This window comes from Streptococcus infantis, assembly GCF_047460685.1.
Lineage (GTDB): Bacteria > Bacillota > Bacilli > Lactobacillales > Streptococcaceae > Streptococcus > Streptococcus infantis_AD.
Map to the genome: position 1 here is coordinate 1 of NZ_JASHFS010000013.1, position 55144 is coordinate 55144.

Consider the following 55144-nt stretch of genomic DNA (forward strand, 5'->3'; position numbering starts at 1 on the left):
TCAAAAACTTTGGCCGCCTCGACATGGCTGTGTCCCTCTTTGATGTAATCTAATGCTCGTTGTTTAAAATCTGTACTATATGCCATGGCTTTATTATAACATGTATTTTATAAACTAAGTGACTATAGCAGGGCTTAATTTCAATATCTAAATGATATATTTATCTAAAAAAGGTAGTGAAAAAGGTAGAGTTTGAATTGAAATACAGTGCAACATATCGCATTTGGCAAAAAGAAAAAACGCTTGAAATCAGCGTTTTTATATGTATTGATTCGTATTGAATGCTTACTTAACTTCTGTAAAGGTTGTGAATGTTATTTTAGCACTCTTTAAACGCCGTTATATCAACGTTTTTAGATTGTTCTATAGAAAATGTAGTCATAAATGTAGTCATTTTGCTATGCCGTCAATTTCGCAATTTCTTTGAGGTAGATTTCAACTGCTTCTGCCTTCTTTTTCGGCGCTAATTCAGCATAAGTATCCATTGTCGTTTTAATCGACTTATGCCCCATTCTTATCTGGAGTTCTTTCCAGTTTGCACCAGCATTCAGCATCAAAGAAGCATGTGTATGGCGGAAAAGGTGGAAACCATAGTTTGGTAGTCCCAGCTCAGTCAAACGCTTTTTAAGCGTTGCACGTTCATTTCTGTCACACATATAGTTCCCGTAAATTGTCGGAAAAATTAGATCCACAGTTGGTAAATCATGACTCACAAAGTAATCACTCATCTCAGCATGAAAAGCTTTCAAGTCATCTAAGACTTCTCTCGGGACTGCAACTCTTCTGTTACCAGAATCAGTTTTGGCACTGTTCTTACAAACAATCTCACCCTTAATCCCAAGTTTCTTATTTCCAACTTTCCACATCAGCGTCTTGTTAACGATGATTTCATTAGAATCAAAATCAAGATCATGGATTGATAAAGCAAGAAGTTCATTGATTCGAAGCGCAGAAGCTAACAGCGTATCGCAGATAACTTTAAATCTTCGATTAGCTCGTGTGTCAGGAAGAGTATCAAGATAGTTCAGCCAAGTGCCCAAATCCTCTCCGTGCAATACCATAATTCTCTCCTTTACCACCTTTGGTTTTGGAGGGATTTTTACTGTCCGAGCTGGATTATGAGAAAGTTCGAAATTCGTAATCCCATAATCGAAAATATCACTGAGTTTATAGATAACTGCACCGAAATCTTTTGCGTGTCCCTTTTTGGATTTTTTAACACCTGATTCAACAGACTTTTTAGATTGTTGAGCTAATTTATTAACCCAAATCTGAATATCTGCAGATTTTATCTCTTCAGGCCTATATTCTCCAAACTTAGGGATGATGTAGGTATCAAGATAGCTTCGGACTCGGTTAATCGTATTCTGAGAAGTGACCCAAGTTACAAAACTGACAAACCAGGCTTCAGCTAACTCCTCGAAGTTATTAATCAACAAAGTCTCTTTTAAAGTTGAACCCTTCGCTTCAAATTCAAGTCGAGCTTGAATGATTTTCCTATCAAGACTTTTTAGAGTTTTAGCAGTTATAGATGATGTAACTTTTTTACCAGTTTTAACATCTACACCAATATATACACCACGTTGCGTATAGCTAATAGTTCCGCTACTCTTGGTAGTTTTAATGACTTTTCGATTGTTGTGAATGATAGTTTCTTTCTGCATAGTAGCCTTTCACGTTCGGATATAAAAGGCTAAAATAACAACCTCACATATTTCATGTGATATTACTATTTTAGCACAATTTTATAATTAGGGAGTTAAATAGTTCAGCACATCCTCCATTTTGTAAAAAACGGTTCTAGTCCCCTCAATCGGTGGTTCTAATCTTTTTAGCCCTGTCATTTCCCAAGTTTTTAAAGTATTGGGAGAAATATGAAGAATAGAAAGCAGTTCTTTCTGAGTAAGTATACTTGCATGATTCTGAGCATTTTCCTGTTTCTGCATCAAAGCAAGCAAACAATTCAAAATCTGTTCGATTTGATTCAATTTTATAAGTTCATTATTCGTCATTTTTCACTCTCCTTTCTATGGCTTGAGTGTCTACGAGAATCCAGATATTTTGCGAAAAAGTACGTCTTATCAATAATGAGATTCAAAAGTGACGGATTCTCAACTCGTGCATATCTAACAAGATTGTTAAACTCAGTAAAGTTGTGTTCTTCGATAATATCAATCACAGTTGAAAGAAATTGATCGTTATTGTTAGTGATTAGAAATTGCTCCAATTCAAAACCACAACCAGATTCAATCTCATCCATATTGTAAAGTGTTTTGTCAGGATTCTCTGCGTGTATGAAATAATCATACATTCCCTTTGGTGACATGACTACCTCTACATGAGAAGGTGTATGTAGTTTTTCAGTTAGTAACTCTGAAACCTGCGTATAGCTTTTAAGTGATTCGAAAAATAGGACTCCGTGCTTATGCGCTTTTTTAAATTCTCCAGTTTCTTTGTTAACATCTTTGTCGTGCCATGGACTTAATACAAATGGAATATGCATCCCCTCTAGAATATCAAGATAGTTTTCCGGCGCGCTTTCTTGATAAATCAGGAATGCCCACTTATTCGAACGTTTATCTTTAGCCATGACTACCTCCCTTCAACTAGCATTTTCAAATTGTTTGCAATTCATGTGATTATTGATTATTGATACACTGGGGGTCGTAGTAGCCCCAGTGTATCTGCCAATTAGATTTCATGACAAGGCAGTACTTCTGGTCTTCACTACGTGAACCAAGCACTGCCAATTTATTATCTTTTTGTAGATTTAAACCAAAGCTTATTACCTCGCCGGTTTGGTGCAGAAAAATAATATTCTGGATTGCGACTAGAAATTTCTTCTTTGATATAGTTTTCCATTTCTCTTAGTAATTTCTGAGACTGCTGGGTTTTCGGATACTTAATCAAAATCGTCACAGAATCATTTCTTACATCAACAACACACTTAGATGTTGCTCTATTAAATTTCCTTAAAATAGGATTGAATCTTGTCACAGTAGAAGAGTTATCAATTGAAAATGCTAGTTGAGAATTCTCATCTTGTCTCAAAAACTGAATGAGGCGAATCGTTTGATAAGCGGATCTAAAATAATTAGCCGGCTTGTCATAAATAGCGCGTAGAACCAACTCAATTATGATTAAAAATAAGGCGATTAACGGCAATAAAATTGCTAGGGTTTTTGTATAGTATTCACCTTTACTAGCCCATTGATTCATCATCTCAAACAGATGAGATAAGTATGTACTTTGAGCATTTGCCATTAAATTCTGTAGCAATCTGAGACCAATTGTCAAACAAAAGAAAAACAAACCATATATAAGTAACGTTACTGTAAAATTAAAAGTTCTCTGAAAGAAATTCTTTTTGTCATTCATAAAATACCTTTCTTAGTGTAATAAGTTGGACATAACAAGGGAAGAACTTGATAAGGATGCTCATTATCAATGATTTGGATCAAGCCTGTACCCTTTCCAATTGGAATGACTATCCCCTCTGGATCCAAATCTGGGAACAGAAATTGTGTTGTCTTCTTATTAATGTTCCCAATTTGAATAAGTACATTCAGTTGTTCTCGAACAGAAATAGGGATTGTATTGTGATCAAAACGCTGACTAACTAATAAAAGATGCACTCTGGTCGCTCGCCCGAGAAGTGCAACTTGTGATAAGAGTGAAAAGAAAGACTCTTTTATCGTTTTATTGACACCTTCTGAAAGCGCGAGAACTTCGTCTATTACAATAGTTAAATGCTTAAACTCTTGATCAGGATTGTCATAGAGAATTTCTTGACGTACTTGGATAAGATTCAAACATGAGCTTAGATTTTCATTTATCTCTGAAACAAAATCAGACTTTGAACGATTACGTTTAGGGTGGATAATTGAAATACCATTTTCACGTGCCCACCTGGAAGGTGTATCAAATTTTGGATCCACAATAATTAAATCCGAAAAATTTTTCAGCAAGCTTAAAAAGTACGTCAAAGCATAAGATTTTCCAGATCCACTATTTCCTGCGATAGCTACAGAAGTTACTTTATTAAAATCCAGAGTTAAATTTTTCATGATCGGAATAATATTTTTTTCTCGTTCCAACGCAAATTGATCTAAATCTGAAATTACAAGTCTTTCAGAAATTCCTTCTTTCCAGGGAAAAAACAAGCCTCGTTGTACATGTATATCATCCGTTTCAAGGGCAAGAAAGTAAGCTGAGTTCTGTTTTAATACCGTGTATCTTGGAAAGAGAGCTGCATTAGCAATCAGAAAAATCTTCTGATAGAGTTCATCGTCAATGATATAGCCAGCTGGTAATCGTGGAATAAATAGAAACCCATCTTTCATAATCTCCACGTGATAGCTGTTCGTAAAACTAGTTTCTCCCTGCATAATGCTACCAAGTCCCATGTTCAGGGCTTGAAGCAAGTATTGTGCAAGTTCCTTAGTAGTCATTATTTGACCTCTTTAATATTGTTAGCACGGAAATAGACATTGTAGCCTACTTCGCAGGCTTCTAATCCATCAAAGTCAACCATCGCTAGATAAGACGGAAGAGCAACTTCAGATTCGAATTTCACTTGAAAAGGCGGCAATCCTTTTTGTGAGAACCAAGCCTTGTGACCGATGATTTCTCCAGTCGGTTGACCATCTTCAAATTTGATTTGCGCTTCAAATTCAGTACTCAAGCAGTGGATTGCTTGTTTTTGATCAACATATTGTTTAGCTGTATTGGCTGAATAGCCGTTCTTACGATTTTTTGTTTTCATGTGATTTACCTCTTTCTTATTTATCGTACTCCAGTTGTATTCTTCGATTTCTTGCATTAAACAATCATAGGAACCACCTCCTTATCTATAAGGAGAAAAAAACAGGAAATTGGTAATTCCTGCTAATTTTTTTTAAAAATATTTTTCTAATTCCTCCTTTAAAAATTTTAAAATATTCTCATAGCGCTTTTTAATTGTTTTATGACTTTTGAAAGAAGTTTCTTTAGTCAATTGTAACGCAGAAGTTCCATTTAGTGTGATTTCCAAAAAGATTTGTAGATCATCTTTTGATAGTTTAGATAGTGCATTTATAAGAAATTCATTACGTTCTTTGATAAGCAATTGTTCAATAGGGTTATATGTATTATCTGAATATAAATCCAAGATTTCTGTATCTTTTCCATCATTCGAAATAGTTAAATTGAGACTTATTACTCCATAATGACGTTCTTTACGTTCGAGGTTATTAAATGGTTGTGCTAATAAGCGTGTTACTGTTTCCCAGTTATTATTTTCAACAGCTTCAATAAGTTTACGACTACGACGTTGTTCCACTTTAGACATACATGCCTCTCTTCTAACAGCCCAATGGAATAGGTTGAAAGAAACATATATGAGCATAAATTGAGTATCGAAATATGGTAAAAAGCACACCAAACAAACGGTAAAAACAATTTTATGCAAGATATGATCGTTATCATCATATCGTCATATTTGTTTCAATCCGTCTATTTGATGCGCATCAGATAGGACTGTAAGTTTTTTGAAGTTTAATAACTTCTAATCAATATTATATATATAAAATCATGGTATAATTATGGTTAAATGCAACAGATTTTGCTTGAAAAATACCACGTTTTTTGGAGAAAAAATGGAATTCAAAAATACAAAAAAATTTTTAATAGAATTAGCATCGATAAGACTTGATTGTAAAATCCATGCAATTAACAACGAACGCAAAGAATATGGCAACAACGAACATTATTGGAAATATGGCAATAATAAAATTAAGACAAAACCAAAATATCATATGTTATCTAATAGAGAAATTTGCCCTAGCAACCCCCCACTAATAGGACAAATTCGAAAGGGAAAAATAAATAAAAAAAATCCTCATCTATTTACTCCTACTACACTTATAGATATTTACAATAATTGTAAATTTAGCCCCTACGACTCTGCTGAAGGATTAAATAATGATGAAACGATTAAATTTCGAGCAAGAAATATGATGTATAAATCATATGATGAAATTTTTTTTGGCAATTATAGCGAACAAAATATTCTGCAAACATTTTTTCCAACGGCTTTAATTTTAGATATTCTTTACGAAGAATACGATGAAAATTTATGGAGAATAGTTTTAGGATACATACCATTGAATATACTATTTGAAAGAATGAAAATGAATATAAACGATGTGAAAAAAATTTACCAAATCCTCATTAGAGATAATTGGGAACTTCTAATGACTGGAATTTTTAGAGCAACTGAACGCTTATATTTTGGAACAGGCGACTGGGCAATAGACTGGGAAAATTATAAGTCCTTTTCGCTAGAAATCAAGCATTTTATAGAATTTTATAACGAGAACTTCCCTGTTGAATTTGAAGGACAGAATCGACTTATTAAAATAGAATGCGCATTAACAGAATTTTATAACAAAGTGTTAAAAGAAAAATTCAAACAGTTTGTAAATGAACACAAAAGTTTTGAATATCAGAACTTAGAATCAATTATATTTATAAAAAAAACAATGCAAGAAGAGCAGAAAAATATGATTGATGGTGGAGTGTTGGAAGATTTGAAGCTTCGAGCTTTCCCGTGGGAAGATAATTTTTTGTCAACACTTGAAGATAAAAATAAAAAAGATGAATTTCATGATGAACAGACAGAATTACTTCATACAACTAGAGTAATAAATAAGATAGATGACCTTTTAGAAGAATTAATAGTATATCAGTGTAGACATGAGAATGATGATCACTGGGGTGGAAATGCTCTTGGATATATTAAAAAATATCAAAAAGGAAAGGAAATACTTGATTATTTTCAAAATGGAGATCTTGATGGTTTAAGGTCACTAATTGAGGAAAGAATTAAATTTAATTCTGAGTTTCAAATCCTAAATGAAAAGATGTATATAAAAAAGCATCCAAATAGCTGGGCTGCGATAAGAGAAAGGAAATTATGGGAAAAAATTGAAAAAAGTCGAGCAAGAAATAAGAAATAATATTAAGTCAAACCTATTATTTATTTTTTCATCACAGACTATCGAAATTATTTAGGGTGCAAAAAAAAGTGGACAGGCGTCCACTTTAATTTTACGAAATGCTAAAATGACATATCTGAGTTTTACCGATTTTACGATTAGAACTACTTTACTATTTTTATTTATTTTTTCGCTTATTTACTGATAAACCTAATACACTAATAATTGAAACTCCAATCAATCCAAGAACACTTGATTTTTCACCTGTATTTGGCAATGATTTATCCTGTTTCTTATTTAATGCACCATTATAGGACGCAGGTGATTGAGAAACAGTCTTAGGTTTAACTTGGTAAGATACAAGTTTTCCAGTTTCATCATAGACTTCAATAGGTGTGTTACCTGATTCAAGGATCGCTTTCTTTTGCGCTTCAAGGTCAGCTAAACGCTTAGCTTCTACCTGCGCGCTATATAAGGCGAAGAGTTTATCATAAGCCTCTTGGTCGATTTTCTGTTCTTTCAACAACTTGTCAAGGTTCGCTTCTGCCTCTTTCAAAGCAGTCACTTTCTCTTTAAGAGTAGTTTCTTTTTGAGCAAGGACTTCCTTAGCTTTAGCTAAGTTAGGTTCTGCATTGAGCAAGTTTTCAAGGTCAGCCTTGGCTTGTTCAAGCGTCTTATTAGCTAGTGCTACTTTTTCTTTAGCAAGTTCAAGATTGTTTTCAGCAATCTGTACTAGTTGTTTAAGTTTAAGCAATTTATCTTGTTCAGTTGCTAGGTTGTTCTTAGCATTAGTAAGATTACGCTCTTTTTGAGCAAGGACTTCCTTAGCTTTAGCAAGATTATCTTGTTTCAGTTTCACATCAGCAGTTAGAGCATCTAGTGCCTTTTTAGCGTTTTTAAGGCGCGTATTAGCATTAGCAAAGATATCTTGCGCTTTTTCAAGATTGCTTTGAGCAGTTGGTGTTTTCAAAGGTGTAGCTTTAAGAGAATCCAATCGTTTTTGAATTGTCTCCTGCTCCCCTTTAGCCTTGATATTCGCAAGCGAAGCACTTGTTTTTTCACGTTGTGCCTGAGAGTTTACAGTCTGAGCATTTAATAAGGCAGAATTTGCAACATTATAGGCTTTTACAATACTTTCTGCTGTATTATTGTTAGGTACTTCAGTCTTATCCAACTTGTTTCCAGTAACTTGATTATCAAAAACTGATATGAAGTGTGCGCTTGTACGTCCTAGACTCTTAGAAATATCTAAAGCAAAATATTCTTTAGTAGCACCTCGAACAGAAGATACACCTGTTAGGTTTTGAGCGTGCATCCACTCCCAACCATTAAATAGCAAGTCAGAAATACTTTCATAAACCCATTTTTTAGCATCATACATGGTATGAATTTCATCACCACTATTGACACTGTTTAAGTTTTCAAGGTATTGTTGAGTATCATCCTCATAAGTAGGCAATCCATATTTACGAGCCACGTTGTTTACTGCTTTGTTATCGTGACCTTTTCCGAATCCCCAATCATCAGCTACGTAACCGTCAGTCACTTCGTCAGCAACTTGAACCATACCTTTTGTTACAACAGTCTTAGGTGTTCCAAAACGCTCACGGATTTGGTTAAGTAGATCGCTCGCAAATAGAGAAAGTTCTGTCATTTGTTCGGTTGTCAAGTTATTAGCATCAACACTGATAGCTTTATCAGTGACATTTCCTTTGAATTTATTCAAATCCAAATTTTCTTGGTTGACCGATTTTAAGATAGACTCTACTTTCTCTCTATGTTCTTTCCACTTATCACGTTCATTCAAAATGTCATGAGGATTATTTACATAGGATTTCAAGGCGTTAACATATTCATCAGTAACTTGGAAAGTGTTAATAGACTTATAGCTAGCTTCAGCCACAGTAAAGGTATCCTGTGCTTTTTCAAGAGCAGTTTGTGTCTGGTCAGCTTTATTAGTAGCATCAGTCAACTTAGATTCTGTGCTTACTACTACCTTACTAGCTTCTGTCAACTCGTTTTGGACGCTTGAAATTGCATCTGCAAGATTCTTGTCGTCTGACTTAGCTTGTTCCAAGACCTCCTCTGCATTCGTCAACTGTGCCTGTGCTTGTTTTTGGAAAGCCTCAGCATTTTCCTTTTCTTCGACAACTTTCGCTTGACCTGTACCGTCCAAAATAGCTTGGGCATTATCTACATCATTCTGAGCATCTTTAACCTCATTTAAAGCATCCGCTACTTTTTTCTCAGACTTATGAACTACATGTTCTTGGTCTGCGACAACTTCTTTTGCTTTGTTAAGGTCTTTTTCAGCATTCTTCTCTTGGTTTTCTGCGTCAGTTTTACCTTTTTCAGCACCAGTAACTTCTTGATTTTGCTTTTCAATGTTTTCTGGAGTCGCTTTATCCTTGGCTTGTTGAGCATTATCTACTTCAGATTGAGTATTACCTACTTCAGTCTGCGCTTGGTCTTTTTCAGTCTGCGCTTGGCTTTTCTTGGCTTGTGCATCTTCTACTGCTTGGGTAGATTTATCAAGTTTATCCTTAGCCACGTCAACTTGTTCTTTAGTGACTTCCTTAGTAGGAACTTTCACTTCAGTTTTCTTAGGCGCTTCTTTCTCTACCAAAGCTGGTTCGGTTTGAGCAGTTGTAGGCAATGGAACCTCTACTGTATCTGCGTGAGCAGTTCCGATTGTGCCGACAAGACTTGCAGTTGCTGCGATGGCAGAAATAACCGTACCCGTATACAATTTTTTAGCAGTACTATGACTATTTTCCGTAGCTTTTGACATTTATAAACTCCTTTTGTACAATGCCCTATGCATTTTATTAAACTATAGTACTATTTTACCATACTTTTATCGTTTTTGGATAGTTTATTATACTTATTTTTAGAGAAAACAGATAGTAAAATGGTAGATAACATGAAATATAATAAATTACAAAAGCATATCGCTTTTCGCATACGTGAGTGTAGAAAAGCACAGGGATTAAGTCAAGAAAAATTATCTGAAATCGCTGGCCTAGGTGTTAAAGCGATTCAAAATATAGAGAACATGAAGTATGATTTTAAGATAAAAACTCTTGAATCCGTAATCAAAGCCCTAAATCTAACGGTCGAGGAGTTCTTCAACCTACAATCATTTGAATCAGATCGAGAAGATTCTTCAGAAGTACTTTTTGAAAACTTAACAAAATTACCCAAAGATAAGCAAGGAAAAATTATATCTTCATTTAATGAGATTGTAAAGAATATCAAATAAACCCAGCCAAAATAAATTTTGGTTGGGTTTTATTTTACAGTCTTTCTTATTTTAACAAATTTCTTCAAAAATTCATTAAAAATTTTCTACTTTTGTTCTACCTTTTATTTTTACATACGATTTAGAGGGTGCGGATCAATCTCGTTAAATTAATATTTTTTAATGCCTTTTACTCTAAGTAATTTTGAAAAGCTCAAGTATCCATTATAATATTCTTGTTTTTTGTTCATGGTAGAGACAAAGGCTAACTTTACAGGAACTGCATTGGCTCTTGAATGTTTAAAACTTAAATCTTCTGATTGTGGGATAAATCTTAATTCATCTTCCAAATATCTATACACTCTTTCAGGAATTACTAAATTGCAGATGTACTTTGCATGATCATTGTTTTGAAACATTCGTAGATAGTACTTTTTATCAGTCTTTCCTAAAAATGCCTTACACTCTCCATAGTACATAGTCAGATGGTCAGATACTTCTAATTCATTTAGGAGAAGGGATCTGCGAGGTAAATATTTTCTGACGCCTACCTTATTCTCTAAAACAAATTTTACATCGGAAATTTCGTTCTTATCTTTCGGAGAGTTGGCGTTAACTGGCTGGACTGCTCTAGTAGTCTTCTCTTCTAAAATACGATTTAAGAGTTGCTCAGCTAAGTCTGCATCAATTTTCTCATAGTAATCTTTCAGTTCCAGTTTCGAAGCAGATTCCAAAGCATATTCACATCCGTCACCATGAGGTGATTTAGGATGGCTTGATAAATAGATTTTCCCTTTTTTCTCGTTTATCACTAAATCCACTTTGCAACAACCAGGACAAAATAATTGGTTTTCATACTTAAGTTTTGTCCCAGCTTTATCATTTTGATATTCCTTTTGTAGCTCATGAAGTTCTAGTCTCTCATGATCGTATATACAGTATTGAAATTTATTTTTTGTAAACATAATAATCCTTTCTAGTTATCAACAATTAAATTTTGTTTAAAAAAATCTGAAATGTGTAGTTTTCTAAAAGCAACATCTAATTTTCTTAAACAACACAAAAACGCTCTAGACAATATGACTAGAGCGTTTTCTATATATCCGAACATCTAATTTATTTCACAAAAAATGTAGTCAAAAATGTAGTCATTCGGTTGATTTTTATTGCAATACATTGAAATTTGAAAATTCAAGAATCGCGTTAAATCAAGGCTTTTTCGTTTCTACTGAAACGTAATGACCCACTATTTAACTTCTGTAAACACAACGTGTTTGCGAAGTTTTGGTGAGTATTTCTTCAATTGAAGACGGTCTGGAGTGTTACGTTTGTTTTTAGAAGTAAGGTACAAGCGTTCACCAGATTCTTTGTGTTCAAGTGTAATATTTACGCGCATGGTATCTCCCTTCTATTATTCAGCTGATGCAGCTTTAGCGATCTTACGTCCTTTGTAGTATCCTTTAAGTGATACACGGTGAGAACGTGAGTAATCTCCAGTAGTTTCGTCAAAGTTTACAGATGGAGCTGTTACTTTGTAGTGTGTACGACGTTTGTTTTTCTTCGCTTTTGAAGTGCGACGTGCAGGTACTGCCATTTTGATTTCTCCTTTTAAGATATAAATTCAGTTAGGTTTGATTTTCATCAACTTTAATAGTATATCAAAACTTTTTTGTAAAGTAAAGTTACTTGACAAAAAAAGATAAAAAAATTTTCCTATCCAATTTTCTGGATAGGAAAATAGACTAAATATCAATCTCGAATGGTTCATCAATGGTTTCTGAGACGTATTTTCCGTCTTTTTTCCGTTGTTTGACGCATTCGGTGAGAAGATATTCAATTTGCCCGTTAACTGATCGGAAGTCATCTTCTGCCCATGATGCGAGTGCAGCATATAACTTATTCGAGAGTCGAAGGGGGATTTGCTTCTTTTTAGCTTCTGCCATTTCTAATAAAGGCTTCCTGTATTGACAATTGGTTGTGCATCATGATTGCCACAGAGAACGACTAGGAGATTTGAAACCATGGCAGCTTTACGCTCTTCATCTAGTTCAACCAACTCTCCTTCATTTAGACGTTCCAGTGCCATTTCAACCATTCCAACAGCGCCGTCTACAATCATCTTACGTGCATCGATAATAGCTGATGCTTGTTGACGTTGAAGCATGACGGCAGCAATTTCCGGTGCATAAGCTAGGTAAGTAATACGTGCTTCAAGGATTTCCAAGCCAGCATCCTCTACACGACTTTGAATTTCTTCACGAATACGTTTAGCTACAATCTCACTAGAACCACGGAGGCTTCCTTCATCCGCTTGCCCATCACCTGTAGTATCCACATTCGGAGACACATCGTAAGGATAAATGCGGACAATATTACGAAGGGCGCTATCACACTGCAATGAGAGATATTCTTTGTAGTTATCTACGTTGAAGACTGCTTTGGCTGTATCGACAACTCTCCAAGTTACCGCGATTCCGATTTCCACAGGGTTCCCTAAGCAATCGTTAATCTTTTGACGAGAATTACTCAAGGTCATAACTTTGAGAGAAATCTGTTTCTTGCCAATTTCAATGTTTACATCATTGCCATTTGATGATTTCATTCCTGAAAAAGGAGATTTTGTGCTAACATCGCCACTTTGTCCGAGTCGAGTGTGAATTGCAGGATTGACCGCTATGCTAAAAGGATTTACAAAGTAAAAACCTGGTTCTTTAATGGTACCTGTATAGTTACCAAAGAGGGTCAAAACCAGAGCTTCCTGAGGTTTGACAACTTTTAAACCAGCATGTGCTAGAGCTGAAATTAAGATTAATAAAAGCCCGAGAATAATTCCAAAAATGTTTTCTGAACCAGCACCCATGATAAATATAAAGACACCAAGTACGAGTGCCAACTCGATAATTATCAACGCTACTACACCATTTGGTTTTGAATTGATTAGTTTTTCAGTCATCAGAATGACCTCCTGTTTTTGATATCTAAATGATATCACTTTAATTTTAAATGTCAACAAAAATATGCAATCATTTTTAAGAAGATTTCAATGTATTGAATTGTCTGAAAATTCAAGAATTTTCTTCTGTTCATTGCTTTTAAAATGTGCTATAATGGTAAAAACTGAAATGGGAGGGACTTGAATGACAGAATTAGATAAACGTCACCGCAGCAGCATTTATGACAGCATGGTTAAATCACCAAACCGTGCCATGCTTCGTGCGACTGGTATGACAGATAAGGACTTTGAAACACCGATTGTGGGGGTCATTTCGACTTGGGCAGAAAACACACCGTGTAATATTCACTTGCATGATTTTGGTAAGCTTGCAAAAGAAGGTGTCAAATCTGCTGGTGCTTGGCCTGTTCAATTTGGAACCATTACGGTAGCAGATGGGATTGCCATGGGAACGCCTGGTATGCGCTTCTCTTTGACATCTCGTGATATCATCGCGGATTCTATCGAAGCTGCTATGGGTGGTCACAACGTCGATGCCTTTGTAGCTATCGGTGGTTGCGACAAGAATATGCCTGGTTCTATGATTGCCATTGCCAATATGGATATCCCTGCTATTTTCGCCTACGGTGGTACGATCGCCCCTGGAAAACTGGATGGCAAAGACATCGACTTGGTTTCTGTATTTGAAGGAATCGGTAAGTGGAATCACGGTGATATGACAGCTGAGGACGTGAAACGTCTCGAATGTAATGCCTGTCCTGGCCCTGGTGGTTGCGGTGGTATGTACACGGCTAATACTATGGCTACTGCTATCGAAGTTTTGGGTATGAGTTTGCCAGGATCTTCATCTCACCCAGCTGAATCTGCCGATAAGAAAGAAGACATCGAAGCAGCCGGTCGTGCAGTTGTCAAAATGCTTGAACTTGGTATCAAACCTTCAGATATCTTGACTCGTGAAGCCTTTGAAGATGCCATTACAGTGACAATGGCTCTAGGTGGTTCTACAAATGCCACTCTTCACTTGCTCGCCATTGCCCACGCGGCTAATGTTGACTTGTCGCTCGAGGACTTCAATACCATCCAAGAACGTGTACCTCACTTGGCCGATTTGAAACCTTCTGGTCAGTATGTCTTCCAAGACCTCTACGAAGTTGGTGGTGTGCCTGCAGTTATGAAGTACTTGTTGGCAAATGGATTCCTTCACGGAGACCGTATCACATGTACTGGTAAAACTGTCGCTGAAAACTTAGCTGACTTTGCAGATTTGACACCAGGGCAAAAAGTCATTATGCCACTTGAAAATCCAAAACGTGCGGATGGTCCGCTTATCATCTTGAACGGGAACCTTGCTCCTGACGGTGCGGTTGCTAAGGTATCAGGTGTGAAAGTGCGTCGTCACGTTGGACCGGCTAAGGTCTTTGACTCAGAAGAAGATGCGATTCAGGCCGTTTTGACAGATGAAATCGTTGATGGCGATGTAGTCGTTGTTCGTTTCGTTGGACCTAAAGGTGGTCCTGGTATGCCTGAGATGCTTTCACTTTCATCAATGATCGTTGGTAAAGGTCAAGGAGATAAGGTGGCCCTCTTGACGGACGGACGTTTCTCTGGTGGTACTTATGGTCTGGTTGTTGGACATATCGCTCCTGAAGCTCAGGATGGTGGACCGATTGCCTACCTTCGTACAGGCGATATCGTTACGGTTGACCAAGATACCAAAGAAATTTCTATGGCAGTATCCGAAGAAGAACTTGAAAAACGTAAGGCAGAAACAACCTTGCCACCACTTTATAGCCGTGGTGTCCTCGGTAAATATGCCCACATCGTATCATCGGCTTCTCGTGGAGCTGTGACAGACTTCTGGAATATGGACAAGTCAGGTAAAAAATAGTGTAATTTTATAGAAAATTAGGAGAATGAAGTGGTCAAAGACATTATTGATACTGTAGATAGTGAAAACGAGTCATATTCGGATGATTCTCTATTTAACATCACATCATTTGGAACAGATTTATCTTATAGAGAAATAGTTACTATGTATGAAGATGGAGATTTGGAAAAACCCGAATTACAAAGGAAATATGTATGGACAAAAAAGGAAGCAAGTAGATTTATAGATTCTGTTTTACTAGGATTACCTGTACCAAGTATTTTTTTAGCCAAAACAGAAGATGATAAGAGACTAATTGTGGATGGATACCAGAGAATAATGACAATGTATGATTATATGAATGGTATATTTTCTGGGGATAATAAAGTTTTTAAATTGGCGAAGACAAAAGAAATAAATTCTCAATGGCGAGGAAAGGCGTTTTCAGAGTTAACAGATGAACAAAGGCGTAGAATACGCACTTCCCCTATCCATGCAATAATTTTCGAACAAAAAGTTCCTAAAAACGATACTGGTATGTATCAAATTTTTGAAAGGATTAATACAGGAGGTAGAACCTTAAAACCTCAAGAAATTAGAAACTGTGTTTATCATGGTAATTTTAATAAACTTTTATTTGAGTTAAATAAAGAAGATATATGGAGAAAGATTCTTGGTTCAGACCAAGAAGATAGTAGAATGGCTGATGTAGAACTCGTTTTAAGATTCTTTGCATTTTCTGACATTATATCAAGAGATGAAATTCGTCAAAATCAAATAATACTCAGTAAATTTTTAAATGATTATATGTATGATTATAGAAATTTGAATGAATCAGCATATAATGATAAAAAAGAAATATTCATTAATACAATTAACTTTTTACATACAACAATAGGATTAAATGTTTTTAGGACATTAAAACGAAGAGGCCAAGATATTATTTGGGCGAAAAGAGTTAATCCAGTAGTTTTTGATGCTGTATGTTCAGCTAGTGTTTTTGTGAGTGAAAAACATTCTGATAAATTAACAACTACATTGGAAAAATATATTGAATTATTAGAAGATGAAAGTTTTAAAGAATCAACAACTAATAGAACTACAAATACAGATCATATAAAAAACAGAATAAGTAGAGCTGCAATGATTTTATATGGAGTTGAGATTAGTTATGAATGAAGATGAAAAAAGAATTTTAGATGATTGTGATTTGGAAATTAATAATATTAAAACATGGATAGATAATAAAAATCAACTTGATTCAAAGGTAAAATTCTTAGTTGCTTATGCTGTAATTAAAGCATCTGGTAGTATAGAATTAGTTTTTAAGTCTATGATTAATACTTTTTTATCTCAAAATTGCATTGATGAAACTAAAGTATTTTTAACAAAAAATATCATTGATAGTTCGGCAAATCCCTCACCTGGTATCATTGAGAAATATCTAGAACAATTTGATGGCAAAAGAAAAGAAAGGTTCTCAGATTTGTTGAAAGATTCTCAAGACAAAGGTAACTTAAAAAGTTTAGTTAGCCTAAGAAATGATATTGCACATGGACGGACAATAAATTCATCGATTAATAATATTGAATTATATTTCGAATCAGGAAAAAAAATTTTAGAAACATTGGAAAAAGTTATAAACGATTCGCCTGACACACCTGAATAGCTTATCTCGGCAAATTCATAAAATCTATCTCTCGTTAAAAATTATTTTCTATTCTAGCATTATAAGTATATATAAGATAACTTAATTCAACTCAACTCAACTTAACATATCAATAAAAAGCTACTAAGTATAAATACAGTTTCTTAGTAGCTTTTGCATTTTCTATTAAAGACTTTCAGTTAAATCATATATTTTAATACCGTCAATTGCCCCCTGATTGTTCACGTTTCCTTTTAACGAGGTGGCAGTCCAAGGGCAATGCGGCCGTAGCGACTGATTCGTGTGATTTTCCAAGCAGGCGACCAGGTAACTTCAACCTTGACATCTTCGATACCCTCGATTTGTTTCAGACCTGCCACGATTTCGATAGGCAGGCTTTCGGCACAATCGCAGGCAGTGTCGGTGAAGGTCATGACAATCTTGCAGAGACCTGTTTCATCCAGATTGATTTCATAAATCAGTCCTAGATTGTAAACATCCAATTCTACATCTGTATCAAAAACTTTCTCTAGTTTTTCGATGATTTGGTCTTTTAATGCCAAAGCACGGTCATTGATTTTGATATCGTCTCTCATAGCAGTCCCTCCACATGATAAATATCCTCTATTTTCTCATAATTCTGACAATTTGGCAAGTTTTTCCCAATCAAGACTTAATTTGCCATGAAACTCAAAGAACAGACTAAGACTAGATCATGGATTGGGCAAAGCACTGCTTTAAGATTTCTGATATGATAAATAAACCGATAAGTTGAAGACCTCGATATAGTCTAAAGGAATTATTCTTTATCTTCCAAGAAACGCACCATAAAAAGAAAAAGAGGCTGGGTCAAAAGTCCTAGCTTCTCAATTGTCTTTGGATTGTCGAGCAAGACGCAGTGGTTGAGTGGGCTCTACTACGCTGATTTCATCAGCTTTTACAGCCCTACTCAACTGTGCGGAGGTAGGACGACGAAATCGAATTCTAACGAATTACCGATTTCTGTCCCACTCTCTTTTTAGGTATTATTTTGACTTCACAGGTTTATCTGCCAAGGCCTTGATAGCTGATGCTATCGTTTCTGCGTAGAGCTTAGCTCCCTCTTCTAGTTTGGCATTATCACTTCCAAAGTGAACCTGATCCGTTCCTTTCCAGATGTCTGGATGATCTTTAGATACTTGATTCCAGTCTGCAACCTCAATGTAAGGATACTTTTGAGCCACTTCACGCACATAGCTAGCATACTGTTCTACATAAGGCTGAGTTGCTTGAGTTGTATCACCCTCATAAGGTGTCATAAGTACAAGTTGATGTCCCTTAGGTAGATTTGTTATCAAAGAATCGATATCAGCCTTATAATCCTCAGGGTTATTCACTCCAGTAGCAATAACGACTATTTTAGGGAGGACTTTATTCTGACTGTGATTGAGCATAATAGCATTGGCTTGCTTGGTATTTCTGCTTACTTGACTATCTGTCTGAGCGTCTGGTAGAACCTCTTTAAGTCCAGGTGTTGCACGCAAGGTTACAGAATCTCCGATGATGGATACACCTTCGGCAATATTGTAGCGACTAGCTTCTGCTTGATCCGCCATGGTTTTTGTACGGGTGATATTGGTTTGGGCTTGATTAAGGCCATTTACCATCAAATCCGTTTCAAAAGCACCGACTTGGGGAGCAATAAACATCACAATCAGTGTCAGCAAGCTAAGAAATCCGACGCCACCCACAAAGATTGGTTGAATATGCGGAATTTCTTTTACCGTTTGCAATAAACTACTGTTCTTCCCTGCAATGAAAGGTTCAATTACATAGAAAGAAAGGCTTGCAAAGAGATAAGAAAAGATAGTGGTGAGAATCACTGCTGGTATATTTCCCATTAATTGGGAGAAAATAATATAAAACGGCCAGTGGAAAAGATAGACGGCATAGCTGGTGTCAGCTAAGAAGCTAATCACCTTTGGTTCTTCAATCGTCGGAGTTTTCTCATGCAAAAGTCGTGCTGCAACGATCATCAGAAGGGCAGCTAAACTTGCCAACAAGAAGCCAAGCAAGTAGGCAAAGAGATAATTGAATTTCACGAAGAAAGTCAATAAGAGCAAAACTCCGAGACCTGCCCCGAATACTAGCAAGGTCTTTTTCAAATCCCAGGTATTATTTAAACGCTTAACAAGAGTAGTCGTTTGACGAACACCTACCAAAGATGCCAAAATACTGCCTAGAAAGAAAGGATAGACGTGAGTAAAGCTAGAAAAGTAGAGCGTCGAGTAGGAGCTAACGATAAAGCTACCGATAAACATTGAAAGAAAACCGATGATAAAGACAGCTGATGATAGAAGAAAGACTAGACCTCTTAATTGTCCAGATGATTTTACCCGCTTGGACAAGAACCAAACTGCCAAGCCCCACAAGATATAGTAATGAACTTCAACCGCTAAACTCCAGTTATGAACAAAGAGATGGGGGATGAACTGAGATTCATAACTTCCCCCTGTTAACATTTCATAGAAGTTAGTCATAAAACCAAGAACACCAGCTATCTGACTACCAATACCGGCTATATAATCTTGGCGAACTAAGAAAGTAAAGGGCATAACGACGAGAATCATCAAGACGACTGGAGGGAAAATCCGATAAAAACGTCTCCTGAAAAATCCTAGGATATCAATCTTTCCTTTTTGGCCAAATTCTTCTAATAAAAGTGACGTAATTAGGAAACCTGAGAAGGTGAAAAAGACGTCAACCCCGAAGAAACCTCCTGGAAAAACCGTCTGAAAGAAATGGTACAAGAGTACCAAGAGTAAGCCTGTAATCCTGATCAAGGAAAACCATTTTATACGCATACGAGTTTATTCTCCGTTCATTAGAGTAGTAAAAAAACCATCTAATGTTCATTCCATATTACCTTTATTTTATCAAAAAAAGAAGAAAAATCCTAAGAGAAAACTTAGGATTCGAGCTTTAGATTGATAATCTTAGAAATTACGACCTGATTTATTGTAGCCATATTTTTCAACAAAATGCTCACGGAATTCCAAGAGATTGTCATCCATAATAGCCTGACGAACCTGCTTCATAAGATTGAGCAAGAAGTAGAGATTATGGTAACTGGTCAAGCGAATACCAAAGGTTTCATCAGCCTTGAGCAAGTGACGAAGGTAGGCACGGGTGTAGTTCTTACATGTGTAGCAATCGCACTCAGGATCAAGCGGTGTAAAGTCCTCCGCAAACTGGGCATTCTTGACAACCAAACGTCCTTGGCTTGTCATACAAGTTCCGTTACGAGCGATACGAGTCGGCAAGACACAGTCAAACATATCGACCCCACGAATAACCCCATCAATCAAGCTATCTGGTGCCCCTACCCCCATAAGATAGCGAGGTTTATTTTCAGGAAGGAGTTGAGTGGTGAAGTCCAAAACTGCATTCATCTCTTCGTGAGTTTCTCCAACTGCTAGTCCACCGATAGAGTAGCCTGGGAAGTCCATGCTGACAAGGTCCTGAGCTGACTGACGACGAAGATCTTCAAATCCTGCACCTTGTACAATCCCAAACAAACCTTGGTCATGGGGACGACGATGAGCCTTTAACCCACGTTCAGCCCAACGGCTGGTACGTTCGATTGATTTTTTCACATAATCATAAGGTTGATAAAATTGAGGACATTCATCAAAGGACATCATGATATCTGAGCCTAGATTGTTTTGGATAGAGATGGCCTTTTCAGGTGAAAGGAACATCTTGGAACCATTGAGGTGATTCTTAAACGTTACTCCTTCTTCTGTGATATTACGGCTATCCGCTAGGGAATAAACTTGGAAACCTCCACTATCTGTCAAGATAGGCTGATCCCAGTTCATGAACTTATGAAGCCCACCTGCACGCGCAATGAGTTCATCTCCAGGACGAAGCCACAAGTGATAGGTATTAGAGAGGATAATCCCTGACCCCATCTCTTTCAATTCTTCTGGCGATTGGGTTTTAACAGTTGCTTGAGTTCCAACTGGCATAAACATAGGAGTTGGAAAGGTTCCGTGTGGCGTGATAATCTCACCCAGACGAGCTCCCGTGTGTTTTTCTTTCTTAATCAAACGATATTTGATTGGTGAATCTGACATTTTTTACCTCCGAAGCTGGGAAAGACCGTCCCAGTTCTTACTTTGTGCCCAAGGGCATACTGTATGATTCTATCAAAAAAAACAGGAACTGTCACGAACTATGGTATAAGAATTTTGTGTTTACAATTGATTTCAGTTGCTTATCGTTAGTTGAGTTTTTACTTATTTTTATTTAAAATTATTTCCATTGATTTCTGTCATTTTTTTAAATCGTATTCATATTCGTATTCATTTTCATACCATGTTTGCCCGTATTGTTGAGAAGGTTACAATTTAATTCTAATAGTTTGCAAAAGGATCAGTGAGTAATATCACTGTTTTTTCTATTTTGAGCAAACAAAAAACCGCAAGCCTGAGCCTGCGGTAGATACACAATTTTAGAAAAGTTTTTCCTTTCGTTTTATTTTTTTGAAATTATTTAGTGGTAACAATTAGTCCATCAGGTAATACATCAAGTGCCGGTTTATCTGAACGACTGCCATCCTCATTGACATAGTACCATCCTCCTTCAACTTTAACAAGTTCTTTTGAAGACATTGATCCGTTCTCTTCTTTGAGATGGTATAGTTTGTCCTTGTATTGAACCCAGCCAGTGACCATTGCTCCTGAAGCATCAAGATAGTACCATTTGCCATTCACAAACACCCAACCAATGGCCATTGCCCCATTTTCTTTGAGGTAGTACCACTTATCATTTTCTTTGAACCATTGACTGGTTAGACAATATCCTTTAGCATCAAAATAGTACCACACACCGCCGATTTTTTCCCATTCTTCTTTTGGATAAGATCCGTCTGGGTGTTCCCACCACCAACCAGTATCATTTCTTTTCCATTTTGGCTCGGCTTCTTCGTCATCTAGTAAAACAATGTTTTTGTCGTACGGATTTGAAGAGTATTGCCACCAGCGAATGCCGTCCAAGCTTGGAAAATACTCAAAATCAGCATCTCCATCATTTAGCCCATACCCGGCAATCCAAAGGCTATTTGGAAATTCCGCAAGAATCTGCTCATAATAAACATTATTAAGCGTGAATGGCTTGTAACTGTAATAGATTGGCTCGTAGCCATTTTCTTTGAGGATTTCCATGAAACGAATACAAGCATCTGTATTTGCCTGTTTGTCTCCGCTAGCGTGGTCTTCGTAATCTAGCACCAGATATTTAACTTTTTTAGGCACGTTGTCCAGAAAATATTTAGCTTCTCTTTCAGCTTCTTCTACGTCTCCGCCGAACCACGCAAAATGGTAGAACCCAATAGGATTTGATTGTTCTACTTGGGCATGTCGGCACGGATTTAGGTAGCTTGTGCTTTCTGAGATTTTGATGATGGTATTCTGTGTACCCATGTCAGCCAAAATACCTGTAATATCGTACCCATTATGGCTAGATACATCGATGAATAAGTCGTTTTTCTTCATTGTTTTCTCCTAATCTTCGCTTGGTTCGTAGTATTCTAGCGCACGTTTGCTGTCTGAAATCCCTGCTGTTGTTGGGTCAGGAATGATATTTAGAATATTTACAATCGTCAACCCCACAAGATAAGGGTTCGCAAAGAATTTGCCAAGCAAGTCTAAAATGACTCCCCAGCTGACCAAGTCCTCCAGTTTAAGATTGAAATATGCGAGAATTGGCAAAGCTAGTGCGAATGCCACTCGCAATAAAAATGTTTTGTTTTTTAAGTTAAAACGTACTTTCCAGTTAATCATGTGTTATTCTCCTTTATTTTTATCTTCGTCTTTCTCAATCAATCGCTGAAATGCTTTTAAAAATGGTTGAAAAAGAGTAACATTTCCTTTTAATTTACGGTAATTTTCAACGAGGGATTGAAAAGTAAATGCGATGTACCCGAGGTAAATCGAATACAAGAAGAGGAAACCTGTCTTTTCAGGCAAGAGGACAGACATCGGAATGAGGATCATCAGCAAGAGGACTCCTAAAATTTTGCGAAGAAGTCCGTTGATGCCGATTTTGCTCTTGTACTCGATGTCAGGGTTGACAATAGCCGCAATCGTTCCTGTCACAAAATCAATGATTTCCATGGAGACAATTAATGCTAGGGCGTACAAGACCAGACCGTCTTCAGTCTGGACGACGCTTCTTAAAAAATTGAAAAATTCGATTTGCATATATCCTCCTTAATCGATACGTGGCATGACCACAGTCAGCACGCCTTGCTGCAACATGTCAGAGAGTGCTTGGTCTTTGTATGTGAACCCCTCGTTTGCTCTCATTTGAAACATAAAGATAGTTTGCGTTCCTTTTGGCCATTTGGCATTGGTTTCAAATGGATAAGGCATGGCAATGATGTCTCCATTTGAGTAGCGTGTACCTTTAACAAGAGGCTTGATGAAATTAGCAACCTTGCTATAAGCAAATGTAGGCATTCCTCCATTTTGAGAGATGCCCAAGGCAACCAGGACCTCAGTGATAGCTGAAACTGTGTCCAGATTTTCCTTATTCTCAGTGGTAGCTTGCTCCACCTTGGCTGCCATTTCCTTGTTTTGTTGCAACTGAGCTTCTACCTGGTTAAATTTCTCCTTCTCAGCACGCTGTGGGAAATTCTCTTGATAGAGAGCCTCTAGGGCGAGTTCAAATAGCTCTGTATTTGATAGGCTGATTTTATCAGCTGGTAGCAAGATTGGCACAATAGCACCATCTGAGTTGACAAGCGTGACCTTAGTGGCTGTTACTGCACCACTTCCGTCGTACTCTAATGATTTTTGACCGTATTCTAGTTTCATATTTCCTCCTTTTGATTTAATTATCTAAAAAATTATTGGGACTTTTTACGATGTTTCAGATTTTAAATGAAACATTATCAAAGTTAAGCCAGTTTGAGTCTACGTTACCTTTTACAACTATATTGCCATTTCCGTAGATACCTAAAACAGCTACATTATAGTTGTTATTGATCGTTGAGATGTACAGTGTCTGTGTTGGTCTAAACCCCACTGGTAAAGTCCCTATCACTGTCTCAATCGTAGTTTTCCCTTTGTACGCTGAACCTCTAAAATAAACAACGCCGTCAAACGTTTTTGAATATTGAACATCATTGTACTGCTGATGATGCTGCCATCCGTTTTGCAAAGATAAGTCCCTCCAAGGTGTGGGCTCGCTTTCTGATTTTAACAATGCTACATAGTCAGAGTTATTAGTTGATTCTGATTGTTGCACTACATAGCGCCATGGTCTCCAAACGTTATCATATCCGTACTCACGGACTGCCATATAGCCGTTCGAAGAAGTAACCCTCTGGATACACTCGTTAGTGGTATGTAATTTATAGCATTCTAAAATACAAAAAGCTCCTAAAGGATTGTTAGCAAAGTCTGCCCCGACTTGCCACAAACCAGGGATTTTCATATTATTTAAGTCTTTATTAAAAGAACCGTGAGGAGGAATTGCACCGCCGAAATTAGAAGTCAGTTGATACTGCTGAATAGGCTGGTCATTAGCATATATATTGCCTTTCACATCCAGGGCGCCCTGCTCTCTGATTTTGTTAACGCCCACCCCTGACCTGTCATAAGATAAGACCACGCTCTCTGTGGCTACATTGACCATGAAGTCAGACCGTGTGAACTTGTCCTCAAGCGTGCCGATTACAACCCAGGACTGATTTGCTAGATAATTACCAGCAAGATTAGCTTGTGAATTGACTAGACTTGAGATGCTTGTCCAGGATCCAGTAGCTGGTCCATTATCAACTGTGTAAGAGTTAGTCCCTAGTCGAGCAACCTTGAATGTCAATCTCATTGAATTTTTTTGACTTCCTGAGACAGTCAAGGGCGCTATCTTAGCGTTTCGTGTAACTGTCAGAGTGCTAGAAGTTGAGCCCGTTCTTGCAATACTAAAGCTCAAGGCAGGAGCAAAATACTCAAGCACGGTTACAGATACCTCTCTAGTATCAGACCAACGCCCACGGCTATCAGACACGCTCGCTCTGATTTTGATGGTGCCGTGGTAGTTCATAATGCCAAGACTGCCACCGTTTGAGCTTGTGGATTGGTTCTTGCCGACAATTTCAGCATAGTATCCAGTGATAGACGAGCCGTAGGAGCCAACCGCACCATTAAACGCTACTTTGATGTTAGATATTACCTGAATGAACGTGTTGCCGCTTGGGATAAGGTTCTGAGCTGCAGAGTTCAAGTCTGACAAAGAAACCCCTGAAAATGTAGGCTTGAGATTAGCTGGCACGCTTGCCGTGAATGTGGCTGACTGTGTGCCTGTCTTGGTAGAGCCTGAATAGGTATCTACATAGATTGTCCCTGTTCCGCTTGCTGAGTTTGGGATGTCATTGGCAAAGTCAAGAGGAATCGTCCAGCTAGTGGATGTGTCCACGTTGTTTGCAATCGTTCCTGACTTGCCAGCCCAAGCATACCGCACTGTATGCTTAAAACTTGAGCTTTGACGGTTGATGTTGATAGTAACCAAACTACCAATAACTCCAGCACTCACGCTTACAGAGCTAGAGCGTGGTATAGTCGTCAGGCTAAGGCTTGCTGATACTGTGATAGTCCCATGCAGGCCGTTATTTGGATTAAACGTACAAGAGATAGGTAAGGTCTTAGTCCCATCCGCATTGTGGCTGATTGTACTTGCCCCACTAGCAAGCGTGTACTCCTCTCCTGATGTCTCCCACGTCGGATAGCTGTAATGGACGTTACGGCCATCCAGATTAAGAGACAACGTACTGTCTCCTTGATGGTTATGAGTGTAGTAGGCGCCTGTACGACTAACTGTCATCCGCCAGTTGACGGTTGAGGTGTTAGCCGTGATACTCTGAGAGCCTTGCTCCACATAGACATTGAGATACAAGCTCCCACTTGAATTACTAAACTTTGCCATACTTCCTCCTTTTAGCCTACATACCTGATAACGTTCATATCAGGCTTAATGTGATACTGCTCTTCTCTGAAACGGCCAATTTGGATAGTCTTAGAGAAAATACCGTTTTCGATGTGGATAACACCTTGAGAGATATACATAACCTCAACACCTGCGCTAAACATTGAAATACGACCATTAGGGTTGAACATCATGCTAGAGCTACCATCGTTCTTACCTATAATCAATCCTTCATTAGACGAGCTCATATAGCTATCGATGAAATTCCAGCGGTCAGATAACTCTCCCAAATCTTTGGCAATGTTTGAAACACGCTGACTAGCTGAAATCAAATCTTTCTCAGCCTGCGCTCTTGCAGCCTCATTGGCCTTGACAAAGTCCTTGTAAGCCTTTATCCAGTTATCAAGCGTGTCAGCGCTAGCCTTAGCCTCAAGCTCAGCCTGAATAATTCCAGCCTTCTCATTCAAAGCGTTCAGCTGTCCCTGAGTCAGCCCTTGGTCTGCTTTAGAGTCTATACCCCTCTGAACATCTTCAAGAGCTGGAGACCAGTCGGTAGGTACATTGCCTATTTCTAATTTAATTTTAGCGTCTTCGTAAGTTCTAGCAGATAGTCTAATAAATTTAGCAGTAGCTGGTACCGTAATATTATTGACTATATGCCACTTTTGAGCACGAACAGTATAACTGTCCTTACCTGTAAGTCGAGTTCCGATAGGTGATTTATTAGCATCGTAAAATTGCCAAGCATGCCAAGGTATTCCTCCGGAAGGTGTAGTCACCCAAAGCTGATAGATGAGATTAGATGCTCCATCGATTTCAATAAAATCGGACGTTCTCTCCTTGTTCACTGTATTAGCTGGATAAATAATCCCTGCGTTCCCTAGATAGCCTGGTACTGTTGTATTCTGCACAAACCTGTTCTGCGAACCAACCTCAACTTTAGCCCAACGATCAGCCCATTTGTACTTAGTTTTATCTGAGCTATCAGGCTTCTCATAATCTGAATAATGACCAAAATAACGCTGTCCGTTATCTGTCATTGTCAAACCAGAACCATCCGCATTGTCAGAATACGCAAAGTGAACATAAGGCGTTCTTCCATCTGCTCCTGGTTTACCTGGTAGCCCATCGGCGCCATCACGGCCTTTCCATCTTATCCAGCGATAGTCAGCAGGATTCTTACTATCAGTGGCATTAAAGTCAACATAGATGCCTACATAAGGCTTATCTGTTACTGTCTGGCTAAATCCACCTCCTGAAATAGTATCAGCATAGGCCATGTGAGTGTATTGAGTACGGCCGTCTGCCCCTTTAGGTCCAGGAATACCCTGGTCGCCCTTAACACCTTGCAAGCCTTGTAGACCTTGTAACCCACGTTCTCCCTTTTCGCCTTTTTCGCCTCTATCACCTTTAGGACCTATTGCTCCCTGTGGACCAGGGTCTCCTTTAGCACCTTTTTGACCAGTATCCCCCATTTTTGCAACAGAAAAACCTGTCTCAGAGGTATTATCTGTATAGTTCCAGGTTGTCTTGGTCCACAAATACTGCCCAGCTGGTACGCTAGGGATTTGAGATGCCCATCCGCTAGTTGGTGGAACAGTTCCTGATGTGGAGCTAGCATAAACTACGGTTGTTGCACGAAGGCCAACGCCATCCTTGCCAGCAATACCATCTCTACCAGTATTTCCGTCTCTACCAATCCTAGCCACTGAGTAGCCTGTCTCAGAGGTATTATCTGTATAGTTCCAGGTTGTCTTGGTCCAAAGGTATTGGCCAGCTGGTACGCTAGGGATTGTCGAACCCCAAACAGTATCATCAACTGATTCAAGGCGGATATACTCAACTTGAGTAGAGTTGTCTGGGTTGTAAGTATTTACTCGAATTTTTGCTCTACCAGTGATGCCAGTCCAGGTAAATTCTGTACCAGTTGTATCAGTATTAGAGTCTGAGATAATAAAATGTCTATTTCCTGTTTCTAGGCTTACCCCAAAAATGACAACATTGTTACCACCTCGATTATTATGATTGTTAGAAAACACACCATTGGAAGATTTAGCGTAGATACGGTACTTAGCACCACTGACTACATTAAATACCAGATTGGTATAGTACATATTATCTAGAACGCTCATATTAGGCCTAATTACTTGATTACTATTTACAAGTACCTGTCCTGATGGGTGGATATCTCCAGTACTTGAACTAGCATAAGAAATTGCAGTATCTCTAATCCCCACGCCATTCTTACCAGCAATTCCATCTCTACCAGGGTCTCCCTTTGGTCCAGGGTCTCCTTTTTGACCGTTGCGCCCATCTGATACATTTACTAGAGAAATTTCATCTACTGCGACTTCTTCATTTTCTATATATGCTGCAACAGTCAATGTGATAGCGCCTGAAATATCTCTACCTCTAGCTGTGTATGTCTGACCAGTTGTTACATTGCCATTCAAGCTCCATCTCCAGCTTACGCCAGCGGTTATTAATTTCCCACCCTTATATAGTGTAGGAGTGATAACACTTTCTCCAGTTTGGTTTTTAAAGATGATGCCGTTGTTAGTGGATAACTTGACAATATAAGGTTTAGATTGTTCAAATAAGCGCTCAAGTACCTCTTGTATACCGTCGGATAACTGATTTTCAAGCGCTTTAAAATTTGAAAAGATCGTTTTGTTGCTTGCTGGGTTTGAAAAACTGATTTTTTGTTCAGAAACACGGGCTTGAACTATCAATAGTGGATTGAATCCCTCATCATGAATTTTGACTGTATCGCCGATTTCGACATCGACAAATCCATCGACTTCATAAGTGATTGCTGGATAGCAATGTTTTTTTAGTTCATTATATGCTAGACGTCGCAATTCTTTTGGATCGTCAGTATCGTAACTAAAATCTTTTCTTGTGTACTGGTCTAGTTCACCTGTTGAATGTGTGAACGTTGATGGATATAGCTGCATAGAGATTGGAGCAACAAGATGAGCTCCTAATTGATAAAACTCACAAATTCCATCCTTGTTGTACTTTTTCCACTCATCAAGACCTTGTATTGTAACTACTTCTTCAACTTCTTCACCAGATCCGTTTTTTAATCGTCTTTTACCAGTTGGCCGGATTGAATTGAAAAGACCTGTCTTATCAACTCTACGGGTGATAGAAGTGATATTCTTGCCATATTTTAAGCTTATATCGTTTCTGATACGACCTACACCTTGATGTGCGTCATCATTTTCATGATAGACGTTGACACTAAACTTTTTGATTGTGCTATCAGCGTTTAATTGTGTATCAAACTCAATCTCAGCATCAAAGCGTTTGGCAAGACTCAATAGACGGGCTAGTTTGGTTTCTTGCCCTTCCCATTCAAGAGTACGTTTATTATCTGATACTTCATTGATGCCAATAACAAGATGAGTATAATTTAATAAATCCATAGCTTCGCAATACTCAGCAAAGCTCATAGCCTTTGTAGCCTTGTAAGGATTAGCTACCTCATTGATCAACTCAAGATTGAGGTTTTCACAATAGCATTTGATTGTTTGCTCGTTTTCTTCAACTTGCATAACGTTAAAAAGAAAGCTCTTGCCATGATATTTAAAAGAAACCCAGGCTCGTTCATTAAGAAAACGATAGGCCTTTTGTCTCGAGGAGTCTGACTTGATAGCCTTCTTAAACACCGTAAATTCAAAAGTAGATGAACCTGTTGGTAAGCTTCTATTCCATGTATCACCATAATAATTAAGTGTACTTTGTTTGCGGTTATCAACAAAAGCAACCTTTTGTAAATTTGCATCATGAATTGTTAAAAGCATTATAGCCACCTTTCTTCAAATTCGATTGTCACGGTTGGTTTTTTCTTGATAAAACTTGAAAAATACATCTCAAGTTTAGACTCTCCAGGCGGTATAGATAGCCACTGTGAGCCATCAACAACCTCTCCAGCTTTAGCAATGCCGTCAATATAGACCGTATCATCTTCACTGTTGATTACAACATTTGAACCGATAGGATAACGGTTAGGAATGTCTCTTGATGCTTGCACAAAGTCCTTACGATACATTAACTCATCGAGATACAAGTGAGGGATGATTGCTTTCCCACGAAAAGCACCTATCGTAACATGGATCTTAGCTGACTTTTTGCCTTTTATTTCAGGAACGGCAAAGTCATAGTGTGAGCCATTGTAATAAACTTGAACTCTCTCATCGTTTCTCTGGAGTTCAAATTGACCTCTTGAAATTGCAAACGGATTTGTATTTTTGTTGCTAGAAGAGTCAAAAAGCAAAGTTTTTAAAAAGTTATATCCACCAGCGTTATCTGTCGCAAAGACATTAAAACCGCAATATAGACCGTTATATTTCTTGTATGTTTCAACTCCATACAAAAACTGACCTGCTGTATCAGATACAGCCACCTTGATAAAACCACATTGATTGATTGACTCTAGCTGATAGACTAATTTACAAAATAGATAATCATTGAGTGAGCCTTTCTGGCCTGTTGAGTCGGCAGGTATCTCCCATGAAAGCCCTGCGCCATAATTCTCATTGTAAGCCCCGCCGGCCTGCTCCCTTACCTTTATGCGTTTCTTGCCATCTACTGTGACTAGTTCAGATGTCCCAGTTATGTTATCCCATCTGCTATTGGTCACTGAGCTATTTTTCACTGCTCTAGCAAAGCCGTCAGCGATTTTGTCGCCTCGAAAATCAAGCAAGATCTCAGAGCGCTTGACTGTTTCACTATCAGCCTCCTCACGGTTTCCCATCTCAAAAGCCGTATTATTATTGACAAGACCTATATATCCATTTTCAGCATTATGCTTAACTCTGATAATTGGAAAGGCCTCAACTGTCCCATTGTTTACTAAGTCAAAAACCATTTTATTGGTTGTAGTTTGTGCATTTGAATCACTATTGAAATTCTTATAAGCTATGCTATGGGCTACACCGTCTGGAACAATGAATTTTATAGAACCGGTTGACCTTCGACCGCTCGTTTCTTGCATTGAAATACTCTCAATCGGCATGGCCAGATAGTATTTGTCAGGCTCATCTGAAAATGTCAGCTCTTTAGGACTATCAACATTAAAAATACCCGCAAGCTTGTGCTTGAGGGTATTTCTGTCTTCGGACCAGATCGAAAAATCTACCTTGATATATTTTGCATCAATGGTTTGTTGCTGAATATTGACTCCGATTCTTGGTGCTTGGTCGATAGAGATAGAGCGATTGTTCCCGATCTCTCGTTGGATGTCATGGATTTCAATAAGGTCTCGAAAATCAGTTTTATTGAAACGCATTGTCACTTCACTCATTCAAGCACTCCTTTCATTCTTAGTGTCATTCTTTCTCGCTCTCTCTGCTTCTTGGTTATAATATCCGTCACTACAGAGCTATCCATATAAGCGTTCGTATCCTTGTTGAGGATAGCAATAAGCAATTTTTCTAAACTCGCCCTCAGAGTCCTCATCTCAGCAACGACTTTTTCTGTATCCTGACCATTTTGAACACTTGTAGTCTGAATTGTAATATTACGCTGCGCTTCTTCCATTTCACGGAGGAATTTCGCATCGCTAGGAATACCAACCCCTGTCGCGTATTTGGGAATACCCATCTCACGCATCAAACGTCTAGTCTTGTCAGCTCGCAATACTTTTGAACCTTTTGGAAGAGGGAGCAGAACATCTCTGCCTTCAGGAATGAAACTCCTGCCATCTGGTAAGGTAATCATTTCTTTGTAGTTGCTGTTGCGCTGGTCATTGACAATAGCAAGACCACCAGGGTGGTAGTTGGTCCCGTGGGCGTGTCTGCTTGCAAAAATATTTGTAAAGAAGTTGCCCGTTACACTATTGATCCAGCTTCGAATCCCTGAAAGTACACCAGAAGCATTGTCTCGAGCGTTGATAGTAACAGTTTTATCCTGAATACCATTTACACCACTCTGAACCTCATTAACAGTTCCTTGTGTATTGTTTTGAGCCGAAATGCCAATAGGAGTGTTTTGCTTAATAGCATTGATTTCACTACTTGTCTCGTTTCGGACAGCACCTGTCAAGTCTGTCGCATTAATATCAACTGGTTTATGTTGACGAATAGAATTTACACCGTACAATACCGACTCTACAGTGCTTGGTGTATTGTCAATCGCTTCAATTGGTAATTGCTTACCAGTCATCATATCGATACGACCTTGGACTACCTTAATATCGCTACTAGCTAAATCTTTTAAAGTCAATGCTTTTTCGCTCGGTGTCATTAAGTTCCACTGAGTCAATGCTTGCTTAGCACCTTCTGCACTGCTTAAAAAGCTTTCATTCTTACCAAGAATTTCTTTTACCTCAGAAGGCAAATCGTTCCATTGTAACATCAGTTCTTTGCTATCCAAGATAGCTTGTACCGCTGGTTTGCCATTCACAATTAGTTCTTTTTCTTCTGGAGATAACTGCTCCCACTGGCCGTTTGCTACAAGAGCCTCTCCGATAGTCAAACGAGCATTAGTCTCAAGATTCGCTTCTTTAAGGATGAATTGCATGGCATCCCATCCATCTTCTGCTTCAAGGACCTTTTGCACTTCTTCAACTACATTTGTTTTCAGCTTACCAGTTTTTTCATCCCATACCATGGAATTCCACTGAGTGTTTGCAAGCTTCATTGATTCGGTTGCATCTTTAGCAGTTTGTGCCCACATACTATTACCTTCTTGCACTTTTGAGAAGGTGTTTTGGAACTTGATGGCCATTTCATCGTAAGTCAATCCCATTTCCTCAGCTCGTGATTTAAGCTGATTCATGATGCCGGTTAATGCTTCTGGACTAACTTTTAAAGTTTTTAAAAGTCTACCTTGCAAATCGTTCCATTTTTGACTATACGCTTCCATTTTGGCTGTGTGTTCAGCTTCCAACTGCTCCATTTTACTCTTGATCTCAGCACGAGCTTTAACAGATTTTTCATCCTCGCCTTTGATTTGTTCCATGAGTTTCTTGTATCCGTCCAAACGTTCTTGGTAAGAAGCTTGTTCATCTTTGGCCCATTTCTCAGTTAATTCAGTGGCTTTTTTTAGCTGTTCTGTATTTAATTCATCGGCCTGACCATTGAAAGCTTTAATCATGTTGATACGTTCTTCGCCAGAATATTCCATCAACTCTAACTGTGTATTGATAAGTTCATTCTGATTTGCTAAAACAATTGCTTTTTCCTCTTCAGAAAGTTTTCGATGATTATTAGCTGAGTTTTGATAAATTTTGATAACCTCGTCTGACATCTGTTGCACATTATCTTTAACTTGATTAGAATGCTCAGTTAAAGATTGAATCGCTTCATCACTAAGTCCTAACTTTTGTGCTAAATCGATGTCTTTGGCTAAGTTTTCATCAGCTAACTTTTGAATCTCAGTAGCTAGCTTTTTGACAGACTCAGTTACCTTATCGACACTAGCAGCGCCTGATCCAAAATCTGTCATCGAATGGTTTGCTTCATCTACTTTATCTTTGAAATCTTGAAGTTGATTTGCTTGATCCACGCTAACGCTTGCCCCCCATTCTTGAGCACGTTGTCTGGCTTCATATGCTTTGTGAGCAAAGTAAGCAATTGCACCCCCAACTGCCAGTGTCCCAAGAACTACAGCTCCTGTAGGTGTAAAAGCAAGTCCAAGCAATGTTCCTGCTTTTGACAACAATCCTACACTTGCACCAGCTTCAGCAGCGGTTGTCCCTACTGCTGATATGTTTCTTGCTGTGTTAAGTAGCTCAACTCCCTTCCCAGCGATTTTAAATACTCCTCCGAGGGTTGTTGAGAAATTACCCAGCATATTCAAAGCAGGGTAGGCAACTGCTGCACCTAGTCCAACTTTTATCCAAAAATTTTGTACTTCTGGGGAAGCCTTTGAAAAACTCTCTATGATATGATTAACCTTCTCGATTAGAGGGCTTAAAGTTGGCAACAACTTTTGACCAATATTTACCTGCAGTACTTCCAGATTAGCTTTAAAACGTTCAACTCCATTTTTTGAAGAGTTCATCAACTCTCTAGCAAGTTTATGAGTATACCCACGAGCACTTTCAGTTTGTTTTGTTAGATTCCGAAGTGCATCTCCTCCTTGATTAATCAAGGCATTCATACCTGTTTGAGCCTCAATACCAAAGGCACGGGCAATTGCAGAAGATTTTTCTGCATCCGTCCAGCCCTCAGTAGATTTCTTGATTCGATCGATAATATCTGGCAACTTCAATGCACCAGACTGGAATTCTTCAACGCTAAACCCTAATTCACGCATTGCATTCGCATTAGATTCAGAAGGTTTCAATAATTTCGATAAAGCACCACGTAATGCCGTACCGGCCTTCTCACCAGCTATACCATTGTCAGAAAGTAGACCAATAGCAGCTGAAGTCTCTTCAATTGACATACCTAGCGAATGAGCTACTGGCCCAATATATTCCATAGCAAGTCCCATATCTGAGAATCCAGCTGATGTTTTATTAGCTACATAAGTCAGACTGTCAGTAACCTTGCCAGTATCCTTAGCTTCTAGTCCAAACTGGCGTAAGATGTTTGTAGATGCATTCATAACCACGTTAAAGTCATCGCCAGATGCTTTAGCAGCATCTAGGATGCTTGGCATAGCAGCAATAGTCTGATTAGCATCAAAACCTTTCTTAATGATTTCTTGCATTCCTTCGTTAATAGATGCCGTAGAAATCCCATATTGTTTCGCCCATCCTTTGGAACTCTCGCCTAACATTTTTGTTGTTGTATTCAGTTCTTCAACAGTAGGTACAGTGTCTGCAAGGAGTGATTTTGTGGTGTTCATCTGGTCCTCGAACTCTATTGCTTTACGAGTTGCTAGTGTAAATCCTGTAGCTACTAAAGTCGATACAGGACGCATAGCGTCTCCCATACCACGCAATTTCCCACCTAGCCACTCAAACTTTTCCCCTTGCTTTGATAACTGATTCGAAATTTTACCAGCCCAGCTATTTTCACGACCAATATCTTGCAAGGCTTTTTCAACCCCACGTAGCTGGTTTTCCATCGCTGCCAACTTAGCATTCTCACGCTGAATATCAGCTGCAGCTTTATCAAAGTTAGCTGTTCCAGGGTCTAGCTTATCAAAACTTTTCTTCATCTCATCCAAAACTTTACGTTGTGAATCAATAGCTTGTCCTAAAGTCTTGTATTTAGCTTGAAGTAAGCTAGCATTTTTTTCATTTCCTTTCAGAGTACTATCCAAAGAACGGACATTGTTTTGAAAATACTTTACAGCATTTTTTGCACCATTTAGAGTAGGGTTGAACTTCGACACGTCCAGCCCTAGCTCGATATACATCTGACCTAACGGCGTTCCGCCTGCCATATTGTTCCTCCTTTTATCTCAAAGTAAATAAAAAAAGCCCTTACGGACTCTTTTCATTTATTTATATCGTTGCAGATTACGATAAGCAAATTCTACACAAGCTAATAAAGACATTCCACCAATTGCTATCAAAAACAAAGGAATCAACGGTGCATAAATTAACAACATGATGAAAGGCGCAAAGATTTCATCCATATCATGATTAAAGATATAAATAATCGTATAGATATAGAAAGCCAAAGCAGAAATAGCAACACCTAACCAAATACGTGCCCAAATCAATCCTTTTCTACTCATCTTGTCCTCCCAGCTCTCTATAGAGCTTCTCTATCCCTTGACGGATCGTTTCTGATCGTCCTTGTTGTAGCTTTGTTGATATAAAATTTAGTTTATTTACAATTTTCTCATCAACTCTCGCTCGTATAACAAATTGCTTATCCATGTAGCCACCATCTTTTCAACATTATTATACTCCTGTGTAGCTACATTTGCAAGTTGAAAGCTATATAGTTCCCAACAAATCAGCCAGGTCTATAACTTCTTCTCTCTCACTCGTTTCCATCGTTCCCAAGACCCCCATCAGATCCTCCCAACTCGTATCCATCACATCACGAATACTCATTCCATAAGGTCCCTCTGTGACATGCTTGATAAAACCATAAAAACGTTTGATAGCTTGTCCAGGTGCTAGCTCTTTCCCTTTGGGTCTACATCACCTACTAAATGAGCATAAATTTCTGTAAAGATAGAAATAATTTTCGAAAAATCTGTGTATTTCAGTAAATCATCAACAGTTACATCATCACATAGATTAGCAATAAATTCCAGCTGCTTATCAAGTTTTACTACTTCAGACTCTGCTTTTTCTATTGCATCCATTAAAATTAAGTAATCACGATAATGTTCGGTTAGGATTGTTTTTGTTGACTTAACAACATCCTCGCCTTTTTCATTTTTGATTGTAAATTTAACCTTAGCCATATACTTTCCTTTCTAGAAAAAGAGAGCTTACGCCCTCTTCCTACCCTGCTGCGGTCATCTTTAGTTGACCCTTCAATTTCTTCAACTTTTCAGCATCCGATCCATACACAATTGCACCATATCGACCATTAGTTGCAGCATCTGAACTAGCTGTCGCAGCAAAATTCACATTAGTGGTAGCTAACTCATTAGCCTTATCCTTGATCGTTTCAAAATCAATAGCATCCATAGAAAGCTGCCCTTTGTAAAAACCATAGTAGACTGGTTCCCCATCAGCAGTATTACTTTCAATGAGAATCGAAACATTCTTAGCAACGGTGTCTGCACCGAAGTAATAGATACCATTATCATTGCCATACCCCAAAGCATTAGTATATAAAGCTAATGGGACATCAAGTAAGCCCATCTCTACCTTAACATCACCTACACCTCGATTGGATACGTGATAAGCAACATTACTACCGTAAGTCTTTACAGGATCGCTAGATAATCCAGTTACTTTAGCAGTCTGTGTAGCCCCTTCATTATCTTTACCCTCTAGCGTGAAGAGGTTCTCTCCAGCTGTTGGAGTCTTTCCATCATGCACACAAATAGTGACCGATTTAAGGCCAATAAGTGCAGTTCCTTTTACTGTCATTTCTTTACCTTCTTTCTAGTATTTATCATACAGACCACTCTGACCTTTGTAGGTTCGAGCGTCTACATAGCGTTTGATATCAGGGATCCATTGATCCAAACCACCTTCAGTCTGATAAAATCCTTGTTCTTCCATTATTTTTTCAATTATTCCTTGGAGTTCTTTACACTCCACTCGATCGGCAGACTCTACATTGACCTGATAGAGAAAAGTCTTAGCCAAACTAGTATTGCTCCCATGAGCCGTTTGCATTGGAGGTCCTACAGGGATAATGACAATACTCGTCTCGTCATCCCCCAAAGTATCAGGACGTTCAAATGACTTGATACTAATACCAGATAAAGACTCATTCTCTTTCAAAGCGTTGTAGAGTTCAGTTAGTTTGTCTTTAATCATTACAAAAACTCCTGTTTTAACTTCATGCCAACTTTAGATTTAAAAACTGGTTTGCTACCTTCAAAAAAGCGGCGCATAATACCGAAACCACGAGGATGTCCATTCTTTGCGTATCCAAATTCATTCAAGTGAATAAGAGTCCAACGAGGACTTTTAAAACCTAATTTAACCATTGGAACCCCACTAGCTGTACCAGTCACATTTCCATGGACGACAGCACCTGCCGTCTTACCAGTATCAGCGTACACCGCCATAGCCCGTTTGAAAGTAGGCTCAAACTCCTCAACCGTTTCCTTCAAGACTCTATTGACCTTTCTACGGACCACTGGTTCCCCTAGGCGAGCCTCGACATTCCTCAAAACATCATCAAATCCTTTTAGATTTGCTCCACTAGACATCGCGACCACCTCCGATAATAACTATCAAAAAATCCCGATTATCAAAATCAGGACGCACATCAATAACCTGCCATTTCTTACCAACTAGACGGATATCCTCAACTTCGACAAAATGCCGACTTTCAGGCTGATAATCTGTCAGAGGATCACGAATTTTCAAAGTTATCTTAGCTTTCATCGCTTTTCCAGTCGCGATCTCAATATCTTTGAAACTAGGGGAGTAAACTTGCCCCATCGTAGAAAAAGCCTTCTTGTAGCTCACATCACGGCCATCAACCCCCTCCTCGACTTTAGAAGTATAGAAAGTCAAGGGGGTTCTCAGGTCTCCATTTTGAGCCTCAGGCTTTTTGTAGCGATAGCTAGGACGATTATACATAGTATGGTGATGTTTCAGTTACTTCTGTAGTTTTATCTTCCCATTCAACAAAGTCAGGCAGTGCTTCATTGATTTCATCGAAGCGCTCTTTTGTCGCTTCAAATTCTTGGCCAACAGAACGAAATTCCCCTTCTTTGAGGTCATAAAATTCTTTTAAAACCTTAATCATGTTTTTCCTCCAATTTATAGTTTTCTAGAGACAACGCCATTAAATCACCTTGAAAGTTTTGATAGAAAAACTCTACCTGGTCATTGTAGACGTATCGTGAACGTTCTAAAATAAGCTCTCTCACTCGTGGATCGCTAGTGTTCTTACTACCGACTAAACTGTGAATCGCTAACTCAGAACTTTCCAACATACGGGAGAGGTTATTATCCTCTCCACTGTGAAAAATTCTCATCCGCTCCTTAAATGCTTTAAGGAGTGGGTGAAGTTCTTTTGTCTCTTCCATAGGGCAACACCTTAGTCTTTACCAAGTTTTAGGGTCCAAACCGCAGCGGTTTTTTCATCATGTGGTTTCCCATATGCAAATTGTTTACCAGTGTAAAGATTGAGATCGTCAAATGCAAGAGTTTGGTCAAAGGTATCAAATTCAATTCCACCACCAATAACTGCATCGTAACGCCCTTTCACAAAAGTAGTGATTTTACCTGCTTCTTGAGCAATTGATGGGGTTACAATTGGATTGAATGGAAGATTTGTCACAAATACACCAAGTCCATTCAGAGTGGTGAATTGAGTTGTAAAGTCAAGTTCATCGCTCGTATTTACAACGATAACCATGTTTCCACGAGTTACCACAGGTTTCCCGTTTGCTTTAGTGGAATGGTATTTGTAAATTTCTTTGAATTCATTGATTGTGATGTTAGCTTTTTCTTCAGTCGTCTTTCCTTTTGCTCCAAGAGTTACATCACCAGATGATGTCTTAGCATTGTATGTTGTTTTCCCTGCTGCAACCGTTCCTGTCAAAGTACGGGACAAACCGATTGGTTTTTCATCTCCATCCCCATTCAAAAAGGCTGCTTCAAGAGCAACAGCAAAAGCTTCTGTAAGCTGAGCAGATACGAAAGAATAAAGCCAACCAGGTCCGAACTTTTCTGTGTCTTTTGGAAGGACAACAAAGGCAGTCAGTTTGTTCTGAATAGCTTCTTCTTCGCCAAATCCAGCAGTCAATTGACCCTTGATTTCATCGTTGATTTTCCCCCAAACTGCTACACCTGTTGTAGTAGAGCTAAGAAACTTCAAACGAGGGCCACCGTTACGGAGTCCAATATGTTCAAGCAATGGGTGTTCTTGTACCATATCTTCAAAGATACGATCAACCGTTTCTTGCGGGAAGAACTTTTCAATTTTTCCTGGAGCTTTTTTGTCCAAATTGTTGAAAAATTCACGTTCACGAAGAGACAGCTTTTCATCAAATGGACTTGCTGCAACAAGGCCATCTACTTCCTCACGAGCTGATTTCTTTGCTTCATCCAGAATGGCGTTAAGCATCTTCTCATAAAGTTCTCCTTGCTTTTCAGCGGGTTCATTGTTTGTAACAGCATCTAGAAAGTTCTGACGAGCTGTTTTAAATTCATCTGATAATTTCATCATGTTTAAATTTTCCTTTCTTAAAATGCAAAACGACCGAAACCGCTAGGCTCAGTCGCTTTCTTATTTTCAGTTTTTTCTTTTTCTGGCTCGTGTTCTGCCAGTTTTTGAGCAACTAACTCAGCAATCTTGTCCACATCGGGAGTCATAGTAGCCTGCATCCGCTCGATAAAATCTTCCGGGATCATTGGCGTTTCGCTCGCTACTAGGAGAGGAGCAACCTCTTGCGCAAACATCACCTTGTCCGCAAAACCGTTCTCAACGGCTGCCTCGGCATCAAACCAGGTTGTCTGATTCATTAGCTCCAATAAATCAGACAATGCTTTCCCTGTCTTATGGACGTAAGCACTCGCAATAGACTTGTTAAAACCTTTCAACACAGCTGCCTCATGCTCTAAAGCGTTATGATCTCCATAAACGCCAGAGGATACATTATGAATCATAATTTGAGCAGTTGGGCTGATTTCAACAGAATCACCAGCCATAGCAATGACACTAGCAGCGCTTGCTGCAATACCTACGATTTTGACGGTTACTCGACCAGAGTAAGCGCGTAAAGCTGTGTAGATTTCGCTACCAGCGTAGACATCTCCACCACCAGAGTTAATATGAATTTCTACATCTTCTCCAGTTTCCGGTAATACAATGTCTTTTGGTGCAGTAGCTTCCCTCTCAAATAGCTCGTAGATCCACTTGCTGTTATTTGAGATAATTGTTCCTTTAATTGGAATTACCTTCATCTTCTTTTTTACCTCCTTTCTCTATTTCCTTACCAATCTGATAATTTTTAGTCATGACTGGTTTGTCACCCCAAGGAACCGCCTCAAGTCCTAGCTCCGCTCGGACTTCATTGATTAGCATTGCTCCAGAGGAAATTAACTTATCAATGTTTTCAGCTAAAGCAAACTTATCCCTCTGACCTTCCCCGATAATGACAAAGAAACGTTCCCCTGCATAAGCATCAGGACCAACCATGGCATGATTCAGTCCATCAGATACCTTCTTCACTAGAGATTTATAGCAGTAACTAGTAAACATTTTCTGACTGTTTTCTAGATTAGCCATATCCCCGTGCATCAATGCAGTTGGAATACCCAATATATCAGCAACCTCATCATCAAATTGCCTTCGAAGTTTTTTCAACTCATCAACAGACAGATTCGAAGTCCCAACCGTGTTTGTCAATTCGTTGTAGTCCAGACCGTTTTGAGCTGGAACGATAGCCACTGATTTTTTAGTAAATGATTTGAATAGACCATCAGCATATTCTTGCATCTGCTTAAGTCTTTCCTCGTTAAAGGTACCGTTTGTCTTAGTGTTAAGAATGCCCCGAATCTGATTATTACGACCCAAGGCCTCGACCAAGCGACTATGTAGCTTTTCATAGTCTGCAAATAAGTCGCTCATGTATTCTTGCAGTCGATTGTTGTTATACTGCAAAAAAATCACATCACTCATAGCAAACTTTCTCTGAAACGTATAATCTCGCACAGATACCGTTTCAAAGGTATCATCATAGACTGCATATCGTTTTCGAGTGAAGCTATCAGCGACTAATAGTTGATCATCATCTGACAAGATGATGAGTACTTCATTTTTTGTCAATAGACGATAAATCACCTTTTGCCAAAATTCTGAAGCAGACTCATTGCGATTCGGACGGACATTTAAAAGATAATCCCAATTAGAGCGTTCGTGCTTGTTTTTGACCATGTAGCGAAACTCAGACTTTGCAAAGATACGAGCTACAAATTCAGCTGATTTATCTACAGCTAAACTTTTGAGATAAAGACTCCCAAAAATTCGCTCTAAATCATCAAAATCAAAACCAGTAATCACTTCCTTCCGAGCTTTGAAAATATCAAGCCACCCCATGTTGCAACCTCCTTTCTTTGATTTTCTGCCGACCACCCACCCAAAATTTATTATTAGATTAAAAATCCCAACTATCAATCATGTCAAGGAATTCCCCAACATTCGACTCTTGCACAAGCTCACGCTTGTAGAGAGCAGCTATCAAAGCATGGAACCCATCTGTCTTTCTTCTGACAGGCTCTTTCTTCAAGAAACGCTTATTGCCATCCTTGTCCTCTTTGACATAGGTATTATCTATATACCAAATCATTGAGTTATCACCCTCAAAGACAAAACGCTCATTAGCAAATCCATCTTCTATAATTGGTGCAACCTTGGATTGAATCGCCCCAGGATTGCGCAAGAACTCATATTCAAAACCAGCCTCTTCTAGCAAGGGTTTCAACAAGTCCATTTTAAAACCATCGGCACATACAAGTTCAATTTGATAAAGTTTATTCCATTCGACTAGCTTAGCAATCAAAAGACGTGGATCAATACTAGGACCGTCCACAATCGTAAACAAGCCTTTGTCTGCCCATTCTTGAATAGGGGCTTTTAGTTTGAAAGCTTTCAAAAATTCTTTACGAGCAAATGAATGTTGCTTCCAGATGAACTCATCACCATTCTTAAATAGCAATCCGACACTTGCAAAGTCTCGGACACTTGCATAGTCAAAACCAGCCACGCAAGACCGACCCTTTAAGTCGATACCCGGAGACCGCAGACAAGCCAGCAGCTTCTCACGAGTCGTCACATCCTTTTCAAGATCCGCTTCAGGAAGATTCATCCGTTTTGTCATAAATTCCTGACGACCAGACGGCTCCAGCTCAAGGTCATCATAATCTGCTTTCGTAGCAGATAGTAGTCGTTTTGCATATGGTGTGGTTTCATCCAGCATCGGATTTGCTTTCGTCCAATTCCTCATGTCATCCACTTCATCCGCATTATCTAACTTGCAGATAAAAGGGAAAAATCTAAAATCATCAATCTCACCATTCAAGATTTGCATAGACTTTTCTATCAGCTTGTCATAGAACCCCTCGCGCACATATCCATTCGTCCCGTTATAGAATGTTCGAGCATGAGCAATCTTACCAAGACCAGACCTTTGAACCTTCACAGCCTTATCATCTTCAAACTGGTGAATCTCATCAAACTCAAGACATCCATCACGAGCAGAGTCCATAGTCTTCGGATTATTCGTCCGAAAAGAAAAGACCGAGTTATTCGCTCGACCTGTGATAGACATTTTAGTTAGATAAAAATGGTCCTCAAGACCTCTCCTTTGGATAGTCTCATAAACTTCCTCGAAAGAAACTTTACCTTGTCTTTCAGAGTTTGCCGTGATGGTCACATCGTAATCTCTGATTGGATAAATTGGACTGATGAAAAAATTAGCTCTCGCAGACATAAAACCATTCTTACCACCACCACGAGCAAGAGTATACAGATATTCATTGAAATGTGGCTCCCCGTCTTCCTTCCGAAAAAGAAAGATAAACGGAGTCAAGAAAAGTTGATACTTAGCAAGAGGGAAAAAGTTCTTTTCCGCAAAACGAATGAACTTGTCAATCAAGTCATTATCAAAATATAAATCATCACGAGGATAAATTTTCTCCTTGATGATTTTAAACAGCAGCTTTCTTTCTTTGTTGACAACGATTTCTCCACTCTCGGCCATTTTGATATAGTCATCAACCAGCGGATGAGAAATCATAGCAGGTCACTTCCAGACGTAGGTTTCTCAACAGGCGAGTTTTCCACCTCAAAACCAAACGATCGCTCAATAGCCAAAAGCTGATTGCTTGTTGTGTTGATTTCCTTGATGAGAGAATTCGCTTTTTGGAATCTCTGTTGCCCATTGTGAACAGTGATGACCAATCCGTCTTCATGAAGTCTAGCTTTCAGCTCATACAGCAATCTGACAAGATAAAGATATCGATTCACTTTTTCGTACTGGATCGCATCCTTTTTTCTAGGACTAAAATAGCCGATTTTAGAAAGTAGCTGATTTTCTAATTCTTTTATATTTTTTTCTGAGTATTCTTCCATTACCCCCCACCCCCTTTAATTTTTCGTTAAAAATTTGGACAGTCGAGTGCAGACCGCTTACCGACATCTTTGAAAATTTCCGATTTTTTTGACCGGGGGGTATTTAAGGTTCGTTCACCTAACCCCACCATTCATCTTTTCGGAAATTTCTGTCATTCTTATCAAAACGATCATGCCTCTTATTATGACATGCTTTGCACAGTGTTCGTAGATTATCGATATCAAGCGCAAAATCTGGATAGAACTCTAGTTCCTTGATGTGGTCAACCTCTAGGTTCTCTCTAGTGACTTTGCCTTCGTCTTTGCACCAAACACATTCATTGTGATCACGTTCAAGTGCTAACTTACGAAGCGCTCTCCATTCACTGGAATTGTAAAATTGGTTGCGTTCTTCTCGAGTTGAAACTTCAATCATTTGATTATTGATGTTGATACTTTGAGCTCGAATGTATTTAGCTTCTCAATACAATTGTTCAAGTGTTCGATTGCTTCACAACATTATTGAGTTAACTCTTTTAATTCTGAGCGATTTTCAATTTCGACTCCAACTACAATTTTTCCTAATGGTTTTTGTTTAGTGGTTCTTTTATTAAAAAGTCTTTTAATAATACCTTTCATAACTGTGCAATCTCCTTTGTTTTTACTCTTTCAATTCCTTGTTTTACATATTCTAATGAATTCGCTATATGAGTTTTAACTCAGACTTATCAAGCGTTTATCCTGCATACATAAAATGAAATCATCATAACCTCAAAACAATGAATTGATATTAAAATAAAAAAATTAAAAGCCCTGAAACTTTGTCATGGCTCGGTCTTGTGAATCTTGGTTTTTGCCAATATATCGTAGTGAAATGCTTTGGCTTGAATGGTTCAGTAGGTCCATTATCAGAGCGACATCCTTGGTTTGTTCGTACATGAATAAGCCAAAGGTCTTTCTCATCGAGTGAGTCGCTATATTTTCCAGACCAACCTCTTCAGCAGCTCTTTTAATAATCTTGTAAGCTGTGTTAGGTTTTATGTGCTGATGTTTTCCGTTTCTGCTTGGAAAGAGGAAGTCTTCATCTTTCTTATCTTTGATGTACTGCCTCATAGCATTCTTGAATTTCTTTGGCATCTTTCGTTTGGTTGGTTTGTCAGTCTTCTCATCGATAATCTGAACATGCCAGCCTTTAACATGCTTTACTTTTAGTTTAACTATATCGCCAATTCGAAATCCCAGATTAACACCAGATAAAAAGAGCATGAGGTTACGTTGTCTATCCGACTCTTTGACTGCGCTGTGTAACGTCAGCCATTCAATCATAAGCTGAACATCATCTCTATTTCTGATTGGTTCAACAACTACCACATATCCTCACCTCCTTTTTAATGCACAAAAAAAGCAGAGGTTTCCTCTCTGCTATTCTTCATGATACTAATTTACCACATTAAAATTATCATTTGCTATCATTCTTATCATACATTTTAGATAATTTTAGTAACGCTTTATGTTTTGCTCGCTGGATGGTTGCAGGGCTACAATTTAATTTGATTTGAACCTCTTTCCAAGAAAGGCCATCGATATACAGTAATCGCATCACGATGTTTTCTACTGGATCATCGAGCGACTCAATCGCTTGAACGAGTTCATCACGTTCGTGGTACATTTGTTTGATTTCTTTATACAGCTGATCTGACTTGTCAATGATCAACACATTCAATTCTTCAGTTTGATTCTTGTTGCTTTTTGACTTCGGCATGCTGTCGAACTGTTGCCCTCGTAAAATACCTGACTTCAAACTGATTATTTCCTGGTGCTTTGACTTTGCTTTGATGTCGATATAAGGCAAAGCCTTCAGCCTTTTTTTGATGTCTATTGCCAAACCTTACCCACCTTCCTAAAGATTTACTTTGTTAAATTCTTCTAGACAAATGCTCGACCAAATGAAATGATTGATTTCTAAAAGCTTATCGCTCCCCATTTTTTCAATTCTTTGATAAAGCCTGATTTTAAATAATGTTTGCTTTTGTTTCGAAATTCTGGTTCCTTTTACTGGCAATGTTGCTATAAATGATAATGTTTCGCCATAAGCGCGAATTACACATTTTGCTAATATCTCACTATTCTCCCCTTCCCTAATTACAATTGATACATTAATTGTTTCGTATTTTATAACCTCAATCAGACCAAGTCTATCTTGTTTGCTGTTTGTGTTTTGAAAACCTGAATATGGGTATTTTTTAGGTTTCATTTTCTATTCCTTTCAAATGATTTCTCCATCAAATACTAGAGTGATTGTCCCTGTACCATCTCTATGCTTAGAGGTCAGCGCACGACAATCTGAACCAAACTCAACACCTTCAATCGTGATGCTTTGTTTTATCTTGTCAACGTTGATGATTGTTCCATTTGATGTTTTAATTCTCATGTTCCATCTCCTCGTTGAATTTCCAGGCTTCATACATTATCAAATCCAATTCATTTTCATGAATATTTCCTATAACTTGACATTTCTCCCAAAGAAATTTTTCGAAAGGTGAGTATGTTGCAGGTGAGATATTAAGATAAGATAAATAGAATCCAACCTCTGTGACCTCTGTATCAGCGTCTTCAAAATAAGTATATTCCCCAAAAGATACAATGCTTGCATGAGCATTTGTAATTAGGATATCTCCTTCGAATATCTCATTTCCTGCTTTATCTTTAATACCTGTGTATAGCATGAGGTCATAGTTTTTCATGTCCTCTTTTGCAACATTTCCATTTTTATAAGTTGCTTTGATAACTTGTTCATCCAGAACTAGTGCATTGACTTGCACCATTTCTTTAAATTCTTTATCCCAAGCTCTGTATCTTGGTATCATGCTAAATCCTCCAAACTAACAGTTATAGCCTTTTTAGCTTCTTTACAGATAAAAATAAGTGTTTCGCCTTTTTTCAAGTTTTTTAAATCCTTTTTTGTGAGTTTCACATTATGGACTTCGTAGCTTTCGCCATCTATTTCAAGCATCAGGTAAATCCTCCTTAGATAAACAAACTAGCCAACCAAATTAAAAATGCACTTGTAATGATTTTCGAAATACTGCTCTTTACAGCATACGAATAATCCTCCTCATATTCTTTTTTACTGGATAACACAGGCCAGATGAAAGATAGTAGTGCATCCATCCCTAATGCTTGCCAAACTGTAATTTTACTGACTGGAACAATCGTTGTGATAATCTCATTCCAACCATACTGAACTACAAACGGCGATACAACGATTACAAATACCGCACCTAATACAATTCCTAGTCTTCTCATTTTATAAATCCTCCTCTTTCACAAATACCCCGTTGATCATCTTACCCTTTCGGTCCTTAATAGCATCATAAGCAATCTGCAAGCAACTGTCTGCGTCTGTCCCGTTGAATAACGAAACAGAACTAATCACGCTATCGAGAAACATCAAGTCAGACTTAATCAGAGGCATCTGCGTCTCATTATGACAGATATGAGCGTATAGTTTCTGAGCGATATTGCCCAAGCTTGAAACCATCAATAGCAATTCAAGTTCCTGTTGATTGGCTGAAATCTGAGCACCATTCTTAATCTGTTGCTCAAGCCCAATCAATACGACTTGAATATCACCAAGTGCATCATAAATCAGCTCAGATTTGTCCTTTGCAATTCCCTCAAACAATTCTCCTTGCTCTTCCATCAGCTTCAAGAACTGCTTGACCGGATTTGCTTCATGTAAGTTACGGTCAACAAACCATTGTTGAACCTTGTTTTCTAATTCTGTGTTGTTCATATTCTTCTCCTTAAAATAATTTTATTTGATTCTCATAAGTATCAAGTCTCTGTTTGGCATGGTTAAAGATTCTTTTGTCAAGCTCGCAACCGACATACTCAAAACCTAACTCCTGACAAGCAATCAAGCTACTTGCTGAACCGACATGAGTATCAAGAATCTTATCTCCAGATTTTGCGTAGTTTTGCAGCAACCAAAGATAAAGATTGATGGGTTTTTGAGTTGGATGAATTCTAACCTCATTCAAAGCCTTGTTTCCTTGCTGGATATGTCCTTCAGATATTGACTTCCCTTGCATCATACCGTTCCACATATAGCGAAACATCCGTGTACTATCATGTAAACTGCAGTACGCTATCTCACAATCTGAGAAACTTGACTGGCCATTAACTTTATCCCACACAATTCGACCAGGCCCAAAAGAGTAGTTGAAGTAGTTCACACCCCAAATGATTTGATTTTTTGAAACTCTAAAAAGTTCATCAAAATAATCTCCATTTGGAATTTGCCACTCTGAGGTTTCGCCATACAGTCTGCTTACACCTATTGGACTGACTTTTCGTCCGTAAAATTTTCTTTTTTCTGGTCCGGAAAAATACGGTGGATCAACAATAGCTAAATCAAAATAGTTGTCAGGATATCTTTTCATGACGTCCATGCAATCTTCGTTAAGAAATAATTTCAAGTCATCACCTCATTCCAATTCCTTTGCTATTGCAGCGATAACATTGACTGTCACGCTATTTCCTGCTTGTTTGTATAATTGACTGTTGCTATTTACTTCTTGAGCTTTGTCAAATGCCCAGTCAGGAAAGCCTTGTAATCTCCAACACTCACGAGGTGTTAGCTTGCGAATACGATAACCATATGATAAATGGTTATTTTCGTGATAGCTATTACTTGTTAGTGTAGGAGCTATTTCATGCACTCCACCTTGATTATATCCATGACCACGCTGAATGATTTTAGGTTCAAGTCCTCCGCCTTGATAGGCTCTTATAGTTGGTGCGATACCGTCTGTTTCGTAAACCACACCGCATTGATTAAAATTTGGCTGCAAAACTCCGAATTGTTTTATGGTATTGCTTTTTATAGCTATCTTCTGACCCTCTCCCTTGTTCGTTGTGAGCGTAGGAGCCAAGCCGTCAGCTTGATAGACTTCTCCATTCATACCATTTCCTGATGGGTTAACGTTTCCTATTTTCACGACTGATTGGCTACTAGTTGACTGACTTTCTCCGCCGAGAGGAAAAATTCTTCTGGTACGTTCTCCTCTAAGATGTCCGACAATGAACACACGCTCTCGATTTTGGGGAACTCCAAAATTTTTGCTGTTAAGCATTTGCCATTCCATGTTGTACCCCAATTCATCCAAGGCTCCGAGGATGGTCTCAAATGTAGCTCCTCCGTCATGGTTGAGAAGTCCTTTGACGTTCTCAAGGAATAAATATCGAGGTCTGAGAATAGATGCGAACCGTGAAATTTCAAAAAACAAAGTTCCTCGTGTATCCTCAAAACCTCGTCTGTTTCCTGCAATTGAGAAAGCCTGGCACGGAAATCCTCCACAGATAATGTCCACACGTCCGATTCTTCGAATAGACTCATCTGATACTGTTGTGATGTCATGTAGCTCTATTTCTCCTTCTGTGTTATGTATCGCTTTATAACTGGCTCTAGCGAATTTATCTATTTCACAAAATCCTATACATTCATGACCAGCGGATTCCATCCCAAGACGAAAACCACCAATTCCTGCGAATAGATCAAGAAATTTCAAATCCTCACCTCATCCCCAACTCTTACCTTCTCGTACCCGTCCTTCGTAACCACGAACACACCGTAATCACGAATCGTAAGCGTGTATAGCTTGCCATGTCGTCCTTTATCGACGACCTTACCGAATATCTCAGCGCCTACGTTATCCGCCTTATAGACGATAATTGGGCGCTTTTCTTCTAGTTTTTTAATGTGGATACTCTGCCAAATATTTAATCCAGCAGATAATAAAATCCAGATAGCTATGAATCGTTTCAATCTGTGACCTCCTCAAAGTAGCTATGAAATTTACTTAAATTGATAATAGCAACCTCTTCAACAGAATGCTTTTCAATATCAAAATCTGGATCGTTTTTCCCAAATTCTTTCTTTATAGCTTTTTCCGCTAGAAAAGGTAAGTCGAATATACTTGCTCCATTTCTTAAGGCAAGCGGTTGACCGTGTTTGTTTACTACTCGATAACCTACATCGAACGGTCTGATTTTCGCAGGGATTTTTATGCGTTTGCTTTCAGTTTCTGTAGCTTGTTCAAGTGTTTGTACCATCACTCAACCTCATTTCTTCCATCTCTTACTTTTTGCAAATAATATTTATATATTTCATTGTCAGTATGTTCATTTACTAAATTTTCAAGTGCTTTATTGACTACTTCAGACACGCTTCCATAACCACCATATTCTTTAATTGCTTCGACATGGTCATATAGATCTTGTGTAATCGCTGCTTGTATCTTTCTAGGCATCACTCAACCTCATTTCCTCTCATGAATTTTGGCATGTTGCCAGAGTATTCCTCGTATAACCAATACTTTCTACAACATTCATCGTAATCATAAGTTTTTTTAATTTTTAATTTTTGTTTGAGCGTTTTCTTATATTTTTTCGGGCACGGAATGGAAAAACTTTCATCATGGACAGAAAACCAAGCTACAAAAAATCGATAAGAATATTTGTAGTGTTTTCTTTTTTGTCTAAGATTCATCACTCCACCTCCTCATTTTTTATTGATTCATACGCTCTTTTATAAGCATCCAAATATAGAAATACTATTTGAGACACTTTTTTACCAGCGAATTCAAGAGTCTCATAGTATTCTGAATCTTGTTCACTCAGGAATTCTCGAACAGTATCAGTAATGTGTTTGAATCCATACCGATCATCGAAATATTCAAATAGTTCATCAAAATAATATCGATCATTTTCGTCTAAGTCTTCATATCGCTTATTATCAAAGAAATACTCAAGAATAATTTTTTTAGCTTCATCTTCATTATAAACAAAAAGATTTCGACTAGATGCTTTGATTTTTTCAATAAAATATCCAGGGTTATTTGTGAAATCCTTATAGAAATCTTCCCAACTACCCATATTATTAAAATTTACTGCAACCAACTCACCGAAATCACCTGTGATGGCTAGAGATGAATTTTTCTTATCGAAAATATATCTTAGATTATGCATTAGATTATATTCTGGACTATGATAATCAATGATTGTAATATCATCTAATTCGATTTTTTTAGCAAGATGCTTGTTGAAATAGTGTGCAAATGATTCCATCACTCCACCTCCTGTACTTTCCAACCAAGAATATCTGCAGCTTTTTGAGCTTCTTCCTTTGTATCAAATTTCTTGACATAATCCATCGTGCCAGGTTGTTCATCCGCTAGTATGACAATATCAACATCTTCTTGATAACCTTTAAAATACAAATGATTGCCATCGGTCACTACATACTTTGTTTTCTCTACCTCGTAGCCGAATAGCCAAGCTCGAGCGACTAAATCAATCGGATTTTCTCGTAAAAACCAATTACCGACTTCTTCATTCGTGAAATTGAATTCTAATAATTCCACTACATCTTTACAAGATTTTCTAGCTTCCTCAATCCAATCCGCCACAAACTGTGGAACTTTGACTTTTTCTGGTTCGTCTAGTAGTTTCAACTCTTTCAAAAAAAGTTCAACCATTGAAATATAAGGTACAGGCTCATGAAAAGGACTGTGTTCTTTCCACAATTCTTCATACTTTCTTATCAATTCCCGTTTATTCATCTTCCAACTCCTTCACTTTCTTCCTCAATTCTTCATTCCTCTTTCTCAGCGAATCCCGTTCCAGCGCTCTGATTCGTCTTTTCCGTGCATCGCACGGTTTCGAATACTCGGCTATTTTTTCTTCGTTCCTCTTGATTGATTGTTTCATTCCGTCGATCAAGTCCTGTTTAGTATACTTCATTCAAATACCTCATCGATGTCTGCCCTCTTCAAATGGCAATTAATCGTCTAGCCCTGTCTGGGTTGGTGCGACGTTGATAGGTAGGGGTGTTGTAGTAATGGATCGTGCTCACAGATACACCCGTTAATTCAGCCAACTCCTGAGCCGTCCCTGTTCCCAGTAATTTGTCGCCTTTGTACAATGCATACGTTTTAGGTTTTGGCATTGTTCTACCTCCTAAAATGGCAAATCATCATCTGAAATATCCATTGGCTCACCCTGCCCGTAGCTTGGTGGCATCTGATTCTCCATGCTCGACTGGTTCGCAGAATTATCTTTCTTTTCAAGCGTTTGAAAACTCTCAGCAACCACTTCCGTCACATAGACACGTTGCCCTTGCTGATTATCATAGCTACGAGTCTGGATGCGGCCAGTGATTCCCACAAGAGCACCCTTTTTAACCCAATTTGCAAAATTTTCAGCTTGCTTACGCCACATGATACAATTGATGAAGTCAGCTTCTCGCTCTCCATTCGCACCTTTAAAATTCCGATTGACTGCAAGGTTGAAGGTCGCAACTGCAACATTTGACGGCGTGTATCGCAATTCTGGATCACGAGTTAAGCGCCCAATTAAAACCACATTATTAATCATGTTTAGTCTCCTTTTTTGCTGATTTCTCTCCAAGCAAATAGCCTAGAGAGAGCCATAGAAATGCCATTCCAAATTCCTTAATAAGTTCAATCATTTTTTCCCTCCTGAAAAAGTTGCTAAATAGTAACAATCCTTAGCACCGTAGTCGAATCGTGTTGTCCGCTTGCCGATATGCTTCTGAAATCTTGGGTGAGTAATAGCTGAGAATGCCCATTGATGGTCTTCCATCCGTTCAATGAGATCGTCAACGTTATTAAACGTCCCAAGAAAGAATTGGCAGTGCCCGTTATAGACGAAGTAGAGATTTAACATCAATACCTCCTATCTTTCATACCAGCAGGATACACAAAGCACTTGCCTGTCGCTCCCTCAAAGATGCGACTTGACAGTGCACCATTCCCAAAATCGTCTGAGTAAAGCTCCTTAATTTCTTCACTGCTCAAATTCGTATTGATAATCGTATTTGTCCGATTATCCAAAATCTTGAACAATATCTGATGAGCCCACTCGTTCCGCTTCGTATCAGCCTTACGGCTCTCTTTCCCAAGGTCATCCAAGAAAAGAAAATCAACCTCAGACAATAGCTTGACCATCTTAGCTTCTGAAAATCCATTGTCAAACTCAAAACTTTCTCGAATCTTATCAAATAAGCTCACAACAGATACAAAGAGCACGCTTTTCGGTTCGTCATAAGACTTGAACTGCTCATTGAGAAATCGAGCAAAACCATAGGTCAGATGACTCTTACCAACACCAGAAGGGCCAGTGATGATAGCATTGCCAGTCTCACCTTTAGCGTAGTAGCGTTCCAATCGCTTCACGAAATTCATAGCCTTTTCATCAATATCAACCTGAATCTCATAGTCATGTAGTGACTTGCTGGCCAGCTTAGTTGAAACGATACTATCGCGAGCAAAGACCTCATAAGTGTCCGATAGCTTGCTTTTAACCTCTGATTCCATATTCAACTGCTTTTCAAAGATTCGGATGTTCTCTTTCTCACACTCGGGACATTGACTGATTTCCTCAATCTTGCCCTTAATAGGAATCTTAACAGACCAAAGATGGCATCCATGGATTTCACAGACATCATCAAGAACTGTTCTAGTTCTAAATTGTTTAAACTGTTTCATCTAAAATCCTAGCCTTTCGTCAACCGTACTAGTCAAGATTGTAGAGCGTTTTGGCATAGGCTGATTCAGATAATTATCCATCTTATTGCCGAAAAGCGTTTGTGGTTGAAGATACTGTTCATACTCTGTACCTTTCCATTTAGCAACCATGATATCCACAACCTTTTTAAAATCTTCAAGGACATATCCTTCTTTCAGTCTTGCCTTGATAAATTTTTGATGACTAGCAGTATTTACCTTGAAATTTTTCTTAGCTTTCAAATTGAGATAAGAAATAACTTCCTTACAAATCGACAATTTATTATTGTTATTCTCAGTCTTAGTATTCTCAGTCTTGATTGTGTGCACTTTTTGCACTTCCTGAAATGCACTTTTTGCACTTCCAAGGTGCACTTTTTGCACTTCCTGAAATGTACTTTCTACACTTCCGTTAAGAGCCTCAAGATAAATACGGTTCGGTAAGTTCATTCCTTGTCTTACTTCCGTCATTAGACCAGCATCTTTCAACTCCTTTTTGATTTTGATAATCGTATTGTTGCTATTGCAATTTAAGTCAATCATCAACTGTTCATTGGTGTAATACTGGAAGACGTTCCCTTCTTTATCATGCCAGCCATTTTTTAAAGACAGTTCTAATCTATCGAATAGAAGCATATAGAGCATTTTAGCGTTATTGCTCAAAGTCTTATATTTCTCATCATAGATGAATGGTTTTGGAAATTTGAAAAACGATAAAAAACCAGTGACTTCACTTTTTTTAATCATGGTTATACCTCCTCCACACTTGAAAATTTTGTGTATTCTTTATGAAAATATAGTTTAACCGTCCCTAAACTACCATGTCGGTTCTTTTCCAGGATCAGCTCCGTCACATTATTCGCTTCTTGACTGTCAGCTTGCTCTTTCTGGTAGTAGGCATCACGATACAAGAAAGCGACAATATCAGCATCTTGCTCAATAGAGCCAGACTCTCGCAAATCTGCCAGCATCGGGCGCTTATCTTGTCTCTGCTCAACCGCTCGGCTTAACTGTGACAGGGCAATGACAGGTACTTTCAAATCCTTAGCTAGTATCTTCAATTCCCTAGAAATCTCAGAAACTACCTGCTGACGATTCTCACCTTTTGATCCAGTAATCAGTTGCAAGTAGTCAATGATAATGACTCCAAGACCTCCCATTTCCTGGGCAAGCTTTCGAGCTTTTGACCGTATCTCAGAGATGCGAATACCAGCCGTATCATCGACAAAAATAGGTGCGTCATAGAGATTCCCTTGTGCATGCACTAGCCTACTCCATTCCTCAACACTCAGATTCCCAGTTTTTAGATGATAGCCTTCTACCATGCCCTCAGCTGCTAACATCCGCTCAATCAAGCTTTCCGCACCCATCTCAAGCGAGAAAATAGCAACAGGATTTTTCTCTTTGACTGCGATGTACTGAGCGATATTCAGAGCTAACGCTGTCTTCCCCATTGCAGGACGAGCAGCAAGGATAATGAGATTATCCTCATGAAGACCGGTCGTAATCTTGTCCAGTCCAACGAAACCAGTAGATAGACCTGTCACAACTCCATCTGTCTGAGAGCGAGTCTCGACCATCTGCATGTGTGTATCAAGGATATCAGCCACATTACGAAATCCAGTACCCGTATTTTGATTGCTGATATCAAGCATAGACTTTTCAGTCTTTGCGATAATGTCATCGATGGACACATCACCCTGATAAGCACTCGAGAGGGAGTCAGATAGGTTTGCTATCATCTTTCTGAGCGTAGCCTTTTCTTTCACAAGCTTTGCATAATGCTCCACATTCTTCGATGTCGGAGTGGAGTTTACTAGCTCGACAACATAGTTGATGCCCCCAATAGTTGAAATATCCCCCTGATTAGTAAGAGCAGAGACCATAGTTGTCGCATCAATTGGCTCACCTTTTTCAAGCAAGGACAACATAGTTTTAAATACAATCTTGTTTGCAGGCTTGTAAAAATCATCTGGAACCAATTCATCCACTAGAGATATAAGTGAATCAGGGGAGATAAAGACAGCCCCAAGAACCGACTGCTCAGCTACTAGATCATGAGGTAGTATTATAAATTCATCACTCATGCGCTATCCTCCCAATACTTATCCAAATCAACATTCATAACCGCAGCAAGGTTCTTTTGCTCGGTCAAAATTTGACGACGATAAGGAGCAAGTCCAGCTTGTCGCTCCTCCTCGCTTCGTGGCAAGTAATAGCCGTTCGGCTTCATCTTCTTACCCACGATAGGATGACCAAAATTCACACGCAGACTCTCAA

General features: G+C 38.5%; 69 protein-coding genes (1 of these 69 cut by a window edge). 5 read left to right on the forward strand and 64 right to left on the reverse strand.

Going from position 1 to position 55144, the window contains the following annotated elements:
• The 8 genes from QM917_RS07110 to QM917_RS07145 all read right to left on the reverse strand — a co-directional run.
• A partial coding sequence (locus QM917_RS07110) for an IS630 transposase-related protein (RefSeq protein WP_212750421.1) occupies positions 1 to 86 on the reverse strand: 86 nt, incomplete at its 3' end.
• 312 nt (positions 87 to 398) lie between these two features.
• Positions 399 to 1664 (reverse strand): tyrosine-type recombinase/integrase, encoded by a 1266-nt coding sequence (locus QM917_RS07115; RefSeq protein WP_414285351.1) that lies wholly within the window; start codon positions 1662 to 1664, stop codon positions 399 to 401.
• Between the two features lie 87 nt (positions 1665 to 1751).
• A complete protein-coding gene (locus QM917_RS07120; RefSeq protein WP_414285352.1) occupies positions 1752 to 2012 on the reverse strand; it encodes a hypothetical protein in 261 nt (86 codons plus the stop codon).
• Positions 2009 to 2590, reverse strand: coding sequence for a replication protein (locus QM917_RS07125; RefSeq protein WP_101782255.1), 582 nt, complete (start codon positions 2588 to 2590; stop codon positions 2009 to 2011). Before QM917_RS07125 ends, QM917_RS07120 begins: the two co-directional genes overlap by 4 nt.
• A 164-nt stretch (positions 2591 to 2754) precedes the next feature.
• Positions 2755 to 3378 carry a hypothetical protein gene (locus tag QM917_RS07130; protein ID WP_315638825.1) on the reverse strand — a complete coding sequence of 208 codons (624 nt, stop codon included), beginning with the start codon at positions 3376 to 3378 and terminating at the stop codon, positions 2755 to 2757.
• Complete coding sequence (locus QM917_RS07135) at positions 3375 to 4451, reverse strand: cell division protein FtsK (RefSeq protein WP_414285353.1); 1077 nt, start codon at positions 4449 to 4451, stop codon at positions 3375 to 3377. The genes QM917_RS07130 and QM917_RS07135 overlap by 4 nt, the downstream gene beginning before the upstream one ends.
• Positions 4451 to 4765 carry a hypothetical protein gene (locus QM917_RS07140; protein ID WP_414285354.1) on the reverse strand — a complete coding sequence of 105 codons (315 nt, stop codon included), beginning with the start codon at positions 4763 to 4765 and terminating at the stop codon, positions 4451 to 4453. Before QM917_RS07140 ends, QM917_RS07135 begins: the two co-directional genes overlap by 1 nt.
• 132 nt (positions 4766 to 4897) lie before the next feature.
• Complete coding sequence (locus QM917_RS07145; RefSeq protein ID WP_414285355.1) at positions 4898 to 5329, reverse strand: sigma-70 family RNA polymerase sigma factor; 432 nt, start codon at positions 5327 to 5329, stop codon at positions 4898 to 4900.
• 307 nt (positions 5330 to 5636) lie between these two features.
• On the opposite strand from QM917_RS07145, the gene QM917_RS07150 reads away from it, so the two are divergent.
• Positions 5637 to 6998 carry a hypothetical protein gene (locus QM917_RS07150; RefSeq protein ID WP_101782259.1) on the forward strand — a complete coding sequence of 454 codons (1362 nt, stop codon included), beginning with the start codon at positions 5637 to 5639 and terminating at the stop codon, positions 6996 to 6998.
• 157 nt (positions 6999 to 7155) lie between these two features.
• Here QM917_RS07150 and QM917_RS07155 read toward each other — a convergent pair whose 3' ends face one another.
• A complete protein-coding gene (locus tag QM917_RS07155; RefSeq protein ID WP_414285356.1) occupies positions 7156 to 9768 on the reverse strand; it encodes an SEC10/PgrA surface exclusion domain-containing protein in 2613 nt (870 codons plus the stop codon).
• Positions 9769 to 9900: 132 nt separating this feature from the next.
• Between QM917_RS07155 and QM917_RS07160 the strand changes: the two genes are divergently transcribed.
• A complete protein-coding gene (locus QM917_RS07160; RefSeq protein ID WP_101782310.1) occupies positions 9901 to 10239 on the forward strand; it encodes a helix-turn-helix domain-containing protein in 339 nt (112 codons plus the stop codon).
• Positions 10240 to 10388: 149 nt separating this feature from the next.
• Here the strand turns inward: QM917_RS07160 and QM917_RS07165 are convergent, their stop codons facing one another.
• The 5 genes from QM917_RS07165 to QM917_RS07185 all read right to left on the reverse strand — a co-directional run bounded on the left by QM917_RS07165 (position 10389) and on the right by QM917_RS07185 (position 13171).
• Positions 10389 to 11183 carry a hypothetical protein gene (locus tag QM917_RS07165; protein ID WP_101782261.1) on the reverse strand — a complete coding sequence of 265 codons (795 nt, stop codon included), beginning with the start codon at positions 11181 to 11183 and terminating at the stop codon, positions 10389 to 10391.
• Positions 11184 to 11464: 281 nt separating this feature from the next.
• Entirely contained in the window at positions 11465 to 11614 is a 150-nt protein-coding gene (gene rpmG, locus QM917_RS07170) for a 50S ribosomal protein L33 (RefSeq protein WP_001265622.1), read from the reverse strand.
• Positions 11615 to 11629: 15 nt separating this feature from the next.
• A complete protein-coding gene (gene rpmF, locus QM917_RS07175; RefSeq protein ID WP_000290417.1) occupies positions 11630 to 11812 on the reverse strand; it encodes a 50S ribosomal protein L32 in 183 nt (60 codons plus the stop codon).
• 148 nt (positions 11813 to 11960) lie between these two features.
• Positions 11961 to 12161, reverse strand: a complete 201-nt coding sequence (locus QM917_RS07180) for a PTS ascorbate transporter subunit IIC (RefSeq protein ID WP_000796543.1) — start codon at positions 12159 to 12161, stop codon at positions 11961 to 11963.
• Between the two features lie 2 nt (positions 12162 to 12163).
• Positions 12164 to 13171 (reverse strand): SPFH domain-containing protein, encoded by a 1008-nt coding sequence (locus QM917_RS07185; RefSeq protein WP_414285357.1) that lies wholly within the window; start codon positions 13169 to 13171, stop codon positions 12164 to 12166.
• A gap of 184 nt (positions 13172 to 13355) precedes the next feature.
• On the opposite strand from QM917_RS07185, the gene ilvD reads away from it, so the two are divergent.
• Genes ilvD through QM917_RS07200 form a run of 3 tightly spaced genes read left to right on the forward strand, consistent with a single transcriptional unit; the run spans position 13356 to position 16707 of the window.
• Positions 13356 to 15059, forward strand: coding sequence for a dihydroxy-acid dehydratase (gene ilvD / locus QM917_RS07190; protein ID WP_414285358.1), 1704 nt, complete (start codon positions 13356 to 13358; stop codon positions 15057 to 15059).
• A 30-nt stretch (positions 15060 to 15089) separates the two neighbouring features.
• The gene (locus QM917_RS07195; protein ID WP_414285359.1) at positions 15090 to 16217 is read left to right on the forward strand and encodes a DUF262 domain-containing protein; all 1128 of its coding nucleotides are present in this window, start codon (positions 15090 to 15092) and stop codon (positions 16215 to 16217) included.
• Positions 16210 to 16707, forward strand: a complete 498-nt coding sequence (locus tag QM917_RS07200; protein ID WP_414285360.1) for a HEPN domain-containing protein — start codon at positions 16210 to 16212, stop codon at positions 16705 to 16707. The genes QM917_RS07195 and QM917_RS07200 overlap by 8 nt, the downstream gene beginning before the upstream one ends.
• A 233-nt stretch (positions 16708 to 16940) precedes the next feature.
• On the opposite strand, the gene QM917_RS07205 is transcribed toward QM917_RS07200, so the two are convergent.
• The 50 genes from QM917_RS07205 to QM917_RS07450 form a co-directional block, all read right to left on the reverse strand.
• Positions 16941 to 17282 carry a metal-sulfur cluster assembly factor gene (locus QM917_RS07205; protein WP_033681053.1) on the reverse strand — a complete coding sequence of 114 codons (342 nt, stop codon included), beginning with the start codon at positions 17280 to 17282 and terminating at the stop codon, positions 16941 to 16943.
• A 429-nt stretch (positions 17283 to 17711) separates the two neighbouring features.
• Positions 17712 to 19529, reverse strand: a complete 1818-nt coding sequence (locus QM917_RS07210) for an acyltransferase family protein (RefSeq protein ID WP_414285361.1) — start codon at positions 19527 to 19529, stop codon at positions 17712 to 17714.
• Between the two features lie 132 nt (positions 19530 to 19661).
• Positions 19662 to 20804 carry a tRNA guanosine(34) transglycosylase Tgt gene (gene tgt, locus QM917_RS07215; protein ID WP_016466286.1) on the reverse strand — a complete coding sequence of 381 codons (1143 nt, stop codon included), beginning with the start codon at positions 20802 to 20804 and terminating at the stop codon, positions 19662 to 19664.
• A gap of 414 nt (positions 20805 to 21218) precedes the next feature.
• A complete protein-coding gene (locus QM917_RS07220; RefSeq protein WP_414285362.1) occupies positions 21219 to 22223 on the reverse strand; it encodes a GH25 family lysozyme in 1005 nt (334 codons plus the stop codon).
• A gap of 9 nt (positions 22224 to 22232) precedes the next feature.
• On the reverse strand, positions 22233 to 22511 hold the full coding sequence (locus QM917_RS07225) for a phage holin (protein WP_371608255.1): 279 nt from the start codon (positions 22509 to 22511) through the stop codon (positions 22233 to 22235).
• A 3-nt stretch (positions 22512 to 22514) separates the two neighbouring features.
• Positions 22515 to 22931, reverse strand: a complete 417-nt coding sequence (locus QM917_RS07230; RefSeq protein WP_414285060.1) for a phage holin family protein — start codon at positions 22929 to 22931, stop codon at positions 22515 to 22517.
• A gap of 9 nt (positions 22932 to 22940) precedes the next feature.
• Positions 22941 to 23546 carry a DUF1366 domain-containing protein gene (locus QM917_RS07235; protein WP_371608257.1) on the reverse strand — a complete coding sequence of 202 codons (606 nt, stop codon included), beginning with the start codon at positions 23544 to 23546 and terminating at the stop codon, positions 22941 to 22943.
• Between the two features lie 55 nt (positions 23547 to 23601).
• The gene (locus tag QM917_RS07240; RefSeq protein ID WP_414285363.1) at positions 23602 to 25656 is read right to left on the reverse strand and encodes a DUF859 family phage minor structural protein; all 2055 of its coding nucleotides are present in this window, start codon (positions 25654 to 25656) and stop codon (positions 23602 to 23604) included.
• Positions 25657 to 25667: 11 nt separating this feature from the next.
• On the reverse strand, positions 25668 to 29465 hold the full coding sequence (locus tag QM917_RS07245; RefSeq protein WP_414285364.1) for a phage tail spike protein: 3798 nt from the start codon (positions 29463 to 29465) through the stop codon (positions 25668 to 25670).
• The gene (locus tag QM917_RS07250; RefSeq protein WP_414285365.1) at positions 29465 to 30967 is read right to left on the reverse strand and encodes a distal tail protein Dit; all 1503 of its coding nucleotides are present in this window, start codon (positions 30965 to 30967) and stop codon (positions 29465 to 29467) included. The genes QM917_RS07245 and QM917_RS07250 overlap by 1 nt, the downstream gene beginning before the upstream one ends.
• Entirely contained in the window at positions 30964 to 35004 is a 4041-nt protein-coding gene (locus tag QM917_RS07255) for a phage tail tape measure protein (RefSeq protein WP_414285366.1), read from the reverse strand. The genes QM917_RS07250 and QM917_RS07255 overlap by 4 nt, the downstream gene beginning before the upstream one ends.
• Positions 35005 to 35061: 57 nt before the next feature.
• Positions 35062 to 35301 (reverse strand): hypothetical protein, encoded by a 240-nt coding sequence (locus QM917_RS07260; RefSeq protein WP_414285367.1) that lies wholly within the window; start codon positions 35299 to 35301, stop codon positions 35062 to 35064.
• On the reverse strand, positions 35294 to 35446 hold the full coding sequence (locus QM917_RS07265; RefSeq protein ID WP_414285368.1) for a hypothetical protein: 153 nt from the start codon (positions 35444 to 35446) through the stop codon (positions 35294 to 35296). The genes QM917_RS07260 and QM917_RS07265 overlap by 8 nt, the downstream gene beginning before the upstream one ends.
• Positions 35447 to 35691: 245 nt before the next feature.
• The gene (gpG, locus tag QM917_RS07270) at positions 35692 to 35985 is read right to left on the reverse strand and encodes a phage tail assembly chaperone G (RefSeq protein ID WP_414285369.1); all 294 of its coding nucleotides are present in this window, start codon (positions 35983 to 35985) and stop codon (positions 35692 to 35694) included.
• Between the two features lie 40 nt (positions 35986 to 36025).
• Complete coding sequence (locus tag QM917_RS07275) at positions 36026 to 36622, reverse strand: major tail protein (protein ID WP_414285370.1); 597 nt, start codon at positions 36620 to 36622, stop codon at positions 36026 to 36028.
• A 15-nt stretch (positions 36623 to 36637) separates the two neighbouring features.
• Complete coding sequence (locus tag QM917_RS07280; protein WP_414285371.1) at positions 36638 to 37018, reverse strand: hypothetical protein; 381 nt, start codon at positions 37016 to 37018, stop codon at positions 36638 to 36640.
• Positions 37018 to 37416, reverse strand: coding sequence for a hypothetical protein (locus QM917_RS07285; protein ID WP_414285372.1), 399 nt, complete (start codon positions 37414 to 37416; stop codon positions 37018 to 37020). Before QM917_RS07285 ends, QM917_RS07280 begins: the two co-directional genes overlap by 1 nt.
• A complete protein-coding gene (locus QM917_RS07290) occupies positions 37409 to 37792 on the reverse strand; it encodes a phage head-tail adapter protein (protein WP_414285373.1) in 384 nt (127 codons plus the stop codon). Before QM917_RS07290 ends, QM917_RS07285 begins: the two co-directional genes overlap by 8 nt.
• Positions 37785 to 37961 carry a hypothetical protein gene (locus QM917_RS07295; RefSeq protein WP_414285374.1) on the reverse strand — a complete coding sequence of 59 codons (177 nt, stop codon included), beginning with the start codon at positions 37959 to 37961 and terminating at the stop codon, positions 37785 to 37787. The genes QM917_RS07290 and QM917_RS07295 overlap by 8 nt, the downstream gene beginning before the upstream one ends.
• On the reverse strand, positions 37954 to 38244 hold the full coding sequence (locus tag QM917_RS07300; protein ID WP_414285375.1) for a phage gp6-like head-tail connector protein: 291 nt from the start codon (positions 38242 to 38244) through the stop codon (positions 37954 to 37956). Before QM917_RS07300 ends, QM917_RS07295 begins: the two co-directional genes overlap by 8 nt.
• A gap of 11 nt (positions 38245 to 38255) precedes the next feature.
• Positions 38256 to 39389, reverse strand: coding sequence for a phage major capsid protein (locus QM917_RS07305; protein WP_414285376.1), 1134 nt, complete (start codon positions 39387 to 39389; stop codon positions 38256 to 38258).
• Positions 39390 to 39406: 17 nt separating this feature from the next.
• Complete coding sequence (locus tag QM917_RS07310) at positions 39407 to 40126, reverse strand: head maturation protease, ClpP-related (protein ID WP_414285377.1); 720 nt, start codon at positions 40124 to 40126, stop codon at positions 39407 to 39409.
• Positions 40107 to 41261 carry a phage portal protein gene (locus QM917_RS07315; RefSeq protein ID WP_414285378.1) on the reverse strand — a complete coding sequence of 385 codons (1155 nt, stop codon included), beginning with the start codon at positions 41259 to 41261 and terminating at the stop codon, positions 40107 to 40109. The genes QM917_RS07310 and QM917_RS07315 overlap by 20 nt, the downstream gene beginning before the upstream one ends.
• A gap of 58 nt (positions 41262 to 41319) precedes the next feature.
• A complete protein-coding gene (locus tag QM917_RS07320; protein ID WP_414285379.1) occupies positions 41320 to 42960 on the reverse strand; it encodes a terminase TerL endonuclease subunit in 1641 nt (546 codons plus the stop codon).
• On the reverse strand, positions 42957 to 43295 hold the full coding sequence (locus QM917_RS07325; protein ID WP_414285380.1) for a hypothetical protein: 339 nt from the start codon (positions 43293 to 43295) through the stop codon (positions 42957 to 42959). Before QM917_RS07325 ends, QM917_RS07320 begins: the two co-directional genes overlap by 4 nt.
• Positions 43296 to 43413: 118 nt before the next feature.
• A complete protein-coding gene (locus QM917_RS07330; RefSeq protein ID WP_414285381.1) occupies positions 43414 to 43710 on the reverse strand; it encodes an HNH endonuclease in 297 nt (98 codons plus the stop codon).
• Between the two features lie 368 nt (positions 43711 to 44078).
• Positions 44079 to 44645 carry a tyrosine-type recombinase/integrase gene (locus tag QM917_RS07335; RefSeq protein ID WP_414285382.1) on the reverse strand — a complete coding sequence of 189 codons (567 nt, stop codon included), beginning with the start codon at positions 44643 to 44645 and terminating at the stop codon, positions 44079 to 44081.
• Between the two features lie 88 nt (positions 44646 to 44733).
• Entirely contained in the window at positions 44734 to 45159 is a 426-nt protein-coding gene (locus QM917_RS07340) for a DUF1492 domain-containing protein (RefSeq protein ID WP_414285383.1), read from the reverse strand.
• Positions 45160 to 45174: 15 nt separating this feature from the next.
• Positions 45175 to 45528 (reverse strand): hypothetical protein, encoded by a 354-nt coding sequence (locus tag QM917_RS07345; protein WP_414285384.1) that lies wholly within the window; start codon positions 45526 to 45528, stop codon positions 45175 to 45177.
• 12 nt (positions 45529 to 45540) lie between these two features.
• Entirely contained in the window at positions 45541 to 45705 is a 165-nt protein-coding gene (locus tag QM917_RS07350; protein ID WP_414285385.1) for a hypothetical protein, read from the reverse strand.
• The gene (locus tag QM917_RS07355) at positions 45695 to 46141 is read right to left on the reverse strand and encodes a YopX family protein (RefSeq protein WP_414285386.1); all 447 of its coding nucleotides are present in this window, start codon (positions 46139 to 46141) and stop codon (positions 45695 to 45697) included. The genes QM917_RS07350 and QM917_RS07355 overlap by 11 nt, the downstream gene beginning before the upstream one ends.
• Complete coding sequence (locus QM917_RS07360; RefSeq protein ID WP_414285387.1) at positions 46138 to 46287, reverse strand: hypothetical protein; 150 nt, start codon at positions 46285 to 46287, stop codon at positions 46138 to 46140. Before QM917_RS07360 ends, QM917_RS07355 begins: the two co-directional genes overlap by 4 nt.
• 14 nt (positions 46288 to 46301) lie before the next feature.
• Positions 46302 to 46580: a hypothetical protein gene (locus QM917_RS07365; protein ID WP_414285388.1), complete on the reverse strand. Its 279-nt coding sequence runs from the start codon at positions 46578 to 46580 to the stop codon at positions 46302 to 46304.
• 1 nt (position 46581) lies between these two features.
• Positions 46582 to 47070: a MazG-like family protein gene (locus QM917_RS07370; protein ID WP_414285389.1), complete on the reverse strand. Its 489-nt coding sequence runs from the start codon at positions 47068 to 47070 to the stop codon at positions 46582 to 46584.
• Between the two features lie 10 nt (positions 47071 to 47080).
• Entirely contained in the window at positions 47081 to 47755 is a 675-nt protein-coding gene (locus tag QM917_RS07375) for a DNA methyltransferase (protein WP_315639952.1), read from the reverse strand.
• Positions 47756 to 47764: 9 nt separating this feature from the next.
• The gene (locus tag QM917_RS07380; protein WP_414285390.1) at positions 47765 to 48847 is read right to left on the reverse strand and encodes a DNA cytosine methyltransferase; all 1083 of its coding nucleotides are present in this window, start codon (positions 48845 to 48847) and stop codon (positions 47765 to 47767) included.
• Positions 48844 to 49104: a DUF1372 family protein gene (locus QM917_RS07385; protein WP_414285391.1), complete on the reverse strand. Its 261-nt coding sequence runs from the start codon at positions 49102 to 49104 to the stop codon at positions 48844 to 48846. The genes QM917_RS07380 and QM917_RS07385 overlap by 4 nt, the downstream gene beginning before the upstream one ends.
• Entirely contained in the window at positions 49101 to 49391 is a 291-nt protein-coding gene (locus QM917_RS07390; RefSeq protein ID WP_414285392.1) for a hypothetical protein, read from the reverse strand. Before QM917_RS07390 ends, QM917_RS07385 begins: the two co-directional genes overlap by 4 nt.
• Positions 49391 to 49588, reverse strand: a complete 198-nt coding sequence (locus tag QM917_RS07395) for a hypothetical protein (RefSeq protein WP_414285393.1) — start codon at positions 49586 to 49588, stop codon at positions 49391 to 49393. Before QM917_RS07395 ends, QM917_RS07390 begins: the two co-directional genes overlap by 1 nt.
• Positions 49588 to 49827: a hypothetical protein gene (locus QM917_RS07400; protein WP_102211041.1), complete on the reverse strand. Its 240-nt coding sequence runs from the start codon at positions 49825 to 49827 to the stop codon at positions 49588 to 49590. Before QM917_RS07400 ends, QM917_RS07395 begins: the two co-directional genes overlap by 1 nt.
• Positions 49827 to 50405 carry a hypothetical protein gene (locus QM917_RS07405; RefSeq protein ID WP_414285394.1) on the reverse strand — a complete coding sequence of 193 codons (579 nt, stop codon included), beginning with the start codon at positions 50403 to 50405 and terminating at the stop codon, positions 49827 to 49829. Before QM917_RS07405 ends, QM917_RS07400 begins: the two co-directional genes overlap by 1 nt.
• Complete coding sequence (locus QM917_RS07410) at positions 50405 to 50899, reverse strand: DUF1642 domain-containing protein (protein ID WP_414285395.1); 495 nt, start codon at positions 50897 to 50899, stop codon at positions 50405 to 50407. Before QM917_RS07410 ends, QM917_RS07405 begins: the two co-directional genes overlap by 1 nt.
• The gene (locus tag QM917_RS07415; RefSeq protein ID WP_414285396.1) at positions 50892 to 51080 is read right to left on the reverse strand and encodes a hypothetical protein; all 189 of its coding nucleotides are present in this window, start codon (positions 51078 to 51080) and stop codon (positions 50892 to 50894) included. The genes QM917_RS07410 and QM917_RS07415 overlap by 8 nt, the downstream gene beginning before the upstream one ends.
• A gap of 28 nt (positions 51081 to 51108) precedes the next feature.
• Positions 51109 to 51285 (reverse strand): hypothetical protein, encoded by a 177-nt coding sequence (locus tag QM917_RS07420; RefSeq protein WP_414285397.1) that lies wholly within the window; start codon positions 51283 to 51285, stop codon positions 51109 to 51111.
• Between the two features lie 11 nt (positions 51286 to 51296).
• Positions 51297 to 51713, reverse strand: coding sequence for a single-stranded DNA-binding protein (ssb, locus tag QM917_RS07425; RefSeq protein WP_394865456.1), 417 nt, complete (start codon positions 51711 to 51713; stop codon positions 51297 to 51299).
• A gap of 90 nt (positions 51714 to 51803) precedes the next feature.
• Positions 51804 to 52025 carry a hypothetical protein gene (locus QM917_RS07430; RefSeq protein ID WP_414285415.1) on the reverse strand — a complete coding sequence of 74 codons (222 nt, stop codon included), beginning with the start codon at positions 52023 to 52025 and terminating at the stop codon, positions 51804 to 51806.
• Positions 52025 to 52846 (reverse strand): ATP-binding protein, encoded by an 822-nt coding sequence (locus QM917_RS07435; protein WP_414285398.1) that lies wholly within the window; start codon positions 52844 to 52846, stop codon positions 52025 to 52027. Before QM917_RS07435 ends, QM917_RS07430 begins: the two co-directional genes overlap by 1 nt.
• On the reverse strand, positions 52847 to 53611 hold the full coding sequence (locus tag QM917_RS07440) for a conserved phage C-terminal domain-containing protein (protein WP_414285399.1): 765 nt from the start codon (positions 53609 to 53611) through the stop codon (positions 52847 to 52849).
• A gap of 2 nt (positions 53612 to 53613) precedes the next feature.
• Entirely contained in the window at positions 53614 to 54951 is a 1338-nt protein-coding gene (gene dnaB, locus QM917_RS07445) for a replicative DNA helicase (RefSeq protein WP_414285400.1), read from the reverse strand.
• Positions 54948 to 55144: the 3' portion of a hypothetical protein gene (locus QM917_RS07450; RefSeq protein WP_414285401.1), read on the reverse strand. The gene runs 142 nt beyond the window's last position; only the last 197 of its 339 coding nucleotides appear in the window; its start codon lies beyond the right edge, outside the window; its stop codon occupies positions 54948 to 54950. The genes dnaB and QM917_RS07450 overlap by 4 nt, the downstream gene beginning before the upstream one ends.

What these genes read in the sequence shown, in the direction of transcription:
- QM917_RS07115 (WP_414285351.1), bottom strand. Translation starts at nt 1,664, where the DNA reads ATGCAGAAAGAAACTATCATTCACAACAATCGAAAAGTCATTAAAACT.
- QM917_RS07120 (WP_414285352.1), bottom strand. Translation starts at nt 2,012, where the DNA reads ATGACGAATAATGAACTTATAAAATTGAATCAAATCGAACAGATTTTG.
- QM917_RS07125 (WP_101782255.1), bottom strand. Translation starts at nt 2,590, where the DNA reads ATGGCTAAAGATAAACGTTCGAATAAGTGGGCATTCCTGATTTATCAA.
- QM917_RS07130 (WP_315638825.1), bottom strand. Translation starts at nt 3,378, where the DNA reads ATGAATGACAAAAAGAATTTCTTTCAGAGAACTTTTAATTTTACAGTA.
- QM917_RS07135 (WP_414285353.1), bottom strand. Translation starts at nt 4,451, where the DNA reads ATGACTACTAAGGAACTTGCACAATACTTGCTTCAAGCCCTGAACATG.
- QM917_RS07140 (WP_414285354.1), bottom strand. Translation starts at nt 4,765, where the DNA reads ATGAAAACAAAAAATCGTAAGAACGGCTATTCAGCCAATACAGCTAAA.
- QM917_RS07145 (WP_414285355.1), bottom strand. Translation starts at nt 5,329, where the DNA reads ATGTCTAAAGTGGAACAACGTCGTAGTCGTAAACTTATTGAAGCTGTT.
- QM917_RS07150 (WP_101782259.1), top strand. Translation starts at nt 5,637, where the DNA reads ATGGAATTCAAAAATACAAAAAAATTTTTAATAGAATTAGCATCGATA.
- QM917_RS07155 (WP_414285356.1), bottom strand. Translation starts at nt 9,768, where the DNA reads ATGTCAAAAGCTACGGAAAATAGTCATAGTACTGCTAAAAAATTGTAT.
- QM917_RS07160 (WP_101782310.1), top strand. Translation starts at nt 9,901, where the DNA reads ATGAAATATAATAAATTACAAAAGCATATCGCTTTTCGCATACGTGAG.
- QM917_RS07165 (WP_101782261.1), bottom strand. Translation starts at nt 11,183, where the DNA reads ATGTTTACAAAAAATAAATTTCAATACTGTATATACGATCATGAGAGA.
- rpmG (WP_001265622.1), bottom strand. Translation starts at nt 11,614, where the DNA reads ATGCGCGTAAATATTACACTTGAACACAAAGAATCTGGTGAACGCTTG.
- rpmF (WP_000290417.1), bottom strand. Translation starts at nt 11,812, where the DNA reads ATGGCAGTACCTGCACGTCGCACTTCAAAAGCGAAGAAAAACAAACGT.
- QM917_RS07180 (WP_000796543.1), bottom strand. Translation starts at nt 12,161, where the DNA reads ATGGCAGAAGCTAAAAAGAAGCAAATCCCCCTTCGACTCTCGAATAAG.
- QM917_RS07185 (WP_414285357.1), bottom strand. Translation starts at nt 13,171, where the DNA reads ATGACTGAAAAACTAATCAATTCAAAACCAAATGGTGTAGTAGCGTTG.
- ilvD (WP_414285358.1), top strand. Translation starts at nt 13,356, where the DNA reads ATGACAGAATTAGATAAACGTCACCGCAGCAGCATTTATGACAGCATG.
- QM917_RS07200 (WP_414285360.1), top strand. Translation starts at nt 16,210, where the DNA reads ATGAATGAAGATGAAAAAAGAATTTTAGATGATTGTGATTTGGAAATT.
- QM917_RS07205 (WP_033681053.1), bottom strand. Translation starts at nt 17,282, where the DNA reads ATGAGAGACGATATCAAAATCAATGACCGTGCTTTGGCATTAAAAGAC.
- QM917_RS07210 (WP_414285361.1), bottom strand. Translation starts at nt 19,529, where the DNA reads ATGCGTATAAAATGGTTTTCCTTGATCAGGATTACAGGCTTACTCTTG.
- tgt (WP_016466286.1), bottom strand. Translation starts at nt 20,804, where the DNA reads ATGTCAGATTCACCAATCAAATATCGTTTGATTAAGAAAGAAAAACAC.
- QM917_RS07220 (WP_414285362.1), bottom strand. Translation starts at nt 22,223, where the DNA reads ATGAAGAAAAACGACTTATTCATCGATGTATCTAGCCATAATGGGTAC.
- QM917_RS07225 (WP_371608255.1), bottom strand. Translation starts at nt 22,511, where the DNA reads ATGATTAACTGGAAAGTACGTTTTAACTTAAAAAACAAAACATTTTTA.
- QM917_RS07230 (WP_414285060.1), bottom strand. Translation starts at nt 22,931, where the DNA reads ATGCAAATCGAATTTTTCAATTTTTTAAGAAGCGTCGTCCAGACTGAA.
- QM917_RS07235 (WP_371608257.1), bottom strand. Translation starts at nt 23,546, where the DNA reads ATGAAACTAGAATACGGTCAAAAATCATTAGAGTACGACGGAAGTGGT.
- QM917_RS07240 (WP_414285363.1), bottom strand. Translation starts at nt 25,656, where the DNA reads ATGGCAAAGTTTAGTAATTCAAGTGGGAGCTTGTATCTCAATGTCTAT.
- QM917_RS07245 (WP_414285364.1), bottom strand. Translation starts at nt 29,465, where the DNA reads ATGCTTTTAACAATTCATGATGCAAATTTACAAAAGGTTGCTTTTGTT.
- QM917_RS07250 (WP_414285365.1), bottom strand. Translation starts at nt 30,967, where the DNA reads ATGAGTGAAGTGACAATGCGTTTCAATAAAACTGATTTTCGAGACCTT.
- QM917_RS07255 (WP_414285366.1), bottom strand. Translation starts at nt 35,004, where the DNA reads ATGGCAGGCGGAACGCCGTTAGGTCAGATGTATATCGAGCTAGGGCTG.
- QM917_RS07260 (WP_414285367.1), bottom strand. Translation starts at nt 35,301, where the DNA reads ATGAGTAGAAAAGGATTGATTTGGGCACGTATTTGGTTAGGTGTTGCT.
- QM917_RS07265 (WP_414285368.1), bottom strand. Translation starts at nt 35,446, where the DNA reads ATGGATAAGCAATTTGTTATACGAGCGAGAGTTGATGAGAAAATTGTA.
- gpG (WP_414285369.1), bottom strand. Translation starts at nt 35,985, where the DNA reads ATGGCTAAGGTTAAATTTACAATCAAAAATGAAAAAGGCGAGGATGTT.
- QM917_RS07275 (WP_414285370.1), bottom strand. Translation starts at nt 36,622, where the DNA reads ATGACAGTAAAAGGAACTGCACTTATTGGCCTTAAATCGGTCACTATT.
- QM917_RS07280 (WP_414285371.1), bottom strand. Translation starts at nt 37,018, where the DNA reads ATGATTAAAGACAAACTAACTGAACTCTACAACGCTTTGAAAGAGAAT.
- QM917_RS07285 (WP_414285372.1), bottom strand. Translation starts at nt 37,416, where the DNA reads ATGTCTAGTGGAGCAAATCTAAAAGGATTTGATGATGTTTTGAGGAAT.
- QM917_RS07290 (WP_414285373.1), bottom strand. Translation starts at nt 37,792, where the DNA reads ATGTATAATCGTCCTAGCTATCGCTACAAAAAGCCTGAGGCTCAAAAT.
- QM917_RS07295 (WP_414285374.1), bottom strand. Translation starts at nt 37,961, where the DNA reads ATGATTAAGGTTTTAAAAGAATTTTATGACCTCAAAGAAGGGGAATTT.
- QM917_RS07300 (WP_414285375.1), bottom strand. Translation starts at nt 38,244, where the DNA reads ATGGAAGAGACAAAAGAACTTCACCCACTCCTTAAAGCATTTAAGGAG.
- QM917_RS07305 (WP_414285376.1), bottom strand. Translation starts at nt 39,389, where the DNA reads ATGATGAAATTATCAGATGAATTTAAAACAGCTCGTCAGAACTTTCTA.
- QM917_RS07310 (WP_414285377.1), bottom strand. Translation starts at nt 40,126, where the DNA reads ATGAAGGTAATTCCAATTAAAGGAACAATTATCTCAAATAACAGCAAG.
- QM917_RS07315 (WP_414285378.1), bottom strand. Translation starts at nt 41,261, where the DNA reads ATGGGGTGGCTTGATATTTTCAAAGCTCGGAAGGAAGTGATTACTGGT.
- QM917_RS07320 (WP_414285379.1), bottom strand. Translation starts at nt 42,960, where the DNA reads ATGATTTCTCATCCGCTGGTTGATGACTATATCAAAATGGCCGAGAGT.
- QM917_RS07325 (WP_414285380.1), bottom strand. Translation starts at nt 43,295, where the DNA reads ATGGAAGAATACTCAGAAAAAAATATAAAAGAATTAGAAAATCAGCTA.
- QM917_RS07330 (WP_414285381.1), bottom strand. Translation starts at nt 43,710, where the DNA reads ATGATTGAAGTTTCAACTCGAGAAGAACGCAACCAATTTTACAATTCC.
- QM917_RS07345 (WP_414285384.1), bottom strand. Translation starts at nt 45,528, where the DNA reads ATGAAACCTAAAAAATACCCATATTCAGGTTTTCAAAACACAAACAGC.
- QM917_RS07350 (WP_414285385.1), bottom strand. Translation starts at nt 45,705, where the DNA reads ATGAGAATTAAAACATCAAATGGAACAATCATCAACGTTGACAAGATA.
- QM917_RS07355 (WP_414285386.1), bottom strand. Translation starts at nt 46,141, where the DNA reads ATGATACCAAGATACAGAGCTTGGGATAAAGAATTTAAAGAAATGGTG.
- QM917_RS07360 (WP_414285387.1), bottom strand. Translation starts at nt 46,287, where the DNA reads ATGCTTGAAATAGATGGCGAAAGCTACGAAGTCCATAATGTGAAACTC.
- QM917_RS07365 (WP_414285388.1), bottom strand. Translation starts at nt 46,580, where the DNA reads ATGAGAAGACTAGGAATTGTATTAGGTGCGGTATTTGTAATCGTTGTA.
- QM917_RS07370 (WP_414285389.1), bottom strand. Translation starts at nt 47,070, where the DNA reads ATGAACAACACAGAATTAGAAAACAAGGTTCAACAATGGTTTGTTGAC.
- QM917_RS07390 (WP_414285392.1), bottom strand. Translation starts at nt 49,391, where the DNA reads ATGGTACAAACACTTGAACAAGCTACAGAAACTGAAAGCAAACGCATA.
- QM917_RS07395 (WP_414285393.1), bottom strand. Translation starts at nt 49,588, where the DNA reads ATGCCTAGAAAGATACAAGCAGCGATTACACAAGATCTATATGACCAT.
- QM917_RS07400 (WP_102211041.1), bottom strand. Translation starts at nt 49,827, where the DNA reads ATGAATCTTAGACAAAAAAGAAAACACTACAAATATTCTTATCGATTT.
- QM917_RS07405 (WP_414285394.1), bottom strand. Translation starts at nt 50,405, where the DNA reads ATGGAATCATTTGCACACTATTTCAACAAGCATCTTGCTAAAAAAATC.
- QM917_RS07410 (WP_414285395.1), bottom strand. Translation starts at nt 50,899, where the DNA reads ATGAATAAACGGGAATTGATAAGAAAGTATGAAGAATTGTGGAAAGAA.
- QM917_RS07415 (WP_414285396.1), bottom strand. Translation starts at nt 51,080, where the DNA reads ATGAAGTATACTAAACAGGACTTGATCGACGGAATGAAACAATCAATC.
- QM917_RS07420 (WP_414285397.1), bottom strand. Translation starts at nt 51,285, where the DNA reads ATGCCAAAACCTAAAACGTATGCATTGTACAAAGGCGACAAATTACTG.
- ssb (WP_394865456.1), bottom strand. Translation starts at nt 51,713, where the DNA reads ATGATTAATAATGTGGTTTTAATTGGGCGCTTAACTCGTGATCCAGAA.
- QM917_RS07430 (WP_414285415.1), bottom strand. Translation starts at nt 52,025, where the DNA reads ATGTTAAATCTCTACTTCGTCTATAACGGGCACTGCCAATTCTTTCTT.
- QM917_RS07435 (WP_414285398.1), bottom strand. Translation starts at nt 52,846, where the DNA reads ATGAAACAGTTTAAACAATTTAGAACTAGAACAGTTCTTGATGATGTC.
- QM917_RS07440 (WP_414285399.1), bottom strand. Translation starts at nt 53,611, where the DNA reads ATGATTAAAAAAAGTGAAGTCACTGGTTTTTTATCGTTTTTCAAATTT.
- dnaB (WP_414285400.1), bottom strand. Translation starts at nt 54,951, where the DNA reads ATGAGTGATGAATTTATAATACTACCTCATGATCTAGTAGCTGAGCAG.